45 protein-coding genes (2 of these 45 running past the window's edge) are annotated in these 57,671 nt (G+C 60.5%); 34 read left to right on the top strand and 11 right to left on the bottom strand.

Going from position 1 to position 57,671, the window contains the following annotated elements:
• The 10 genes from HY962_13890 to HY962_13845 form a co-directional block, all read left to right on the top strand.
• A protein-coding gene (locus HY962_13890) for a DUF58 domain-containing protein (GenBank protein MBI5648017.1) crosses the window boundary here: on the top strand, positions 1-422 show its 3' portion. It extends 454 nt beyond the left edge of the window; the window shows 422 of its 876 coding nt (coding positions 455-876); its start codon lies off the left edge, out of view; it ends in the stop codon at positions 420-422.
• Positions 419-1,381 (top strand): hypothetical protein, encoded by a 963-nt coding sequence (locus HY962_13885; GenBank protein ID MBI5648016.1) that lies wholly within the window; start codon positions 419-421, stop codon positions 1,379-1,381. The genes HY962_13890 and HY962_13885 overlap by 4 nt, the downstream gene beginning before the upstream one ends.
• Positions 1,374-2,372, top strand: coding sequence for a VWA domain-containing protein (locus tag HY962_13880; protein MBI5648015.1), 999 nt, complete (start codon positions 1,374-1,376; stop codon positions 2,370-2,372). The genes HY962_13885 and HY962_13880 overlap by 8 nt, the downstream gene beginning before the upstream one ends.
• A gap of 19 nt (positions 2,373-2,391) precedes the next feature.
• The gene (locus tag HY962_13875; protein ID MBI5648014.1) at positions 2,392-3,429 is read left to right on the top strand and encodes a VWA domain-containing protein; all 1,038 of its coding nucleotides are present in this window, start codon (positions 2,392-2,394) and stop codon (positions 3,427-3,429) included.
• Positions 3,430-3,443: 14 nt separating this feature from the next.
• Positions 3,444-4,238 (top strand): tetratricopeptide repeat protein, encoded by a 795-nt coding sequence (locus HY962_13870; protein ID MBI5648013.1) that lies wholly within the window; start codon positions 3,444-3,446, stop codon positions 4,236-4,238.
• Positions 4,239-4,246: 8 nt separating this feature from the next.
• Positions 4,247-6,115 (top strand): protein BatD, encoded by a 1,869-nt coding sequence (locus HY962_13865; GenBank protein ID MBI5648012.1) that lies wholly within the window; start codon positions 4,247-4,249, stop codon positions 6,113-6,115.
• Positions 6,112-6,861, top strand: a complete 750-nt coding sequence (locus HY962_13860; protein MBI5648011.1) for a tetratricopeptide repeat protein — start codon at positions 6,112-6,114, stop codon at positions 6,859-6,861. Before HY962_13865 ends, HY962_13860 begins: the two co-directional genes overlap by 4 nt.
• A gap of 48 nt (positions 6,862-6,909) precedes the next feature.
• Entirely contained in the window at positions 6,910-7,731 is an 822-nt protein-coding gene (locus HY962_13855; protein MBI5648010.1) for a hypothetical protein, read from the top strand.
• A complete protein-coding gene (locus tag HY962_13850; protein ID MBI5648009.1) occupies positions 7,728-8,510 on the top strand; it encodes a hypothetical protein in 783 nt (260 codons plus the stop codon). The genes HY962_13855 and HY962_13850 overlap by 4 nt, the downstream gene beginning before the upstream one ends.
• A gap of 91 nt (positions 8,511-8,601) precedes the next feature.
• Positions 8,602-9,354 (top strand): hypothetical protein, encoded by a 753-nt coding sequence (locus HY962_13845; GenBank protein MBI5648008.1) that lies wholly within the window; start codon positions 8,602-8,604, stop codon positions 9,352-9,354.
• 1,591 nt (positions 9,355-10,945) lie between these two features.
• Here HY962_13845 and HY962_13840 read toward each other — a convergent pair.
• Genes HY962_13840 through HY962_13830 form a run of 3 tightly spaced genes read right to left on the bottom strand, consistent with a single transcriptional unit; the run spans position 10,946 to position 16,496 of the window.
• Positions 10,946-14,023 carry an efflux RND transporter permease subunit gene (locus tag HY962_13840; protein MBI5648007.1) on the bottom strand — a complete coding sequence of 1,026 codons (3,078 nt, stop codon included), beginning with the start codon at positions 14,021-14,023 and terminating at the stop codon, positions 10,946-10,948.
• Complete coding sequence (locus HY962_13835) at positions 14,020-15,150, bottom strand: efflux RND transporter periplasmic adaptor subunit (GenBank protein MBI5648006.1); 1,131 nt, start codon at positions 15,148-15,150, stop codon at positions 14,020-14,022. Before HY962_13835 ends, HY962_13840 begins: the two co-directional genes overlap by 4 nt.
• Positions 15,147-16,496 carry a TolC family protein gene (locus HY962_13830; protein MBI5648005.1) on the bottom strand — a complete coding sequence of 450 codons (1,350 nt, stop codon included), beginning with the start codon at positions 16,494-16,496 and terminating at the stop codon, positions 15,147-15,149. Before HY962_13830 ends, HY962_13835 begins: the two co-directional genes overlap by 4 nt.
• Positions 16,497-16,620: 124 nt before the next feature.
• Here HY962_13830 and HY962_13825 point away from each other — a divergent pair, with 124 nt between their 5' ends.
• A complete protein-coding gene (locus HY962_13825; protein ID MBI5648004.1) occupies positions 16,621-17,094 on the top strand; it encodes a hypothetical protein in 474 nt (157 codons plus the stop codon).
• A 5-nt stretch (positions 17,095-17,099) separates the two neighbouring features.
• Here the strand turns inward: HY962_13825 and HY962_13820 are convergent, their stop codons facing one another.
• The 7 genes from HY962_13820 to HY962_13790 all read right to left on the bottom strand — a co-directional run bounded on the left by HY962_13820 (position 17,100) and on the right by HY962_13790 (position 26,032).
• On the bottom strand, positions 17,100-17,564 hold the full coding sequence (locus HY962_13820) for a universal stress protein (GenBank protein ID MBI5648003.1): 465 nt from the start codon (positions 17,562-17,564) through the stop codon (positions 17,100-17,102).
• Positions 17,518-18,210 carry a CHAD domain-containing protein gene (locus HY962_13815; protein ID MBI5648002.1) on the bottom strand — a complete coding sequence of 231 codons (693 nt, stop codon included), beginning with the start codon at positions 18,208-18,210 and terminating at the stop codon, positions 17,518-17,520. The genes HY962_13820 and HY962_13815 overlap by 47 nt, the downstream gene beginning before the upstream one ends.
• A gap of 109 nt (positions 18,211-18,319) precedes the next feature.
• Positions 18,320-21,361, bottom strand: a complete 3,042-nt coding sequence (locus HY962_13810) for a hypothetical protein (GenBank protein ID MBI5648001.1) — start codon at positions 21,359-21,361, stop codon at positions 18,320-18,322.
• A gap of 54 nt (positions 21,362-21,415) precedes the next feature.
• Complete coding sequence (gene ugpC, locus HY962_13805; GenBank protein MBI5648000.1) at positions 21,416-22,510, bottom strand: sn-glycerol-3-phosphate ABC transporter ATP-binding protein UgpC; 1,095 nt, start codon at positions 22,508-22,510, stop codon at positions 21,416-21,418.
• 2 nt (positions 22,511-22,512) lie between these two features.
• Entirely contained in the window at positions 22,513-22,743 is a 231-nt protein-coding gene (locus tag HY962_13800; protein MBI5647999.1) for a hypothetical protein, read from the bottom strand.
• A 76-nt stretch (positions 22,744-22,819) separates the two neighbouring features.
• Positions 22,820-23,665 (bottom strand): sugar ABC transporter permease, encoded by an 846-nt coding sequence (locus HY962_13795; protein ID MBI5647998.1) that lies wholly within the window; start codon positions 23,663-23,665, stop codon positions 22,820-22,822.
• Between the two features lie 33 nt (positions 23,666-23,698).
• Positions 23,699-26,032 (bottom strand): extracellular solute-binding protein, encoded by a 2,334-nt coding sequence (locus HY962_13790; GenBank protein MBI5647997.1) that lies wholly within the window; start codon positions 26,030-26,032, stop codon positions 23,699-23,701.
• Between the two features lie 173 nt (positions 26,033-26,205).
• On the opposite strand from HY962_13790, the gene HY962_13785 reads away from it, so the two are divergent.
• Complete coding sequence (locus tag HY962_13785) at positions 26,206-27,876, top strand: hypothetical protein (GenBank protein ID MBI5647996.1); 1,671 nt, start codon at positions 26,206-26,208, stop codon at positions 27,874-27,876.
• 76 nt (positions 27,877-27,952) lie between these two features.
• Here the strand turns inward: HY962_13785 and HY962_13780 are convergent, their stop codons facing one another.
• Positions 27,953-29,374, bottom strand: coding sequence for a peptidase M64 (locus HY962_13780; protein ID MBI5647995.1), 1,422 nt, complete (start codon positions 29,372-29,374; stop codon positions 27,953-27,955).
• 156 nt (positions 29,375-29,530) lie between these two features.
• Between HY962_13780 and accC the strand changes: the two genes are divergently transcribed.
• From accC to HY962_13670, 22 genes are all read left to right on the top strand, one after another.
• Positions 29,531-31,090, top strand: a complete 1,560-nt coding sequence (gene accC / locus HY962_13775) for an acetyl-CoA carboxylase biotin carboxylase subunit (GenBank protein ID MBI5647994.1) — start codon at positions 29,531-29,533, stop codon at positions 31,088-31,090.
• The gene (locus HY962_13770) at positions 31,087-31,590 is read left to right on the top strand and encodes a biotin/lipoyl-binding protein (GenBank protein MBI5647993.1); all 504 of its coding nucleotides are present in this window, start codon (positions 31,087-31,089) and stop codon (positions 31,588-31,590) included. Before accC ends, HY962_13770 begins: the two co-directional genes overlap by 4 nt.
• A gap of 70 nt (positions 31,591-31,660) precedes the next feature.
• Positions 31,661-32,941 (top strand): outer membrane protein transport protein, encoded by a 1,281-nt coding sequence (locus tag HY962_13765; protein MBI5647992.1) that lies wholly within the window; start codon positions 31,661-31,663, stop codon positions 32,939-32,941.
• Positions 32,942-32,957: 16 nt separating this feature from the next.
• Positions 32,958-34,424, top strand: a complete 1,467-nt coding sequence (locus HY962_13760; protein MBI5647991.1) for an SGNH/GDSL hydrolase family protein — start codon at positions 32,958-32,960, stop codon at positions 34,422-34,424.
• Positions 34,425-34,651: 227 nt separating this feature from the next.
• On the top strand, positions 34,652-36,883 hold the full coding sequence (purL, locus tag HY962_13755; GenBank protein MBI5647990.1) for a phosphoribosylformylglycinamidine synthase subunit PurL: 2,232 nt from the start codon (positions 34,652-34,654) through the stop codon (positions 36,881-36,883).
• Positions 36,884-36,990: 107 nt separating this feature from the next.
• Complete coding sequence (locus HY962_13750; protein MBI5647989.1) at positions 36,991-37,995, top strand: YihY/virulence factor BrkB family protein; 1,005 nt, start codon at positions 36,991-36,993, stop codon at positions 37,993-37,995.
• A gap of 213 nt (positions 37,996-38,208) precedes the next feature.
• Positions 38,209-41,148: a choice-of-anchor D domain-containing protein gene (locus tag HY962_13745; GenBank protein ID MBI5647988.1), complete on the top strand. Its 2,940-nt coding sequence runs from the start codon at positions 38,209-38,211 to the stop codon at positions 41,146-41,148.
• Positions 41,149-41,444: 296 nt separating this feature from the next.
• Positions 41,445-43,244, top strand: a complete 1,800-nt coding sequence (locus tag HY962_13740; GenBank protein MBI5647987.1) for an activator of (R)-2-hydroxyglutaryl-CoA dehydratase — start codon at positions 41,445-41,447, stop codon at positions 43,242-43,244.
• Positions 43,241-46,840, top strand: a complete 3,600-nt coding sequence (locus HY962_13735; protein ID MBI5647986.1) for a CoA activase — start codon at positions 43,241-43,243, stop codon at positions 46,838-46,840. Before HY962_13740 ends, HY962_13735 begins: the two co-directional genes overlap by 4 nt.
• The gene (locus HY962_13730) at positions 46,837-47,124 is read left to right on the top strand and encodes a hypothetical protein (GenBank protein ID MBI5647985.1); all 288 of its coding nucleotides are present in this window, start codon (positions 46,837-46,839) and stop codon (positions 47,122-47,124) included. Before HY962_13735 ends, HY962_13730 begins: the two co-directional genes overlap by 4 nt.
• Before the next feature lie 3 nt (positions 47,125-47,127).
• Positions 47,128-48,096, top strand: a complete 969-nt coding sequence (locus HY962_13725; protein ID MBI5647984.1) for an SGNH/GDSL hydrolase family protein — start codon at positions 47,128-47,130, stop codon at positions 48,094-48,096.
• 10 nt (positions 48,097-48,106) lie between these two features.
• Positions 48,107-49,282 (top strand): PIG-L family deacetylase, encoded by a 1,176-nt coding sequence (locus tag HY962_13720; GenBank protein MBI5647983.1) that lies wholly within the window; start codon positions 48,107-48,109, stop codon positions 49,280-49,282.
• Positions 49,283-49,303: 21 nt separating this feature from the next.
• The gene (locus HY962_13715) at positions 49,304-50,359 is read left to right on the top strand and encodes a glycosyltransferase family 4 protein (protein MBI5647982.1); all 1,056 of its coding nucleotides are present in this window, start codon (positions 49,304-49,306) and stop codon (positions 50,357-50,359) included.
• Positions 50,337-51,506: a glycosyltransferase gene (locus HY962_13710; GenBank protein MBI5647981.1), complete on the top strand. Its 1,170-nt coding sequence runs from the start codon at positions 50,337-50,339 to the stop codon at positions 51,504-51,506. Before HY962_13715 ends, HY962_13710 begins: the two co-directional genes overlap by 23 nt.
• Positions 51,493-52,794, top strand: a complete 1,302-nt coding sequence (locus HY962_13705) for an oligosaccharide flippase family protein (GenBank protein MBI5647980.1) — start codon at positions 51,493-51,495, stop codon at positions 52,792-52,794. The genes HY962_13710 and HY962_13705 overlap by 14 nt, the downstream gene beginning before the upstream one ends.
• Positions 52,795-52,994: 200 nt before the next feature.
• Positions 52,995-53,357, top strand: coding sequence for an acyltransferase (locus tag HY962_13700; GenBank protein ID MBI5647979.1), 363 nt, complete (start codon positions 52,995-52,997; stop codon positions 53,355-53,357).
• On the top strand, positions 53,354-54,460 hold the full coding sequence (locus HY962_13695) for a GNAT family N-acetyltransferase (protein ID MBI5647978.1): 1,107 nt from the start codon (positions 53,354-53,356) through the stop codon (positions 54,458-54,460). The genes HY962_13700 and HY962_13695 overlap by 4 nt, the downstream gene beginning before the upstream one ends.
• Positions 54,457-55,011 (top strand): GNAT family N-acetyltransferase, encoded by a 555-nt coding sequence (locus HY962_13690; protein ID MBI5647977.1) that lies wholly within the window; start codon positions 54,457-54,459, stop codon positions 55,009-55,011. Before HY962_13695 ends, HY962_13690 begins: the two co-directional genes overlap by 4 nt.
• Entirely contained in the window at positions 55,008-55,811 is an 804-nt protein-coding gene (locus tag HY962_13685; protein MBI5647976.1) for a PIG-L family deacetylase, read from the top strand. The genes HY962_13690 and HY962_13685 overlap by 4 nt, the downstream gene beginning before the upstream one ends.
• Positions 55,812-55,848: 37 nt before the next feature.
• The gene (locus HY962_13680; protein ID MBI5647975.1) at positions 55,849-56,622 is read left to right on the top strand and encodes a hypothetical protein; all 774 of its coding nucleotides are present in this window, start codon (positions 55,849-55,851) and stop codon (positions 56,620-56,622) included.
• A gap of 6 nt (positions 56,623-56,628) precedes the next feature.
• Positions 56,629-57,414, top strand: a complete 786-nt coding sequence (locus tag HY962_13675) for a hypothetical protein (protein MBI5647974.1) — start codon at positions 56,629-56,631, stop codon at positions 57,412-57,414.
• Between the two features lie 241 nt (positions 57,415-57,655).
• A protein-coding gene (locus tag HY962_13670) for a class I SAM-dependent methyltransferase (GenBank protein MBI5647973.1) crosses the window boundary here: on the top strand, positions 57,656-57,671 show its beginning. Its footprint extends 755 nt past the window's final position; only the first 16 of its 771 coding nucleotides appear in the window; it begins with the start codon at positions 57,656-57,658; its stop codon lies beyond the right edge, outside the window.

The following is a 57,671-nucleotide window of genomic DNA, read 5'->3' as shown; positions in this document are numbered from 1 at the left end:
TCAAACCCGAAGGCCGCGGCACCAACATCCGCCAGGCGCTCGAGTACTGCTCGCGCGTCGTGAAGAAACGCGCCATCGTGTTTCTGGTGTCGGACTTCCTCGCGGGCGATTTCGACAAACCGCTGCGTATACTGGGTCGAAAACACGATCTCATCGCCGTCCATCTGCAGGATCCGAAGGAAGCCGAGTTGCCCGATGCCGGACTCGTGGTGCTGCACGATGCGGAGACCGGCGAGGAACGTCTTGTGGACACGTCGCTTCCGGCGGTACGCGGACAATACAAATCCGCCTGGGCAGACAGGATCACGCAGCGGCTGCGCCTCTTCGCCCGCGCCAACGTCGATTCCATCGCCATCGACATACACGGATCATACATACAGCCATTGGTCGCATTCTTCCGCATGAGGGAGCGTCGACAGTGAAACTCCGTGCAACATTGCTGTTGCTTCTCCTAATCTTGCTTCTCGGCGCAGGCCGGCTCGACGCGCAGGAACCCGTGCGCGCGACGGCCGCGGCCGATTCCAACCGCGCACTCATCGGCGCGTGGATAGGCGCCACACTGCATGTCGAGGCCGAAAAGGGCGTGACGCTGACATTGCCCGAAGGCAAGGACGATATACGCGGCGCCGACATCGTGTCATCGGAACCCGAACAGCGCAGCACGCAGAACGGGCGCACCGTTGTGACGAAGAAGTACACGATCGCCTGTTTCGACACCGGGCGCGTTCAAATGGTGCTGAGCGTCCGCTACAAAAAGCAGGGCGACACCACGACGTACCGCGCAGAAACCGCACCGCTGGCCTTCACCATTTCGGGCATCCCCGTCGACACGAGCCAGGCCTTCCGCGACATTAAGGACGTGCTCGACGTGCCGCTGACCTTCTGGGAAATCGCGCTCTACGTGCTGCTGATGCTGTGTGTTGCCGCGCTGCTGTGGTACCTGTGGCGCCGCTACAGCCGCAGGCCCGAACCGGAGCCGGAAACCTACGCCGAACCCGAGCCCGAGCCGGTTCCGGCGTACGATATCGCCGCGGCGAAATTGCGCGACATTGAGGCGCGGAAACTCTGGGAACAGGGCCGGCACAAGGAATATCAGAGCGCTGTGTCCGATACTGTGCGCGAGTACATCGAGGGGCGTTTCGCGCAGCCGGCGCTCGAGCAGACGAGCACCGAAATCGTGATCGGACTCGCGCGCGCGGGAGTGGATCCGGCGCGTATCACGACACTCGAGCAGTCGCTGCGTCTGGCCGACATGACAAAGTTCGCGAAATACGAGCCCTCGCCCGTTGAACATGCGCGCGCGATGAGTACCGCGTGGGAGTTCCTCGAAGCCACACGTCCGCGCACGGAGTCGGGCGGGGAGGAACGCTTCGATGTTTGACGCACACACGCAGTTTGCGAATCCGGGTTTCCTGTGGCTGCTGGCCGTGCTGCCGCTGTACGCGGCCTGGTATTTCTGGCGCGGACGCCGCGGAACCTCATCGCTGCGGCATTCCTCGCTCGAGGCCTTCGCGGGCACTCCGGCGGGCTGGCGGGTGCGGCTGCGCTATCTGCCCTTCATCATTCGGGTGATTGCCGTTGCGGCTCTGATCGTCGGATTCGCGCGGCCGCAGAGCACGGCCAAGGGCGAGAATGTGTTCCGTGAAGGTATCGACATCACTCTGGCGGTGGACATATCGGGATCGATGCTGGCGGAGGACTTCCGGCCCAATCGCCTCGAGGCGGCCAAGGATGTTGCCGCGGAATTTATCCGCGGACGTATGAACGACCGCATCGGACTCGTCATATTTTCCGGCGAGAGTTTCACCCAATGTCCACTGACCACCGATTACGACGTGCTCACGGATCTCCTCAAGAAAGTGAAGATGGGGAACCTGAAAGACGGCACCGCGATCGGCGAAGGCATCGCGACGGCGGTGAGCCGCATGCGCACGAGCAAGGCCAAGAGCAAGGTGATGATCCTGCTCACCGACGGCATCAACAACATGGGCTCCATCGATCCTCTCACCGCGGCGCAGATCGCCGCGCAGTTCGGCATACGCATCTACTGTATCGGCGTAGGCACGCGCGGCATGGCGCCGTATCCTGTCAAGACGCCGTACGGCATCGTGTACCAGCAGATGCCCGTCGAAATCGACGAGGCGATGCTGCAGCAGGTGTCGGATGCTACGGGTGGGAAATACTTCCGCGCCACGAGCAACCGCAAGCTCGCGGAAATATACGAGCAGATCGATGCGCTCGAGCGCACCAAGATCGAAGTGACCGAGTTCCGTCGCTACAAGGAGTTGTTCTCGGACTGGGCGCTGCTCGGCGCCGCGCTGCTTGCACTCGAGCTACTTCTTTCGTCGTTTGTCTTCAGAAAAATCCCGTAAACGCCGCACACGCATACACATGATCCGTTTCGCTCATCCGGAATATTTTGTCTACTTCCTGCTGCTGCTGCCGCTGGCCGGTATTGTGTGGCTCGTCTGGCGTTTGAAGACGCGGGCGATTCGGGTCTATGGGAACGAGGCAACCATGCTGCGAATGGTAGGGGAGCGGAGCCGTGTGAAATACTGGCTGCGCGCATCCCTGCATTTCGCCGCCGCCGCCTGCCTGATACTCGCCTTCATCAATCCGCAGATCGGCACCAAGTTCGAGGAAGTGACACGCAGCGGCATAGACCTCATCGTGGCGCTCGACGTGTCGGCGAGCATGCTCGCGCAGGACATCACGCCCAACCGCATCACGGCAGCGAAGCGCGAACTCGAACAGCTTATCGACCGCCTCAGCGGAGACCGTATCGGCATCATCGTTTTTTCAGGCGACGCCTACACGCAGCTACCCCTCACCACCGATTACAGCGCGGCCTTGATGCTGAGCGACATCATCACGGTCGGCAGCGCGCCGACGCCGGGCACCTCGATCGGCAGCGCTATCACGCTGGCGCTCGAATCGTTCGCGAAGGACGAGGGCAAACACAAGGCGATGATCATCATCACCGACGGCGAGAATCATGAGGACGATCCCGTGAGCGCTGCGAAGGACGCCGCCTCGAAGGGTGTGGTGATACACGCCATCGGCATGGGCTCGCCCGACGGCGCGCCGATTCCGCTCGGACCCGATGGCGCCGCCGAGGGCTTCAAGGCCGACGAGTCCGGAAAAACCATTCTCACGAAGCTGGACGAATCCATACTCCAGCGTGTCGTCGAGGAGACGGGCGGGAGTTATATCCGCGCATCGAATACTCGCGACGATCTTGCGGCGGTGTTCGCGCAGATCGAAAAAATGGAGAAGAAGGAATTCGGCACGAAGCAGTTCACGAATTACGAGGACCGCTTCCAGTACCCGCTCGGCGCCGCCATTCTGCTGCTGCTGCTCGAAGCGGGTCTGTCGGAGAAACGGAATCGATTCCTGTCGCGCTTCAAGATTTTTGCACCGAAGGAATGAAGGGACCGTCGCGCATGAAACACATCGTCCTGATCCTGCTCCTTCTCGCCGTCGCGCCATTGCTGGCGCACGCGCAATCCACGTACCGCCGCGAGGTGAACGAGGGCAACGACCTGTATCGCGAGAAAAAATTCCCCGAAGCGAAAAAGCGCTACAACGACGCCGTGGCAACGGAGCCCGGGCGTGTCGAAGGCCACTACAATCTCGGCAACACGGCCTACCGCGCCGAGGATCCTGCAGGCGCCATCGAGCACTACAAACGCGCGGGCGAGCGCGCGCGCAGCAAGGAAGAGGGCGCCCGGCTCTGGTACAACGGCGGCAACGCCGCCATGAAAATGGGGCAGTACGAACAGGCCGTCGAGGCGTTTAAACAGTCGCTGAAACTGAATCCCAACGACGAGGACGCGCGCTACAACCTGCTCTACGCGATGCAGAAGCTCGCGCAGCAGCAGCAACAGCAGAAGAATCAGAACAAGGATCAGAAGCAGGATCAGAAAAAGGACCAGGAAAAGCAGGATCAGAAACAGGACAAGCAGAAACAGGATCAGAACAAACAGGACCAGAACAAGCAGGATCAGCAGAAGCAGGACAAGGACAAGCAGGATCAGCAGCAGAAACCCGATCAGCAGAAGCAGGACCAGAAGAAACAGGATTCGCAGCAGCCGCCCCCGCCGCGCGACAACAAGCAGATGTCGAAGCAGCAGGCCGAGCAGATACTGAAGGCCCTCGAGCGCGACGAGAAGGAACTGCAGAAGAAGAACCGCGAGAAACGCGCCGCCACGCGCGTGCCCGTGGAAAAGGACTGGTGAGACCGGCCATGCGCGACGAATCGGATAAAAAGATGCGTTTATCCCTTGTTATCGGACTGGCCGCCCTGGTGTGGATGACGGGCGGCGTTCCCGGCGCAGCACAGGACGTAAATTTCACCGCATCGGCGCCGAAGACGACGGTGGCGCTCGGGGAGCAATTCCAGGTCTCCTTTACGCTGTCGGGCGGTGCGCTCAAGGCGTACAAAGATTTCCGCCAGCCGAATCTCAACGCCAGTTTTCTAACGCTCATGGGGCCGAGCACGTCGCAGTCGATGCAGTGGATCAACGGGCGCACGTCCACATCCATTACCTGGACGTACATTCTTCAGCCCCGCAACACGGGCACATACAGCATTCTTCCCGCCACGATTCAGTACGACGGTCAGACCCTCGCGAGCAATGCGCTCACCATCAAGGTGACGGCGGGCGCGCCCGGAGGACAGCAGCAGAATCCCGCGCAGGGCGGGGGCAAGTCCGACGAGGCCGTCAAGGTGGATCTTGGCGACAATCTTTTTATCAAGGCGCTGGTGAGCAAGCGCAGCGTGTATGTCGGCGAGCCGATTCTCGTCACCTACAAGTTGTACTCGCGCGTGTCGTTCCGTGTGGACAACATCGCGAAGGTCCCGCGCATGGTGGGGTTCTGGTCCGAGGACATCGACATGCCGCAGCAGGTGCGGCCGGAAGTCGAGTCGTACGGCGGGAAGCAGTACGAGACGTACACGATGAAAAAAGTCGTGTACTTCCCGACGCAGACGGGCACGCTGACCATCGATCCATTCGAGATCAACTGCACCGTGCAGGTGCGCGCGAAGAGGAAATCCGGCGACGACTTCTTCGATCGTTTTTTTAATGATCCGTTTTTCGACACGTATAAAAACGTGCAGAAGTCGCTGCTCACCGAGAAGATCGGCGTGCAGGTGAAACCCCTGCCCGAGCAGGGTAAACCCTACTCCTTCCGCGGCGCCGTGGGCGACTTCACCATGCAGACTTCGATCGACAAGACGCGGCTCAAGGTGAACGAGACCGCGACTATGAAGGTGGTGTTGCGGGGCGAGGGCAACATCAAGCTCCTCGAAGAACCCGTCATCGAATTTCCCAACGGCATCGAACACTACGATCCGAAAATATCGGAGGAGATCATCCGTTCCGGCGGCACGATCACCGGTGTGAAGACCTTCGAATATCTTCTCATCCCGCGCTACGCGGGCGACATGGACATTCCGGCCGCGAGTTTCGCATTTTTCAACATCGGCAAGAACAGGTACGAGGAACGTACGGGCGAGGCCGTACGGCTCCGCGTGGAAGACGATCCGAACGCTCGCGTCGACGAGACCTCGCGTCTGCGCGCCGAACGCCGCCGTCGCGACATACATCCGCTGCTGCCGTACGACGCGGAGGCGGCCTCCGAGCCAGGGCGGCCCGGCGCTGGAAGTATGCTGCTGCTTTTCGGCGCGCCACTCGCGGCGCTCGCGGGAGCGCTCGTCTGGAAGCGCCGTTACGACCGTGTCCATGGCGACGTGACGGGCCTGCGCATGCGCCGCGCCACACGCCTGGCCGAGAAACATCTCGCGCGCTCGAAGAAGTATCTGCAGGCGAACAACATCGACGCGTATTACCTTGAGATCGCGCGCGCGCTCTGGGGCTTCGTGCAGAATAAACTTGCGCTGCCGACCTCCGACACGTCGGTGGATGCGGTGACGGAGGCGCTCGTCGCGCGTGCACTCGTGCCCGAGACCGTCGAGGCCGTGCGTTCGGCCCTTATCGCAACGGAAGCCGCGCGCTTTTCGCCCACCCGTTCAAGCGAGGACGAGATGCGCGGACTCTACGACACGGCGCGCACCGCAATCGTATCACTCGAACAGGCCTTGCGCGCATGAAACGGCTGCTTCTGCTCCTCGTCCTTGTTGCAGGCGCGCATGCCGCCCCCGATCCGGCGGCAGTATTCCGCGAAGCGGGCGCGGCCTATGCTCGCGGCGATTTTCACAGCGCCGTCGGGCTCTACGAACGTCTGCTGAAGGAGAGTGCGCCGTCGGCTGCGCTGTACACCAATCTGGGCAACGCGTATTTCAAGAGTGGTTCGCTGGCGCGCGCCGTGCTTGCGTATGAACGCGCACATCGCATCGATCCATCCAATGCTGTCATTGTGGAAAATCTCGCCATCGCCAACGCCCGGCTCCGCGACCAGGTGGAACCCATGCCGCTGCTCTTTGTGGTGCAGTGGTGGAACACCGTGAAGGACGAGAATACGCCGGCGTCGCTGTTGACGTGGTCCGCGATAATTCTCTGGGCCTTGGCCTCGGCTCTCTTTGTGTTTTTTGGCATCGAGCGCGTGCTGTTGCGACGTGTCGCGCTGCTTGCGGGGATCGCCTTCGCCGGCCTGTTCAGCGCATCACTGTTCCTGTATCTGGATCGTGTCGAGGATCTCGAGAGCCGCCGCCATGCGATAATACTGGCGCGAGAGGCCTCCGTGCGCAGCGCTCCCGACGCGAGCGGCATCGAAAGTTTCCTTGTCCACGAAGGACTCAAAGTTGAGATTCGCGATCAGCGCGGTACGTGGAGCCGTATCGTACTCGCCGACGGTACCGAGGGCTGGATCGACACGCGCGCCATCGAACGGATCTGAGTTACCGCCGCCTTTGATATCCGCGGTGGATTTTGTGATATTCGATCCATGCAGACAGAGCGCTTTTCCAGCTCATTTCACGCGGCCGCAGGGCGGAGTGTCCTGGTCGCCGTGCTGTATGGCCTTCTCTCCGTGATGCAGTCGTTTGCGGTTGCGTCTGAAGTTGATGAGGGACCATCCGCGCGGCGTCGCTACATCGGCGTAATTCTCTCGTACGATGTTGCGATATCGGCCGGCAGTTTTTCCACGGCCTGTGATTGCGGATACGGAGAGGGGAGCGGAGCCGGCCCCACGGCAGGTCTGCAGTTCGATATGGCGATCAACGAGCAATTCCGTTTTGCCGTCGCCGGCCTGTACCGGCGTCTGGACGCGACGTACGAGACGGCCGAAACACGCATCACCTATATTGCCGACCTTGGCATGTACCGTCCCATCGATTTTGCACGGCGCGTCGAGCTTTCATATTCGTGGTTTGGCGTTCTTGCTTCGGCGGAATGGCGTCCCTGGCAGGCGCCTCTGCATTTCGCCGCCGGTCTTTCACTGGGGTACCTCGGCGGAGATCACCTGCTCGAAACCGAACGTATTCAAACCGCGGGAATCGGCTATCCTGAAACGGGCACTACGGATCGCACGTACCACGACGGGGCCATTGATGCGCTGACCGACGCTGATGGGAGCAAGGTCCTACCTGTGCGGCGTCTGCAGGTTGGTTTGGAAGCCGCGGTGGGCTACGACATCCGCATCGGAACAGACACCTATCTCGCACCACGGGTGAGTCTGTCTTATCCTCTGACATCACTCTCCACAAACGCTCCGTCGTGGTCTCAGCCGCGCGTTGGGTTTGGCCTCCTCATAAGGTTCGGACTATGAAAAACATTCGACGAGTCGTGTCGATCGGCATTGTGTGTTGTTGCAGTCTGCTCTTTTCCGTCGCATCAACGTACGCACAGGGCGGCAGTGAAGGGGAGTATTCGAAGCGGGTCGGCCGTGTGGATGCGAGTCTGCTTTTCGGCGGCCTGCTGGCGCTCGGCAGTGGGACCTTCACAACATCCTGCGACTGTCTGTTCGATGCGGGACTCTCCGGCTTCGGCGGCTATGGCGGAGCGGGCATCTCGTACGCCGTTACGGGCGATATCGACGTGCTCGGGCGTGTTGCGTACCAAACACTCGCCGCCACCTACACGAAGGAAAACACGGCGCTGCGTTACACGTCCGACGGTTCCACCGCAACGGTTGTCTTCCGTCGCGAAGCGGAAATGGCATATGGCACCCTCGCTTTCGCTGTGCTGGGCCGCTGGCGCAGCGGTTTCGAAACACTGTGGCTTGCAGGCGGACCGGAGGTTGCGATTCTTTTTCCCGGTGCATACAAGGAGACCGAGGAAATCATTTCGGGCCGCGGGGTATACGCATCCACAGGCACACGGAACATACTCCTGGCAGACCAACCGCTCGATGAACAGTTCAAGGACATGCGCACCGTTGGTGTATCGTTGTGTATCGGCGCCGGGTACGATCTGATCCTCGACAAACGACTGACCATCACCCCCGAGCTGATGTGGTCGTATCCGGTGACAACATTTCTGCCATCAACAAACGCGTTACGTCATTTCCCGCTGCGCGCGGGTGTAGCGCTTACTGTTCAGCTCTAGATCTCCTCATACGCCTGCTCGCAGGGTCTGGACGAACGCGTCTCAATCTTCAGCACTTCTGGCAATGATATGTTTACGATGGAGCAAAACCGTGTTGCTCCTCATCGCGGCATCCATCCCGCTTGCTGCTCAGCCTGCTGATCCGGTGCTTGCGCCGGGCGCCGGATACTTTGTATTTCATGTGCAGGCGGGCGCCGTTCTCGTGCGCGGGAGCGGATCATTTACCAGCACCTGTGAATGTACGTTCGATGAGAGCCCCACTGGTTTCGGTGCGTATCTGGGAGCGGGATTTTCATACGGTATTACTGACAACCTGCGCGTGCTCGCCCGTATGGCGGTGCAACAGTACACCGCGGCGTACGAGAAGACACGGACTGTCACCATCCCTGCACGCGGCAGCGACGGGACCATCCGCCTGCAGAAGGTCATGATGCGGCGATCGGCCGACATGTCTCTCACGCGTCTCTCATGTTCACTTCTTGGGCAGTGGCACAGCGGGATCGGCAGATTCTGGCTCGCTGGAGGACCCGAATTTTCACTCGTTCTCCCCGGACGCTACACCGATGCGGATGAAATCCTTGGCTGTGTCGCTGATTACCAGACTACAGGCACTCCGTGTGCATGGGTGGTCACCGACAAAGCCCTCGACGCACACTTCGCCGATTTGCGCATCGGCCTGGTCTCGGTGTCGATGATAGCGGGCTACGATTTCGTCTTCATGGATACGATGACACTGACTCCCGAAATCGGTTGGTCGTATCAGCTCACCGCCCTTATTCCCACACACCCATCATTACAACATAATCCGGTCCAGTTCGGCGTGTCGTTGGGGATGCGCTTGTAATGGCATAGAGGCGCGATGGTTGACTCCGGCGCACGGTGTCATGCCGCGGTGTGAATGTGTGCGGGGCGATTAAGGTGTCCGAACCTTTGCGGCAAGGGCGACCGCCGGTCGCCCCTGTCGGAGCCCATTCGTGGGGATCGAACACACGTTTCGGATCGAAAGAGGAATTCTTCAACATTATCCATATGCGTATCGACGTGTGCGGTTGAAGGGCGACCGCCGGTCGCCTCTGTCGGAGCCCATTCGTGGGGATCGAACACACGTTTCGGATCGAAAGAGGAATTCTTCAACAACATCGCGGTGCGGATCCAGTCTGCCGAATGAAGGGCGACCGCCGGTCGCCCCTGTCGGAGCCCATTCGTGGGGATCGAACACACGTTTCGGATCGAATCTTTCAGATTTTCGTTCAATTGTTCAGGGGATTTGATGCTGCTGAAGGCGTATCCATTCACGTTGGGGATTTCGTTGAATGTAGCCACAGACAATTTGTTTCATGCGGTGCGAACGGACGATTCTATCATCATAATTCCTCTGCCAAATAACCGCTCCGCTCTGTCCAGAGATTTCTCGAATTCTCCTAGTGATGATAGACTTGTAGCCTGCAACGAAGGAGCCGAGTGATCGCGGCGGTGGGCCTGCGGTAGAGCGGGGATGTGGCCCGGTGCCAGCATGAGTAGACCTGCGCCGGTTATATGCTGATCCCGATACCTTTGTCCGCGAATTCGATAAAGAAAAATCGGTTGAACGCTTGAGAACAACGAGCAAATGAATGTGATTCGGCATGATCACAAAACGAAGAATGCTGAGTTCCTGGCGGATTTGTTCTGTGCGAAGGAGCTCTTCATGTGCGATCCGCCCATATTCATTTAGTACAACCCCTGCCTGAGTCACCATCCCAAAGAGATTTTCCATCACCGCGGAACGCAGCGTTAAATGGTACATACCATCCCCGCTGTATGAATGCGAACGGCATCGTCTTGTGTTCCTTCTTCTAAAGATCATACGCGGCGTACTCATCCTGAAACGCTTCCCTTGCTGTTTTTGGATTCGTGTGCTGCGATCCCGATAGGGTCGAAACACATGTAGTGTAGTACGCGCGGACATGAATTTTTGTTCCCGCTGGATGAGAGCCTAAAGAAGTGCTTGCCGGACTCTCTCGATCCAAGCTGCGTTTGTCTTGTCCGCGGTCTGCCTCCGACAGGGGCGACCGGCGGTCGCCCTCAAAACAACGCAACGAGGCCGATCTGAGCTGTGATGCAGGTCCGGAGGTTCGACTGCACGCAGGTCTTAGCAGGAATGTATCAACCTCCGGTCGCCCTCAAAACAACGCGATGAGGCCGATGTGCGCTGTGAGGCCAGTCTGGAGGTTCGATGCTATGCGAGACTCAACAACAGTACATCGACCGGCGGTCGCCCTCAAAACAACGCGATGAGGCCGATGTGCGCTGTGATGCCGGGCCGGAGATTCGACTGTGCGCAGGTCTTAGCAGGAGTATATCGACCGCCGGTCGGCCCTGCCGGAGCCCATTCGTACTGGACGCACATGCATTCCAGATCCACGACCTATGTTTTCCCGTGTCCCTTTCACCTTTCATCGTTTCCCGTTCCGCCCCCACGCGAACAGCCGTTTGAAGCGCGCGGGGGCGCGGTCGACGAGCACGTAGAACGCGGGCACAACGAGGAGACTGAGCACGGTCGAAACCACGAGGCCGCCGATGACGGCGATGGCCATCGGTGTGCGGATTTCGGAACCTGAGCCGATGCCCATGGCGGGAGGAATCGCCGCCATCAGTGTCGCGGTGGCGGTCATGAGAATGGGACGGAGACGCACGGGTCCGGCGCGCCGCATGGCGTCGGTCGGACTGAGTTTTTCGCGGTCGCGGATCTGGTTCGCGAAGTCCACAAGAATGATCGAGTTCTTCTTCACGATACCCATGAGCAGCAGCAGACCGATCATCGAAAAGATGTTCAACGTCTTTCCGAATACGAGCAACGCAAGCACCGCGCCCGCCACTGAAAGGGGAAGGATGGTGAGAATCGTGACAGGATGGATGTACGAATTGAACTGTGACGCCAGAACCATGTAAGCCACGAGTATGCCGAGGAACAGGGCGAAGAACAGTCCGCTCATCGATTCGCGGAAGGCGACACTGGCGCCGCCGAGCACGAGCCGGTACCCGATAGGCAGCGTCTGCGACAGCTTCTCGACTTCGGCCAGCGCCTCGTCCTGCGACCTGCCGGGCGCGACGTTGGCGTACATGGTGATGGCGCGTTCACGGTCGCGGCGCGTTATGGCCTGTAGCGCGGGCTGCTCGTTGGTGCTTACCAGAGCCGAGAGCGGCAGCAGTTCCGTCGAGGCGGACCGGACGCTCAGACGCGCGAGATCCTCCGGCCGCGACCGCTGCGGCGCGAGCAGGCGGAGGCGCACGTCCATGCGTCGTCCGCCGTCGCTGTACTTGCCGATGCGCACGCCGCCCACAAGCGCATTGATTGTTGTGGCGACGTCCTCGATGGGCACACCGACATCGGCGGCGCGGGCGCGGTCGGGCGCGACCTGCAGTTCGGGCATACCCAGGCGGTAGTCGGTGTCGAGATCGATCACAGTGCCGCTCTGCTGCAGTGTGCGCATGACATTGTCGCTCACGTCGACGAGTTTGTCCCAATCGTGTCCGCGCACGGAAAACTCGACAGGGAAGCCGCGCTGCGCGGTGAAGCCGGCCTGCGAGAGGTCCTGCACGACGGCCCGCAATCCCGGAATAGAGTTGAGTTCGCGGCGGATAACCCCGGCAAATTCGGCTTGGGTGACGTCGCGTTCCGACGGAGGTTTCATCGTGACGAAGAAGGTGCCGGCGTTCACTCCACCCGATCCGAAGCCGCCCACAAACCCGAAGAGCCGCTCCACTTCGGGTTTATTCTGCAGTATCGCCTCGGCTTTTCGGATAAGCTTATCCGTTTCCATGAGGTCGGCTCCGACAGCCGTCTGCAGCCGTATCATGAGCCGGCTCTGATCCTGCGAGGGCACGAATTCGCTCGGCATCATGGCGAAGATCGCGATGGATCCGCCGAACAGCAGGCCGGCGAGGAGAAGCACGAGTTTCGGCCGCGCGAGACCCCACCCGAGGGCGCGCGCGTAGACTCCTTCGAGACGCCCGAAGGCGCGGTCGGCGGCCATGCCCACGCGGTTGCGGCTTTCACTCGCGGTGCGGATGATCTGCGAGGTCCGCGCCGGCGCGAGTGTGATCGCCTCGAGGTACGAGAGCAGCACGGCCACACAGAGCGTGACGCCGAACTGCAGGAAAAACTTCCCGACGACTCCCTGCATGAAAACTACGGGGATAAAGATCGCCACCACGGCAAGTGTTGCGGCGAAGGCCGCGCCGGTGATTTCCTTGGTGCCGTTGCGTGAGGCGGTGACCTTGTCTTCGCCCCCCTCGAAATGCCGGAATATGTTTTCGAGCACCATGATGGCATCGTCCACCACGATGCCCACGGCCAGCGCGAGTGCGAGCAGGGTAAAGGTGTTGAGCGTAAATCCCGCGAAGTAGATCACCGCGACGGTGCCCAGCAGCGACATGGGTATGGCCAGCACCACGTTCACGGTGCTCGACATGGAACCGAGAAACACCCAGCAGATGAGCGCCGTCAACAGTACCGAGAGTATCAGTTCGAACTGAATCTCATTCACCGATTCCTCGATGAATGTGGTGGCGTCGAAGTTGATTCCCAGTTCCATGCCCTCGGGCAGTGTGCGCTGAAGGTCGGCGAGTATGGCCTTCACATCCTGCGCCACAGCCACGGCGTTTGCGCCGCGCTGCTTCTTGATGCCCATGCCCTGCGCGGGCACCCCGTTCACGCGCGAGAGACGACGTACATCCTCGAAGCCGTCCTCGACGAGAGCGACGTCCTGCAGATACACGGGACTTCCGTCGTTCTCGCGCACAACGATGCGCCGTAGCACGTCGAGGTTCATGGCCTCGCCCAGCACGCGCACGTTTACTTCGCGCCCCTGCGTCTCGATGCGGCCCGCGGGCAGTTCCACGTGTTCGCGCTGCAGAGCCGCGATGACGTCGCGCACGGTCAGGCCGCGCTCGTCAAGTTTGCTCGCGTCGACCCAGATGCGGACGTTGCGATCGAGATACCCGCCCATCGTGATTTCGCCCACACCGGGCACAGTCTGCAGCCGTTCCTTGATACGGTACTGCGCGTAATCGCTGAGCACGCGCTGCGGGAAAGGACCCGAGAGCCCGATCCACATGATGGGATTGTCCTCGGGATTCGATTTGCTGATGACCGGCGGATCCATGTCGCGCGGCAGGCGCCGCTGCGCCTGCGACACACGCGTCTGCACATCCTGCAGAGCCAGATCCACATCGCGCGACAGATCGAGTTCGAGAGTGACGGTGGCACCGCCCATGCGCGCGGAGCTGGTGATGGACTTCCATCCTTCAACCTGCACCAATGCTTCCTCGAGCGGCTCGACGACGTCCTTCTCCATGATTTCCGGCGCGGCACCTTCCCAGGAGACACTCACGGAAATGGTGGGGAAGTCGACATCCGGGAACTGGCTGATGCCGATGCGCGAGAGGGCCACGATGCCGAAGACGACAGTCGCGCCCATGATCATCCACGCGAATACGGGTTTTCGTATCGCGATCTCGGTGAGATTCATTTGTCGCGGCGCCCTTCCGCGGAACGGCTCCCGCCTTTTTTGTTTCCGCTGCGTACGGCCGCTCCGTCGCGCAGCGCTTCGGCGCCGCGCACGACGAGTTTTTCGCCCGCGGTCAGACCCGAGAGCACTTCGACCTGGCCGTCTTCGGTGCGTAGTCCGATGCGCAGGACGCGCTCACGGGCGACAGCACCCTCGACGACATAGGCGAGAAATCCTCGTTCGCTCGGGCGTATGGCGGTCTGCGGTATGACGGGCATGAGTTTCGAATCACCGATCGGGATGCGCACCTCGGCAAAGGCGCCGGGACGCAACGCGGCACTGCGCGTGTCGCGCACCTCGGCGGTGACATTCGCCATACGCGATCGTTCGTCGGCCGCCGCGGCCACGTGATTGATCGTGGCCGTGTACACGGCGTCGTCGTTGCGCACGGTGAACTGCGCGCGCTGTCCGACACGCAGGCGCGGAGCGTCCTGTTCGGTCACGCGGAAGCGCAGCAGCAGGGGATCGCGCCGCACGAGTGTGGCGAGCACGGCGCCGGGCTGCACGTACTGACCGGTCTGCGCCGTGCGGGATTGGATGATTCCTCCCACGGGCGCCTTGACAAGCGCGTCGCGCAGATTCAGCGCGGCCTGATCCGCCGCGATACGCGCCATCGCGAGATCGGCGGCCGCCGCGCGTGTTTTTGTGCGCCAGGTTTCGAGTTCCTCGCCGGGTATGAGGCCGGGTGTTGCCTTGCCCACCGATTCGCGGCGCGCCAGACCGGCCTCGGCGTCGGCCTTTGCCGCCTCTGCCTTTTCGAGAGCGGCCTTGGCTGCGTCGAGCGAGAGTTTGTAGCGCTCAGGTTCGATGTCTGCAAGTATGTCACCGCTGCGCACGCTCCGGCCTTCAGCAAAACGGATGCGCTCGATCACACCAGCAACACGGGCCGTCACTTGCACGGTTTCAAAGGCCTCGACGGATCCCACCGCGCTGACGGAATAGACAACCGGACGTGTCTCGACGACGGCTACTTCCACGGGGAATTGCATCGATTTTCCGCCGCCGCGTGATTGTTCCGGACCGGATTTTTTGCCGCAGCCCGCAATAAGAAGAACTGCCAGAATACAGGAGTATATTGTCTTTTTCATTCCGCGCTTCGCCTGGTGAGATCGTTGCCGAGAGGATCGAAGCCAATCGCCGCGCGCAGCGCGAGGAAGGCCGACACGAGTCCGATGCGCGCCTGTGTGTGCGCGACGTCGGATTCGAAGAGACGTACGTTTGCGTCGGCGCTTGCGAGCGCGCTGACAAGGCCCTGCCGGTACAGCTCGCGTGTTTCGTCGGCGTTTTTTCGCGCCGCGTCGAGCGCCACATCCGCCTGGTCGCGCGCGGCCCGCGCGTTTGTGAGGGCCACGAGGGCGGCACGGATGTCGACATCGATCTGCCGCTCGATGGCGCGGGATTCAAGATCGGCCGCGTCGGCCATTCCCGCGCGTTCCGCGCGGTCGGCCAGCCAGGCGCCGCCGTCGAACAGCGTCCACGCCAGATTTGCGCCGACATACCAGTTGGTGTTTTTCCCGCTGAAGCCCGCCTCGTTGGTCCACCGGTACTGGGCCACCGCCGTCACGTTGGGCAGGGCGCGCATGACGGCTTCTGTGGCGGACGCGCGCAATGCGTCGGCCCGCGCGCGGCTGATCGTGATGTCGGCGCGCAGGCGCAGCGCGAGTTCGACGAGGCGCTCGGTGACGGCCATGTACGAGCCCGCGATCATGAGTATGTCGTCGGGCGGCGCAAGCGAGTCGGGCGGCGCGCTGTTGATGCTGTAGCCCAGCCGCAGCCGCGCTGTTTCACGCGCGCCTCGGGCGGTGGTGCGCTCGCGCTGCGCGGTGGCGTATTCGAGCTCCCCGCGGGTCACGTCGTTGATGCCCGCGAGCTGCGCGGAATACCGCGCGCGCGCGGCGTCGAGGTTGATGCGCGCAAGTTCCAGGCGCCGTTCGGCCGCCTGCAGAAGCTGCTCGGCCGCGATCGCGTCGAGATAGGCGGCCGCGGCGTCGTAGGCGACCAGTCGCGCGGCATTCCACGCTTCGGCCTGGGAGGCGTCGCGGTCACTTTTTACCTGGCTGTAGAGAGGGAAGAGGCGCGGATCGAGCAGCGTCAGCGAGGCGTTTGCCGCCGCGGAAAAGGCGTTCAAACTCTGGATGGTAATCTCGTCGCCGCCGACCTGGCGCACGGTTTCGAACGCGCGACGTGTATAGGTGCCCGCAAAACTGAGTGACGGAAGGAAGGCCGCGCGCGCGCGCATCACGCGGGCATCGGCAGCGTCGATACGCTCGCCGGCCGCCAGGGCGCGTTCGTGCCGCTCGAGGGCACCGCGCACCGCGCCGTCGAAAGTCAGGGTTCGCTGCTGCGCCCAGAGCCGTCCGTAAGGCGGGCAGCACAGCACAAGCGCCAACGCGCTGAGGCATAGGTACGTGGTCGTTCTTCGTGATGTGTGCATGGAAAAAGATGGTGGATTTCGGGCAGGATTCCAAGGTCGGACGGTGCAAACCCCCCGGTCGCCAGACGCACCTTTGCGGTGTGACGGCCGCTGTGCTACTTTGCGCGAAACATTCCGGAGCACCATGCCGCGCCTGTCGTTACTCTTATCCGTTTTTGCCGCCGCCGTTCTGCTCGTCTCCTGCGGAGGCACCGCCGTCATGAAAGTGACGGATATCATCCAGATTCGCGCTGTCGAAACCGAGGATCAGCTCGCGCCCAAGTTCGAAAATTCCGACGGCGAAATAATAAGACTCGGCGATCCGATTCTCACGGATCAAACCATCATCTCCCTGCTCGTCCGTGAAACAGCGGGAACCGACAGCTTCGAGCTGAGCATCTACATGAACGATCAGGGCGCAAGCCGCTGGCGCCGCATCATGCGCCGGAAGGGCGAACAGATGGCGCTTGTGGTGCAGGGACGCGTGCGCGCGACGTTTGTGGCCACCGAACCGATCAACAAGGCCGGAACGCAGATCCTTATTCCCGCCGTTGCGACGAATAAAAAGGACGCCGACGCGCTGCAGGAAATTCTGGACAAAAAGCGCAGCACCAAGTAAAGCTCTCAGCCGTCGGCGCGCCAGTCCTGCTCGCGGAGCACCAGCACGGGACACGGCGCCTTGCGCACCACCTTCTCGGCGGTGCTACCGAACAGCACGTGCTCGATGCCGGTGTGCCCGTGCGTGCCGATGATGATCAGGTCGGCCTGCTCCTCGCGCGCGGCGCGATTGATCTCGACGAAGGGTTTGCCCATGCGTACGAGTGCGCGTCCGGTCGTGCGCGGCAGCACCTCGTTTTCAAGCAGCCGCGCGAGATTGTCCTCGCCGCGCATGCGGAACTCACTCTCCATCGACGGCACCGCCACCTGTCCGAAACTGAAATCGGCGGGGAAGATCACCGGCTCGATGACATAGACGAGAAGCACTTCGGCGTGAAACCGCTCCGCAAAGGCCACGCCGTGTTTCAACGTGTTTTTTGACGCGTCAGAAAAGTCGATCGGAATGAGTATGCGGGAGATGTTCTGTAACATGGCGACCTCCGTCGTGCTTCCCGTCGTTGCGCGGCGATGCGGCCGCGCTGTGTACGGGCGATTGATCGGGAATGGTTGAGTCGGGTTCCGACGCGGCACCCTCGGGCGCGTCGTCGGGAGTGTTGTCGGACTCCCCGGCGTCGTCGTAAGGATCGGACGTTGCGACAGCGGGATCGTGCCGCTCGAATTCGATCCCGGTTTTGAAATCGTACAACATGGGACTCACGAGAAACATGTCGATGGCGTCCAGCGCTGCTGCGTATGCCGCGCGCCGCTCCGCCTCGAGATCGAGAAACACGATGCGCCGTAATTGCCAGTGCTGCTCGTTGTTCGAACGTGTCAGCCGCTCCATCAGGACGTCGAGATCGCGCGCCGCGCCAGCGGCGTCCTGCAGCATGTTCAGTTCGTCGATGAAACGCAGCACGCTTTTGCGCCGGAACTGCGAGAGCAGGGTCTCGAGCGGATAACGGAGCCGGCGAAGGGCGATGCGCAGTTGATGCAGATCCTCCACATCCCGTGAGGCCTTGAACGTATGCGCCAGATCGATCACCGCGCGCAGTCGGTGCGATGTGATGATACATGCGGCGCTGCGAAAACGCCGCACTGGCGCGAGATGCGCTATTTCCCATTTTTTGCGGGAGGCCATTCCTGCTGCCGGTTGTGATTGTGCCCGAAATATCCCACTCGTTCCGCGTAATGTCAACGCTGAACAAAATCCTCACACAACGCCCGGTCGCGTTGCTTGCGGCGCGGAGCTATCTGCGCTTCGGCGCCGCGCGTTTGGGGACGGGGAACACGCTGTGAAGCTCGTCGTACACGTTGGATCCACCCTGGCGGTTGCCACCTCCGTTCCAGGCGGATTCAACATCGAGAACATCACGGAATTCGCCGATGCCCGCGCCGCCGTGGTCGTCCTGCGCACCGACAAGTATGTGGTACTGCCATTCCGGGTGCGGCTGGCCGAGTATGGATCGGGGTATCGCGAATTCTATCGAGGCGTCGCGCACGCTGCCGAAGGCATGCGCCGGTTCTGTCGGCACAAAGGCCCCGAGGAGGCGGTCGTCGGCGCTGCGCACTTCCACACCGCCGCCGACCAGAACGATTTTGTCGCAGCCCGCGCCAGGCGGAAGTGTATAGCGCGAGTTTGAGCGCATGCTCCGCGTCTGCCGCGATCGATCGGCGCTCTGATCGATGCCGATCGCGACCATGGTCAATTGAAAACCGTACTCGGGATGCCAGCCAGGCTGCGACAGAGCCGAGAACGTGAGACGGAAATACACATCGGTCTCGTCAGCGCTGATGCGCACGGATCGCAGATCGAAAATGCCCTTCGGAAATACAGCGGCGCGCGGATACGTGTACGTGCCCTCCACTCCTGCATCGTCACCAGCCGGATCACTCGCTTCGAATAGCACGGATGCCGCACGATTTTTCTTCAGAGCGCGCTCAGGACTGATGATGGGCCAGGCCGGCGGTCTGATGCTTGCGAGTGTGGAATCGAGTCGCGGGATACACCATGGCACGTCTTGTATTGCGCTGGCACGATATCCCGGCGGCGCGTGGAATTCGAACTGCGCGGTGGAGGGTCCATCGATGGTGACGACGGTGTCGGCGCGCGAATCACCAGCCCAAGGCGGAGCGCAGCGGATCCTGACCCGCCCCGCGGTTGCGAGTCTGCAGTGAATCCGCAAGGTGTCGATCGATGGGGCTGATAGTGCGATGTGCACGTTGTGCGCACCAACGCGGCACACGGTGTTCGCGCCGATGAGAGCGGACGGCAGTTGCGGATGGATGCTCACTTCCGGGATGTGTTCCAAAGCGTTGACCGACACGCCGCAGTAGTCCTCGCGCAGATTGCGCAGGTACTCGGCGGTACTCCACGCCTGGTTGAAGGTGCCGGACCAGCGCGGCGCGATGTTGTTGCCGCGAGTCAACGCATCAGTACATTCGGGCAGGGTCCCTATCGCGCCCTGATCGCGCGCGAGTACCTCGAGAGCGGCGGTCAGCTTCCATGCGGCATCGGCCTTGCCGCTGCGTACAAGGGCGGTGACGGCAGGCCCGGTCAACCACGTCCATATGGTGCCATTATGATACGCCGCGTCCTTGGGATATCCGGCAGGGTACACGTGCCAGGGATGGAAACGTGAATCGGACTGCGCCAGAGACGCGACGCCGTAGCTGTAGACGCAGGAGGTGATGATGCGGTCCAACGTGCGCGCGGCGGTGGAATCGGGAATGATGGACCAACGCGGCAGCGTGAGAGCGAGCAGGACGTTGGGCCGGAGCTGAGTGTCGCGGCTGCCGTCCGAATTGAGATGATCGACAAGTGTTCCTGTCGCGGGATCGGTGAAATGCCGTAGAAACTCTGTGACGATACGCGCGCGACGTGCGCGCCATTTCTCGGCACGGGTTGTGTCGCCCGTTAGCAGTGCGATACGTGCGGAGCTTTCGAGCTGGTCGATCCACAGCGCCTGTATCTCGACCGCGCGGTTGCCGCGCGGAGACCACGGGCCGCGCGGACCTACGGCATCCATCCACGTGTCGGCATCGGCGTGCGTCAGAAAGCCGAGTGAATCACTGTGATGCCGCAACACGCCCTCGATGGCGCGATCGACGGCGGGGAGCAGGACGGAGGCGAAGGGCGTGTCGCCGGATTGTTCGAGGTAGCTCCAGGCCTGGCGCACAAAGAGGGGAGTGCCGTCGGCGGTGTTGTAGATCACATTGCCCGGCTGTATCCGGTTGGGTATGCGGCCGAAATTCGGATCCGCGGCACTGGTGTTTTGCCAGCGAATAAAAGATGAAAGGATCCTTTTAGCCGCGTCGTGATCTCCCGCTCCCAGCACCGCGCCGGGCAGTGCCAGGAAGGTGTCGCGTCCCCATTCCTCGTCGAACCACGGCAGCCCCGCCCACACCGCGGGTACGCCGCCGCGCAGCAGGAGTGAACTCATCGCCGCGCGTATCCAGCCCTCCGCGCCCTGCCAGCCCTGGGCGCCGCGCCGACTCAGGGTTTCACTGCCGTCGTAAGCGGAGGAGAATCGTTCATGCTGCATGTTCCATACCCGCGCAAGACAGTCTGCGGAACGCGCGGGCACGGGATCGAGCGAACGTGCATCGTCGGGTGCTGAATTGGCATCGTGTATCTGCGCCGCGAATGTTATGCGCGCGCCTGCGGGCAGCTTATCGATACGGTACATCGCGGGCATGTGGCCCCGTGTCGCTGCGGGTATCTGGTCCGTGAGTCCGTGATCCACCGGTTCCCACGAGCCCCTGTGCGGAGCGCCGCTGAGAAAGACTGTGGCGCAGGAGGCGATCTCCTCGCCGCGCAGCAACAGTCGCGCGCCGCTCGTGGCGTGTGTGGCCGCAGCAAAGGCGGCGGACCACGACGGCACAACGGTGACGGATCCCGCATGCCGTGTGGTGATGCTCACGACGAGCAGGCACAGGGAGTCGCAGAATCGCAGCACCTCTTCAGTGCCGCTCTCCGGATACCGGCGCACGCAGCGGTCGGGTTCGACCGTCACTTCCGCGTTGCGCCTGTCGAGGAGGCGGCCATCGAGCGCGATCCAGTGATTCTCGAACACCTTGCGCTTTGCGCGCGTGATGCCGTGAAAGCCGCTCGAATTTTCTCCGTTGGCGACTACAGCGTAAAAGGCGTCGCGCGCGTTCGTGATGGTGAACACACGCTCGGGTCCGCCGGGCGGAAGTGTGAGGCGGAGCGGCCGCTGCGCGGAGGCGCCGGCCACGGCGATGGTGATGAGAATGGGGACGAGGGCCTGCAGGCCAATGAACCGTCGCATGCGGCGCTCCTGATTTGACCGGCCGGCGCAGGTGCGTCGGCGCGGAGTAACGGATTATCCGATCCTTTTCTCTGTTTCCGCGTCGAAGTAATGCGCCTTCGCGAGATCGAGCCACGCGCGTGTTTTCTCGCCGAGACCCAGCGACGGCATCGCTGCGGCGCGCGCCGTCACGGCCTCGGTCCCGGCCTTCAGATATGCGTACACTTCATTGCCGAGCAGCTCCGACACTTCATGAACAAGCTCGATCGCCGCAGGCAACTCGCAGGGGATCTCGTTGAAATGCACGTTCTCTGGACGTATACCCAGCACGATTTTCCGGCCTGCAAGCGCGCGCAGCATCGCGGCATGCGCCTCGGGAAGCGTGATGGAGAAACCCGCGCCCGACAGCACATGCGCCTCGGCATCGAGCGCACCCGACAGCACGTTCATCGCGGGATTCCCGATGAACCCCGCCACAAAGAGGTCGGCGGGACGGTGATATACGTTGAGCGGGGTATCGACCTGATGGATCAATCCCGCCTTCATGACGGTGATGCGGTCGCCCATGGTCATGGCCTCAACCTGGTCGTGGGTGACGTATATCATAGTCGTTCCCAGACGCAGATGCAGTTTTTTTATTTCGGTACGCATCTGCACGCGGAGTTTTGCGTCGAGATTCGAGAGCGGCTCGTCGAACAGGAACACGTTGGGCTTTCGCACGATGGCGCGGCCGAGGGCCACACGCTGCCGCTGGCCGCCCGAAAGCGCCTTCGGCTTGCGATCCAGCAATTCACCGATCTCGAGCAGCGCGGCGGTTTCGTCCACCCGCGCCGCGATGTCGGCTTTCGGGTACTTGCGCAGTGTGAGGCCGAAAGCCAGGTTCTCGCGCACGGTCATGTGCGGATACAACGCGTAATTCTGGAACACCATCGCGATGTCGCGGTCCTTCGGAGCCACGTCGTTCACGAGACGGTCGCCGATGTAAATCTCGCCCGCGGTCGCCTCCTCGAGTCCGGCCACCATGCGCAGCGTGGTGGACTTGCCGCAGCCCGACGGTCCGACGAGCACCATGAACTCGCCGTCCTGCACTTCGAGGTGCAGACCTTCAATCGTCGCGGCCTTGCTGTTCTCGAATCGTTTTGTGACGTTCGTCAATCGTACCGATGCCATGGTCATTCTTCCGTCGAGGGAGTGGATGAGGAGGCGGGCGGCGCGTGCCGGCCGAGCGTTTTCACGAGCATGAGTTTCATGCCGAGAAAGAAAAACACAAGCAGCGGGTATCCCGCCATCAGGTACAGGCGCAGATTCGATTCCCGGAACAGGAACCACAGGGCGATCTCTCCCGCGATGAGGAGCACGATCGACGTGGTGTATGCGAAGATCCGAAGTGTGTTGAGTGTCATGTCGCGGGGTTATGGAGAAGTAGGTGTGATCCGTTCGGTGCAGTGAAACGTTCTGTTGAATGCTCGCGTCTCGTGCTTAGCCCTTGACGCTTCCGAGCGTGAGACCCGATATCAGCCAGCGGCTCAGAAGCAGGAACAGCACCATCGCGGGGATGCTGACGAGCAGGGCACTTGCGGCGTACAGACCCCACTCGGTGCTCATGTTCGATTGAAAACTTTTGAGACCGATCGGCAGCGTGAACATCTCGTCGTAGTACAGGACCTGCGCCGCCACGATGTACTCCGTCCATGCCGACATGAACGAGAACAGCGCGGTGATCACCAGCGCCGGCGCGGCCAACGGGAGAATGATGCGGTAGAATGAGGCGAAGCGTCCGAGCCCGTCGATGCGCGCCGCTTCTTCTAGACTCAAGGGGATTGTGTCGTAGAAGCCCTTCATCTGCCATACGCAGAACGGAAGCGCCGTGGAGGAGTAAATGACGATCAACCCCAGAAACGTGTTTGTCAGATTCAGTTTCGCCATCATGATAAAGAGCGGCAGCAGCAGCATGGTGGCGGGGAACATCTGCGTGATGAGCAGGCTCAGGAGGCCGGCCTTTTTGCCCGGAAAGCGGTACCGGGAAAAGGCATACCCCGCGGTCGAGGCCAGCGCGACACCCACGACCATTACGGCGATGGTGACCACGAGGGAATTCCACACCCAGTGCAAAAAGGGCTGATCGCGGAAAAGCGCGATGTAATTGTCCCAGGTCGCGCCGTCGGGGATGATGGCGAGCGAGTCGCTGAGCAGCGTGGCTTGCGGCCGCAGCGATATGCTGAACACCTGCAGTATCGGGTACACCGATGCCGCCGTGAAGACGGTGAGTATCGCATACACTCCAACGAGCGTCCATGCCCTGTGTGTTTTTGTGCCGCGTGCCATGTGCCTGCTTTCTCCGGTCTCCTGGTGTCGCGCCTATGCGGCGCTGTCGGTGGCGGTGCGGCGCATGAAGAGGATGCTCCATGCCGCGAGGATGAGGAAAATGATGAAGCTGAACGCCGCCGCGTAGCCATAGCGGTAGAGGTTGAACGCCGCGCGGTACACGTAGCTCACCAGGATGTGCGTCTGATCCGCGGGCTGGCCCCCGTTCGATACGAGCCAGACGACATTGATGTTGTTGAACGTCCACACGATGCCCAATGTGATGGCGGGAATCATGACGGGCTTCAACAAGGGGGCGGTCACGTTGCGGAATTTCTGCCACGGACTCGCGCCGTCGATGTCGGCGGCCTCGTACAGTTCCTGTGGAATGGACTGCAGTCCGCCCAGCGCGATGAGCATCATGAACGGGAAGCCCAGCCAGATGTTGGTGATGATGGCCGCCGCAAACGCGAGCGACTCGTCCGTTAGCCAGGGCAGAGGAGATACGGAAAATACGGTCTTTAATATCGCATTGACTGCGCCGCTGTCGGTGTTGAACATGCCGCGCCAGGTCAGCGCCGTGATGTACTGCGGCACGGCCCAGGGCAGAATGAGCAGGATGCGGAAGATGGATTTGCCCGGCAGCGCGCGGTTCAGCAGCAGTGCGAGAAACACGCCGATGACCACGTGAAACGTCACGTTCACAAAGGTCCATATCACCGTCTTCAGAAATACGCCATAGAATTCGGTCGAGAACATCTGTCCCGCCGCGGTCCACAGCGTGCCCGACGGACGCGCAAGTTCCTCGGCGAAACGGTCGATGCCGAACACCTTCCCGTATTGATCGAATCCGATGATGCGCCAGTCGTTCACCGTCAGCATGCTCATGTTCGAGAGCGAGATGACGAGGTTGTAGAAGAAGGGATAGATGACCACACCGAACATGAGTATGGCGGCGGGCAGAATCATAAACACTGCGAATCGCGCGTTCCGTGTCTCGAGCCGGTCGGGATGACGCAGCAGCGGGATCAGGAAATTGCGCACGAGCCCGAACAGCGCGGCTATGGCGAGCAGCGCGCCGATGAGGTAGACGATGGTGACCGCGGCGCCAGACGCATCCTCGCTGCCATCGGAAGCGCCCTCGTTCAACTCGCGGATTTTTTGCACGGCCAGCCGCTGCTGCTCGCGCGCGGCCTCGGCTGCATCGATGTTTCCTCCGAGCAGATTCTGGTACGGCGGACGCATCGCGTCCCACACCGCGCGCATCTCTGGCACCAGCGGCATGGGCAGGCCGACCCGCGCCTGCTCCATCGAGACGGCGATGACAGGATCGGCGAATACGGCGGACGAGTTCTGCACCGCGATCGACGAGGGTATGGTCTTGAGCCGCGTCGAGAAAATGCGCTGCGATTCGTCCGACAGCATGAATTCGAGGAAGAGCCGCGCGGCGTCGAGACGTTCGCCCTCGAGATACACGTTCACGAAGTAGCCCTTGCTCGACACGATCGGCGCTGCCCAGAGCCCTGTGGCTGTGTTGCGCGGTATCATCGCGATGCCGAAATCCGCGCCCAGCGCCTCCATGTACTTGCCCCAGGACCACGATCCGTTGATGATCATCGCCGCGCGTTGGTCGGTAAACTTGCTGTCGGCGATCTCGTAATCACACTCCTTCGGGATGATGTGATGCTCGTCGCGCATCGCCTTCACAAATTCGAAGGCCCGCACCGACGCCTCGTTGTCGAGTGTCGGCCTGCGGTTTTCATCGAGCACCCAGCCACCGAAGGATGTGTAGAAGGGAATGAAGAAGAACGGTTCGGTGTAATTCCACACCAGGCCGTACTGGTCGATGACGCCGTCGCCATTGTTATCGCGTGTGAGCAGTTTTCCGAAACGGATAAGCTCGTCGAAGGTCTCAGGGGCGCGGTTCAAACCGGCTTCGCGGAACAGACGTTTGTTCCAGATCAGGGCGAGATGATTCCCGATCTCATCACCGATCTGATAGATATGGCCGTTGTAGCGTGTGAGCGCCTTTGTATCGAAGCGCGCGAAGAAGGCGGGCGGGAACAGCGCTTCAAGCGGCTTGACAATGCGCATCGATTCAAAGGCGCCCACAAAGTCGCTGGGTCCGTACACGAGTTCCGGTCCGCCGCCGGTAAAAGCCGCCGCGGCCTGGAAGCCGACGCGCAGTTCCTCGTTCTCCTTGTACAACTGCGCGACACGTATTCCCGGATGCAGGCGTTCGAACACCGCGATACGCTGCTTGAGCACCTCGCGCGCGTCCGGACGCATCTGATGCCACAGGTGCAGCGTGACCTGCGCGGAAACGGCCGCGGGCAGCAGCAGGACGAGCAGCAGAGTGAGACGGGTGCGCGGGAGCAGTCTGTTCATTCCCGAAAAAGTAGACCTTCGGCGCCTCAAAGACAAAGCCAATCGTGTGACTGTGATTCCGCGTTTCATGGAAGCAATGGCATGGTTCTGGATGTAACGGAGCTGTATGTCTTTTTTCCTTCGATCCGTGCCGCCGTACATTTCACTCTTCCGCAACAGACAGGACGTCCTTCATGCGCTCCCGCTTCCTTCTTCCAGCAACTTTACTGCTCACCGTTCTGCTCGCCTCCTGCGGCAGACAGAATTCCCGCACACAGGAGACCACCGACATGCACGGCGCCACGCCCTCGGTCGCCGAGCGCCTCGCGGAGTATGCACCCGTGAGTCTCGCGACGGACCTTTCATTTCTGACCGAGCGCGAGCGAGCGCTTGTGCGCACTCTCGTGGAAGCAGGGACTCTCGTCGACGAGGTGTTCTGGCGCCAGACCTCGCCCGATGCCATCGCCCTGCGCGATTCGCTCGGCGCGGCGGGTCCCGCGGCGGCCGACCTCTCGAAGTATGTGCGCATCAATTACGGACCGTACGACCGTATCTACGACGGTGCGCGTTTTGTCGGCACCGGTCCCGCGACCAAGCCTCCCGTGGCCGCGTATTATCCGCAGGACATGAGCAAGGAGGAATTCGAGGACTTTAGCACGAAGAATCCCGGACGCAAGGAGGAACTCGAAGGTCAGTACACCGTGGTGGAACGCGACGGGACGGGCTTCCGTGCCGTGCCGTTTGCAAAGGCCTATCCCGAGGTGCCGCGCATCGCGGCCCTGCTCGAAAAGGCCGCAACGCTGGCCGACAATCCCTCGCTGCGCAAGTACCTGCGCCTGCGCGCGGTAGCACTGCTCACGGACGATTATTTCGCAAGCGACATGGCCTGGATGGATTTGAAAGAGAACAACGTCGATGTGGTCATAGGCCCGATCGAGAATTATGAGGACGCGCTCTTTAATTACAAGACCGCCTACGAATGTGCCGTGGTGGTGAAGGATCCGGCCGGCACACGGGAATTGCAGATGTTCACAGGGCATATCGACGCGTTCGAAAAGGCCCTGCCCATGGATCCGAAGTACATTCGTGCGACGGCCGGATCGGGCAATGTGCTCGAAGTTGTCAACGTCGTGTTCTTCGGCGGCGATTTTATGAAGGGTGTCAAGACCATTGCGGCGTCGCTGCCCAACGATCCGCGTGTGACACAGGTCAAGGGTGGTAAAAAGCAGATGTACAAAAATCTCATCGAGGCGAAGTTCGACAAGATCCTTGTGCCCATCGCCGAAAAACTTCTGCGGCCCGATCAGCGCGCCTATGTGGACCGTGCGGCCTTCACGAGTTTTGTCACGCTGCACGAAGTGTCGCACACGCTCGGGCGTGGCTATGTGTTCGGCGACGACAAGCTGAGCGTGCGCCGCGCGCTCAAGGAACGCTACTCCGCCATAGAAGAGTGCAAGGCCGATTTGCTCGGACTCTACAACAACCGCGTGTTGCTTGCGGAGAAGAAGATCACCGAGGAGCAATTGCGGAAGTCGATCGTGACCTATGTGGCCGGGCTGTACCGCTCGGTGCGCTTCGGTGCCGAGGAGGCGCATGGAAAATCGAACATCATGCAGCTTAATTTCCTCGTCGAGAAGGGCGCGGTCTCGATCGATGCCGACGGGTATGTTGTTGTGAAAATCGAGGGCTTCCTCGACACGCTCGGTGAATTCGCGCGGAAGATTCTGACCGTCCAGGCCGAGGGCGACTATGCCGGGGCGGGGGTGTTGCTCGACACGTACGGCAAGGTGCCCGATCATGTGCGCGTGTCTCTGGCCAAATTACAAGGTGTGCCGCGCGATCTCGATGTGACATTCACCTTCTGATCCAGCAGGACGTAGAAAAGGGGTGGGAGCAATCCCACCCCTTTTTGTATTGGGGAATCGAGAACGGGCCGGTTCTCTATTTCGCGTAGAAGTCGATCTGCTGTTCGATCGCCGCGCGGCACACCGGATCAAAATCAACAAGACTCAACGAAAACATACGGCAGTCGAGCGACGGCCTGTACATGCCCGTCGAAACGTACCCGGCACCCTCGAAGGCGCCGACCTTTCCGCGCAGGGCGGCATTGGTCAATATCGCTTCCTGTTTCTTCTTGAGCGGATCGCGCTTGGAATAATAATCCTCGGCAAGGCGGTCCAGGCGCGAGAGCTGCGTGCCGATGCTGTCGTAGGCGGATTTGCCCCAGTCCGTCGGAAGCGCGAGGTCCTTGCTGGCCATGGCGCTCCATTTCACAGCGGGTGCCTGCAGGAGGCGTGTGACATTCGGCTCCCACGGTTCCACACCCTCGGGATAAAATTCGTTGTAGCCGGTGGACGAGGAATAATACTCGTCGCCGAGTCCGCCGAAGCTGTGTCCGAACTCGTGCACATACACGTAGTCGCGCTGCCATTCCTGGCCCTTGTTTTTCTCGATCGTGTATGTGGTGGTGTAGAGTTGGTAAATGCCGCCGCCGCCGTAACGGCTGTCGTTGATCAGAATGCAGACGAAGTCGTAGGGCACCTGCGACAGGGCGTCGCGCATCTCCCGATTCGCTTCGGTCAGCACGTAGCGGGCGGATCCGAAGGTGTTGTACATCGTTCCAAGCGGCGTGTTTTTCCAGACATTCTTGTCCGGAATATCGATGCCCGATTCGGCGGATGGAAGGCATACGGCGCGCACGTTGAAGTCGGCCTTGCGCTCCTTGAACGGCGAGGTGCCGAACATCACGTCGTTGAAATGTTTTGCGTCGGCCTTGAACTTTGCAATATCGTCGGCCGCGTAGCCATCACCCACGATCACGATGTCGACCTTTTTGTGGGGATCGCCATTGTCCATGAGCGGGAGCACTTCGGCGTTGGCCGAGCGATTTTCCGTGACGACCTGCGTGGGATCGTTCGGATCGATCACAATCGAGAACAGTTCATGGAACACCGAATATTTGTCGCGTTTCGAGAGCGTGAGCTGTACCGGCTGTTTCGGGAAGGGGAAGCGCACGGTTTCGGAAATGGTTTTTCTTAAACCCCTGACCGCCTCGTCCGTCGTCTGCCACTCGCCGAACACTGTCGAGAAGCCACGCGAGTACAGCAGCACGCCGGTGCGCAGATCGTACACGCGCGCGAGACTCTCGCCGCGGTTGAGTGTGTCGATGAGGTTCACGAGACTGCCCGGCCACGTGCCCTCGCCGTACACGCGGTCGAGCGCGTACTGGTCGGTGTCCTTTGTGCCGGAATGGAAGTAGTCGACGCGCATCGTGCGGTCGACGAAGTAGCGGTGGAAGTCCGGCTGCGCGTGCGACGCGGCGAGGGCGGCTACAAACAGCAGGGCGGTGACTACGGATTTCATTCACACCTCGGAGTGATGTATGCGGGGAAGCCGGCAGGCGGCAGAAACACAAGATGCGAATTTTCGGAGACGCCGTGAAATACGGTGTTCAAAACGCGTCCGGAGAAAATCAGACCTTTCCGCTCGCAATAATTGCATTTCCACGCCGCTTTGTCTATGTTTTCCCGTTGTTCGGTCGATCCAACTGCAAATCCGTCCCCTCACTGTACCTTTCTTGTGAAGATACGCTCCATTCTTATTGCCAATCGCGGCGAAATCGCCGTCCGAATCATTCGCGCCTGCCGCGAAATGGGAATACGCAGTGTGGCGGTGTATTCGGAAGCGGACCGTGCCTCGGTGCACACGCGTCTGGCCGATGAGTCGTATTATATAGGGCCGGCCGAATCGCGATCGTCGTATCTCGACGTCGCGAAACTGCTCGAGGTGGCGCGAGTGGCGCGCTGCGACGCAGTTCATCCGGGGTATGGTTTCCTCTCGGAGAACGCGGACTTCGCGCAGGCCGTAGCGGACGCAGGGCTTGTCTTTATTGGTCCGCCAGCGTCCGCCATCCGCGCAATGGGCGACAAGACGGCGGCCCGCACGCTCATGAAGGCACGCGGTGTGCCCGTCGTTCCGGGTACGGAGGATGCCATCAGCGATCCTGCCGAAGCAGCCGCGGTCGCGGACCAGATTGGATATCCCGTGCTGATCAAGGCCGCCGCGGGAGGCGGGGGCAAGGGGATGCGCGTGGTCGAGAAGCCCGCCGATCTGCTCCGTGCTCTCGAATCGGCAGCAAACGAGGCGCGGCAGGCCTTCGGCGACGACCGCGTGTTTCTCGAGAAGTACATCCTGAAACCCCGCCATATCGAATTCCAGATTCTTGCGGACGCGCACGGGAACATCGTCCATCTCGGCGAACGTGAGTGCAGCATACAGCGGCGTCATCAGAAGGTGATCGAAGAATCGCCCTCGTCGTTTGTGACACCGGAACTGCGCGCGCGCATGGGTGAAGCCGCGGTGATGGCAGGCACCGCCTGTGGCTACGTCAATGCGGGCACCATCGAATTTCTCGTCGACGCCAACCGCGATTTCTATTTCCTCGAAATGAACACGCGCCTGCAGGTCGAGCACCCTGTGACGGAAATGGTGACGGGAATCGATCTCGTGCACCTGCAGGTGCGCGTCGCGCAGGGCGAACGACTGCCGTGGATGCAGGAACAGATCCGTTTCCGCGGCCACGCCATCGAGGCGCGGCTCTGCGCCGAGGATGTGCGAAACAACTTCTTCCCCTCGACGGGAACGATACGGAATTACCGGCCCAGCCAGGGCTTCGGCATTCGTGAGGATTCGGGTGTTGAAGAGGGAAGCGAGATCACGATTCACTACGATCCCATGTTCGCCAAACTCATCGCATGGGGCATGGACCGGCACGACGCCATCGCCAAGATGAAGCGCGCCCTCGACGATTTCCGCATCGCGGGTGTCGAGACCACGATTCCGTTCTGCCGATTTGTGATGGACCATCCGCACTTCGTCAAGGGCGATTTTCAGATCGACTTTGTTGCGACGTCCTACCGGGCCGAATATCTCGCCGAACCCACGCTCGACGAATGCCGCGCGGCCGCACTGGCTGCGGCGTTGCTCGGGGGGCGGCACACGACTGCGTCAGTGCCCGCCGCATCGGCTGCACAGGCCACATCGCGTTGGAAAACACGCGCCCGGGGGAATTGCGCATGAAAAAGGCCCGCGCGCGCACCGGTGGACACGAGTTTTTAGTGGAACAGAAACACGACGGTGTGCACGTGAACGGGCATGTCCTGCCGGTCGAATGGACGGCAAAGGGCCGGCAGCAGTGGAACCTGCGCGTTGGAGCAGCGACATACGAGGCCGTACTCCTTCCGTCCGACGGCGAGGACGGCATTGTGAACGTGCTCATCGACGGCCGCGCGTTTCGTGTCGAGATCGACGACGAGGCGCGGTTGCTGCTCAAGAAGTTCGAAACAGAACAACCCACAAAAGTCCATGCCGCCACACTCCGTTCTCCGATGCCGGGCAAGATCACACGTGTGCTTGTGAGCGTGGGCGAGCTCGTCGAGGCAGGGCAGGGCATGGTTATTCTCGAGGCGATGAAAATGGAGAATGAACTGCGTTCGCCCGCTGCGGGCATTGTCAAGTCGGTGCGTGTCGAGGCGGGTGACGCCGTCGAAAAGAACGCGCTGCTGCTCGAGATCGCCTGACATCCGTCAGTCCGCGCATCACGTCGTACCCATACACTGCACGAATTCCACTCACTCAGCGGAGGATGCTTTGAAACGATCGATTCTGACACTCGCCGTCGTGGCGGCCTGCGTGGTGATTGCGCGCCTGCCCGTATCGGCCGGCGGCTTCCAACTGAACGAACACGGCGCGCGCGCGATGGCGCAGGGCGGCGCGTTCTGTGCGCGCGCGAGCGACGCCTCGGCTCTCTACTTCAATCCCGCTGGTCTTTCGTTCCAGCGCGGTTTCCAGGTGATGGGCGGCGCAACCCTCATCATGCCGAGCTATACATTCTACGGCCCGAGCAACCTGCAGCGCAATGACAAGTGGGAAATGGAGTCGCAACTCTTCTATCCGCCCAACCTCTACATCACCAACACGTGGAACGACGGACTGCTCTCGGGCTTCGCCGCGGGAGTGGGACTCAATGTTCCGTTCGGACTTGGAACCCGCTGGGCCGACGACTGGATCGGCAAGGCGGTCACCCGTGAAATAGAACTGCAGACCTTCTACATCACACCGACCGTATCGTACGCCATCAACGACATGATCGCCGTGGGCGCGGGTGCGAACATCGTGCTGTCGAACGTGAATCTGCGCCGCGCCGTGCCGAACTTCTCGCCGGAGATGGGACTGGAACTCGAAGGCACCGGCAAGACAGCCGTGAGCTGGAACGCTGGTCTCATGTTCCGTCCGATGGACGATGTGTCCATCGGTCTGACCTACCGCTCCAACACGCCGATCGACTTCGAGGGTACCGCGTCCTTCATCGGCCGCCCGAACAGCGTGGCCGCGCTGTTCCCCGGCGGCGACGTGTTGACAGGCATCGATCTTCCCGCCACCTGGTACGCGGGTGTCGCGTGGATGCCGATGGAGAATCTGGAATTGGAATTCGATTATCAGGGCATCGGCTGGTCGTCGTACGACAAACTCACGATCGATTTTGTGAACGACGCCACCACCGATCCGGTCATCAAGCAGGCCGACGTGACCTCGCCGAAAAACTATGAGGACGCGTTCATCATTCGTTTCGGCGGTGAGTACACGCTTCCGCTGCTCGGGCTCAAGCTGCGCGCGGGATATTTCTACGACAGCAATCCCGTGCCCGACGCGCATCTCGAACCGCTGCTGCCCGATGCCGACCGTCATGGTCTCAACATCGGCGCGGGATTCAATCTCGGGTCGAACCTCACTGTCGATGTCGCGTACCTCAATCTGATGTTCCTCAACCGTACCACCACGGCGACGAGCGCGCCCGACGGCGTGTATCTCGATGGAACATACACGGGCAACGCGCAGCTCTTCGGTCTCGATATCACATACAGGTTCTGATCAGGAGGCGCATATTATGAAACGCACACAGACTCTTTTTGCACTTGCCGCCTTCGTGGTGCTCTGCGCCGGGTGTTCCGACGACTCGATCACACCCGCGGGCGTGAACACGCTCGGCAGCGTCAATCCCTCGTCCTTTGTCGCCATCGGCAATAGTATCACGGCGGGCTATCAGGACGGCGCCCTGTATGAAGCGGCGCAGCGTTACAGCATGCCCGCGCTTCTTGCGAGCCAGCTCGGCACGACGATGGAGCAGCCGCTCTGCCCCGGCGACGGTGTCGGCAACCGCATCCGTCTCGCCTCGTTCACACCGCTGGCGCTGACCTCCACCCCGTCGGCGTCGCTGCCGACCAATTCCACGTATCCGAAACCGTACAACAATCTCGGTGTGCCGGGTGCGGTACTTTTCGACGCGCTCGACACTGAGGACCTCGCCCGCAAGTACGTGACGCGCAAGAATCCGTACTTCCAGATCGTCATGCGCGATCAGGTTGCGTTCGGGAGTTCCATCGTCGCGCAGGCGTTAAAGCTGAATCCGACGCTGATCACTTTCTGGCTCGGCAACAACGATGTGCTCGGTTTTGCGACCAGCGGCGGCACCTCGCCCGCAGCACCCACGAATGCCACCGCGTTCGACATGCTGTATGGCAATGCGCTCAGCGCACTGCGCCAGGGCGCCCCGAATGCGGCTATCGTTGTGGCGAATATCCCGGATGTCCGTTCCATCCCGTTCTTCACCACGGTTGGTCCGGTGATGTCTGAAACGCTCAAGGGCAAGTCGCAGCAGCTTGGTATGGCACTGAAGCTGTATTTCCAGGCGCACGGCCGCACCGGTCCGGGCTTGCCGAGCGATTCCACCGATCTCATGCGTGAAAACAACGTGCTCATCCCGCTCTCCGGCATGGCCGCCACCGCCTACATCGGCGACGTCACGGGCGCGTTCTGGACAGCGCAGGGTATCACACCGCAGCAGCTCGCGGCGCTCAACATCGACGCGACAAAACCCTTCGGCTTGCATCCGCTGAATCCCTGGCCCGACGCGCTCGTGCTCGACATCAGCGAGCAGACCACTGCCGCCAATGCTGTCGCGGCCTTTAACGCCTCGATCCGTTCCGCGGTCGACCGTCTGAACAGCTCGACGCCGAAGCCACCCATGCCGATAGCTCTCGTTGATGTAAATGCGCTGCTCGTGAAGATCGCGTCTGGCGGCATTTCGGTCGCAGGTGAAAAACTGACGGCGGGATTCATCTCCGGTGGTGCCTTCAGCTTCGATGGGGTACACCCGTCCTCCAAGGGCAATGCCGTGATCACCAACGAATTCCTTCGTGTGATCAACGCGACGTACGGCGCAAACATCGCGTACGTCGACATGTCGCGTATCCCCGGTATTCAGGTACCGATGGGCAAGGCAGGCATTCTCAAGTCGGGCCTGCGCGCCACACCCGGCACCTTCGATGCCGTCGTGCGTCTGTTCTCGAACTGACATTTTCTTCCTCGTCTATCCAGCCCCCGGATCTTCCACCGATCCGGGGGCTCCGTTTTAACAGAACCATTTCCTCACCCCTTTACCTCTTTACGTCTTCACCCCTTCACGCCTTCACCTCTTTACGCCTTTACGCTTCTCCTCTCCCGCGTTCACCGAAAAAGTGTATTTTGCAGTTCCGTAGCGGCTTACATGCAGCCGTCCCATCCAGAAAATCCGGAGCCCCCATGTCTCACGACATCGACGTCACAATCGAACTCGCGCGCGAACTCGGTTTGACGGATGACGAATACGCGCAGATACTCGAGTACCTCGGCGGACGCACGCCGACCTACACGGAGCTCGGCATGTACAGTGTGATGTGGAGTGAGCATTGCAGCTATAAAAACTCGATCGCGCATCTGAAGACGCTTCCGCGGTCCGGCGGCAGGCTCCTGGTCGGGGCAGGTGAAGAAAACGCGGGTCTTGTGGACATCGGCGACGGTCTCGCGATCGCCTTCAAGATCGAAAGCCACAATCACCCCTCCGCCATCGAGCCCTTTCAAGGCGCCGCGACGGGTGTGGGGGGCATTCTTCGCGACGTCTTCACAATGGGCGCGAGGCCAATCGCCGCCTGCGATTCCCTGCGCTTCGGATCTCTCGACAACCCCCGTGTGCGCTTTCTCCTGCGTGGTGTCGTCAGCGGCATCGGTCATTACGGCAACTGTTTCGGCGTCCCAACCGTCGCGGGGGAAATCTATTTTGATCCCTCGTACACGGGCAATCCGCTGGTCAACGCCATGGCCGTCGGCATCGTGCGGCACGGCCAGGTCGCGTCGGCGGTGGCGTCGGGAGAGGGGAATCCGGTGATGATAGTCGGTTCGTCCACGGGCCGCGACGGCATACACGGGGCGACATTTGCATCGGTCGAGATCTCCGAGGAATCGGAGTCGAAACGTCCCTCCGTACAGGTGGGTGATCCTTTCACCGAAAAGCTGCTGCTCGAAGCGACGCTCGAAATAATCAAAGAGGATCTGATTATCGGAATTCAGGACATGGGTGCCGCGGGCATCACCTGCTCGTCCACCGAAATGTCGGCCAAGGGCGGTGCGGGGATGGATGTGGATCTCGACCTGGTCCCCGCGCGTGAAACGGGCATGAGCGCCTACGAGATCATGCTGTCGGAATCGCAGGAGCGCATGCTTGTTGTGGTGAAGAAGGGGAATGAAGCGCGCGTGCGCGAAATCTTCGACAAGTGGGACCTTCACGCGGTGACCATCGGACATGTCACCTCCGACGGACTCGTGACCATCCGCCATCAGGGGCGCGTGCTTGCGCAGGCGCCGGCGCACAGCATGGTTCTCGGCGGCGGCGCGCCGGTGTACCATCGCGAGACACAACGGCCTGAATATCTCGATGTCACCGCCGCCTTCCGGCCCGAATCCGTTCCGGTCCCCACCGATCTCACCGCCGTCCTTCAGGAACTGCTCGCAACACCCAACATCGCGAGCAAACGGTGGGTCTACGAGCAGTACGACACCTCAGTACGCACCAATTCGGCGCAGTTGCCCGGCGGAGACGCGGCGGTGATACGGATCAAGGACACCAACAAGGCGATTGCGGTGAAAACCGACTGCAACGGCCGCTATGTGTACCTCAATCCCCGCAGGGGAGCGATGATCGCCGTGGCCGAGAGCGCGCGCAACGTGGTATGCACCGGTGCTGAACCGCTCGCGATCACGAACTGTCTCAACTTCGGCAATCCCTACAAGCCCGAGATGTTCTACATGTTCGCCGAGGCGGTTGCCGGTATGGGCGAGGCCTGCCGCGTCTTCGGAACCCCGGTCACGGGCGGCAATGTCAGCTTCTACAACGAGGATCCGGCGGGTGCCGTGTATCCCACGCCCGTCATCGGTATGCTCGGTCTGATCGAGGATGTGGACGCGATGATGACCGCTCATTTTCGCGCGGAAGGGGATCTGGTGTTCCTCATCGGAGCGAATCAGAACGATATCGGCGGCAGCGAATACCTCGCCGCAGTGCACGGCATCGTTGCAGGCGACGCGCCGCATTTCGACATCGAGGAGGAACAGCGTGTGCAGAAAGCCGTGCTCGCGATGATACGCGCGCGTCTTCTGTCGAGTTCCCACGATGTCTCCGACGGCGGTTTGGCTGTGGCACTCGCGGAATGCTGTGTGACGGGACCTTCCCCGATTGGAGCGCACGTGCGCGTGTACGATACCTTCCGTCGCGATGCGCTCTACTTCGGCGAGGCGCAGTCGCGCGTCATCGTCTCGTGCAATCCGGCGCGGAAACGCGACCTCGTGCAGATCGCGATGGAGCACGAGGTGGAAATCCAGGAACTCGGCGTGGTCGGCGGCTCCGCGCTGCTTATCAACGATGATGTGTCCGCCGACGTGCGCGAGATGGCGGACCGCTACTGGCATTCGCTGGAACGTCGGCTGGCCGATCCGGTCTGAACCATGCCACTCCGTGACCGTTTTCCGCGACTCTCGAGTATGAATCGCTCGGCACACGACGGCATGGACGAAGCACCTCCATACACCGGACGACTTCGGTGAAAGCAATGAGGACCACGGCCCTGCAAAGGGGAGTCGCCACGGCCCGGCGCATCGCGTCGATACGGGGCATCCGGGAAGTGTGGATGTATCTCGTGCGGATCACGGAGCGTATGGAAGACAACCACATCTTCCTTTCCGGGGCGGCAATCGCCTTCAACTCCTTCCTCTGCTTTATCCCCCTCGTCCTGGTCATTTTTTACGTCCTTGGCCTGTATCTCGACTCGGCTTCTGCGCTCGCCACAATTAACTCGTATCTCGACTCTCTCGACATGATTCCCTACGAACGCGAGTACATCCGCGAACGCGTGATCATGCTCGTGCGCGAGTTTGTGGGCGGATCCTCCCTTGCGGGAATTATCGGACTCGTTGGTCTGATATGGACGTCCAGCGCGCTGTTTGCCGCACTGCGTGTGGTGCTCAACCGCATTTTCGCCATCCGCGACACACGCAATTTTGTTGTCTCGAAACTCAAGGATCTCGCCCTGCTGTCGACGGTCGGCATCGCGCTGGTACTCATCACCGCGCTCAGCTACGGCATGACGCTCATCCGCGGACTGGCGGAATCCTGGTTCGGGCTCGCGGCTGGGCACTGGCTTCTCGAGGGCACGTTGCTGCACGTCTCGACGGGCCTGCTGAATTTTATGCTGTTCTGTGTGGTCTTTGTTCTGGTGCCAGACCAGAGAATTTCGTGGAGGGTGGTGCTTTTGTCGAGCGGCATAGCCGCGGTGTTCTGGGGCGTGGCGAAGGCGCTGTTTGGCTACTACCTCGCGAATCTGTGGAGCATCGGCCGTGTGTACGGACCCTACGCGGTGCTTGTCGCCACGGCGATCTGGATTTACTACTCCAGCATCACGCTGCTTGTCGCGGCCGAAATAGGGGAGATGGCACGCGAGAGACGGCAGTTGAAAAAACTCTTTCAGGAGAAACGGATCCGGCGCATCATGGCATCGTCGGAGATGCCGGATCTTGTGTTTCCCGACACGGAGTCGAAGCAGGGCTCGGATTCATAGCATCCGGATTTGCACAATTTCTGCCTTTCGCCACAGCCGAAAATGTGCTACATTTTTGTTCGTGAAACACCACGTCCCGCACAGGGCGCAGCAGATCACGGAAGCCCCGATCACACCAACAATCTCCTCGTTCTACGTCGCGTCTATGCCGGTTCACCGGAGACGCCGCATCTCGCTCTCGCCATCTTACCCACTGGTTCAGGAGTACCCATCATGCGTTTTTGTACCCTGCTTGTTATTCTTCTTGTCTGCACGGTGAACCTCGCCGCGCAATGGTCTTCAAATCCCGCGGCGAACAATCCGATCTGCACCGAACAGCGCAACCAACGTCTTGTGAAGGCGATCAGCGACGGGAAGGGCGGCGCCATCTTCACGTGGGAAGACGAGCGGTCCGGTCTCAATATCTACGACATCTACGCGCAGCGCATCGACGCCGACGGCAACGTCCGCTGGGGCCTGAACGGCGTGCCCGTATGCACCATCGTGGGTTCGCAGAACAAGCCGCAGATGTGCACAAATGAGAAGGGCGGCGCCTTTATCGTGTGGAAGGACGTTCGTTTCCAGAACAACGACATTTACATTCAGCAGCTCGATTCCAACGGCGCGATGATGTGGTCGAGTTCGGGAGTGGATCTTGTGCCCAACGTGCTTATCGACAAGGAGCAGAGCGATCCCGTCATCTGCGTCGACGGACAGGGCGGGTGTTTTGTCGGATTCATGGACAACGTGGCCGGCGGCAATTTCGACAATCAGATCATGCTCATTCGTGTCAATGCCGACGGCACGCTGGCCTGGCCGAGTGCCGGGTACGTCTCGCCGATCACACCGCAGAGCGGCATGTACCAGTATTCTCCCTCTATCTGCTCGGACGGTGACAAAGGATGCTGGATTGCCTGGCAGTGGTTCCGCGGTGGGCCGAGCGGGCAGTACGATCTGTATATCCAGCGTGTCACCGCGGGGGGCGGCTTGAAGTTCCCCGGAGCCGGACTTCCTCTCTGTAATGCTGCGGGAAATCAGGGGTATCCGTACATCGCCTACGATGGATTAAACGGTGTTGTGACCGCCTGGCCCGATTTCCGGATATCGAACCGACAGGTCGTATATGCACAGCGTATTGATGCAAACGGTACCGGCATGTGGACCGGTGGTCCCGTCACCAACGCCGGCGGAATATCCGACAATCCCTCCATCATCGGAATGGGCGGAGGCGCCGGCGTCATTGTCTGGGAAGATTACCGCGCGGGCAGCAGCAGTGATATTTACGTCCAGTACATGAATCCCGATGGCAGCGCAAAATGGACGGCCAATGGAGTGCCCGTCTGTACAGCGCCCAACAGTCAGCTCGTTCCCACAGTGTGCAAGGCCGACGACGGCGGCATTTTTGTGGCATGGGAGGACCGGCGGAATGGCAACATCAACGGCGATATTTATGCCCAGCGCTTCGACGCCAGCGGCAATCGCCTGTGGGCGGAAAACGGGGTTGCGGTCAGCACACCTCCGAATACGCAGTCCGCTCCTGTGATCGTCACCTCCACAGACGGTTCCGCGATTTTTGCGTGGGAAGATTACCGCAGCGGTTTCAGCAACGCCCACATCTACGCCGCAAAACTGCTCAGCGACGGCACCTTCCCGCGTTCGCAGCCGGCAATGCAGCTTTCGTCAAAGACTATGGACTTCGGCGTGCTGGGCGTCGGCGCGAAGCGCGACCGCGTGGTGGCAATAACCAACACCGGCGGTGACACGCTGCACATCAGCAACATCACGTCCTCCAGTCCTGATTTTGCAGCGCGACCCACGGTAAAATCGCTCGCCTCCGGCACGTCCTTCAACGACACCATTCGTTTCACACCAAGTGTCACGGGACCGATCAGCGGCTTCGTCGTTGTGCAGAGCGACAGTTGGACTTCTCCCGACACCATCCGTGTTTCCGGCACCGGCACGGGCACCGCGGTGCTCGACGTGCCCGCGCGCCGCTTCTCGATGGGCTACGTGCGCATGAGCACACAGAAGGATACCAACGTCGTGTTCACAAACGCCGGCCTCGACACACTGAAGATCACCTCCGCGAATTCCTCGAACGCCGCTTTCACAATTTCACCGGGCATCTCGAACGTCGCGCCCGGCCGCACGCTTACTCAGCGCATCCGCTACGCTCCGCGCGCACCGGGCAACGTGAACGCGCGCATCGTGCTGCTCAGCAACGCCCCGAGTTCACCGGACACTCTGTTTATGACCGGCATCGGCGTCGGCGAAGTCGACATCATCATGACCCCGACCGGTGTCGCCTTCGGTGATGTTGCAGTCGGCGCACGGAAAGACACTGCGATCGATCTGAAGAATAACGGCACGGACACACTGCGTGTCACATCGATCGACAGCGACGATGCGGCGTTTATTCCCATCGTGACCATGTTCAATGTTCCGCCCCAGGCGACCTATAAGATGAAAGTGCGCTGTTCCCCGGTGCGCCTCGGTGCCGTCAGTGGCGAACTCACCATCTACAGCAACTCGCGTACAACACCCGACAAGCTGACCCTGTCCGCCAACGGCCAGATAAACGTGGTGTTCGCACCGTCCGCACTTGCTTTTGGTCCGATCGAAACAGGGAAGTGGCGCGATACCGTGATTTACATCCAGAACAAGATGCTCGACACATTGCGTGTCACTGGTGTGTCAAGCAATAATCCGGCGTTCAGTGCGCGTCCGACCGTGTTTACCATAGCGCCGGGATACAGCTATCCCGATACGCTGCGTTTTGCGCCCACAAGCGTTGGGACGATCAACGGCGTCATTTCGTACACCAGCAACAGCGCCTCGACACCCGACAAAGTGGACGTAACCGGCGAAGGTCGCAATCCTAACGGAGTGGAAGGACCGCCTGCATCGGTGTCGGGCTTTACACTGCTGCAGAATTACCCGAATCCGTTCTCATCGACTACCTCGATTCCGTACGAGATACATAAGGCGGTGCGTGTGACATTGCGCATCGAAAATATTCTCGGACAGACAGTCGCGGTGCTCGTCGACGCCGAGCGTACGCCGGGCCGCTACACCGCCGCTTTTAATGCGGCAGCGCTGCCCATCGGAAGCTACCGCTTTGTGCTCCGCGCAGGCCAGTACGAAGCCGCTGGCCTGTTGCAGGTTCAGCGCTGAGGATCGAATTTCCGCTGGTGGAAAACGGGGCTTCGGCCCCGTTTTCCGTTTATGACAGCCACCGCAATAATGGGTCGAATACACGCGGCCACGTTGGAAAGTGCGGCGCTTTTTGTATTTTTTCTTTTCACACAATCCTGCTCTCATGTGCTGTTTTTCTGTCTATACAGTTCTCTCTCCCGTACCTATTTCCCTACAGCCCACACCATTACGGCAGCGGGGTATTTCGACCGTTGCCGGCGGGGTGAGAGAACCACTTTACACCGGATGAACCCATTTCACGAAAGGATCGCACGATGAGTTCACATAGACCGACGCCCGGCCACGATCATTCCTTCGGCCGGGGTAGCGGCATTGATGCGCCGGTAGCGACAACACCGGTATCGGACACAACCATCGATATCCTCGTGGCCCGTGAACGTTCGCGGCTCGAGTCGGAACTCGGCATAACTGATAAACACGTCCAACACGCCGCGCGCCCTGAGGAGCGCCCGTTTACGAGGGCTGAACGCCCCTTTACAACCGTGCTTTTTGGCGGACTCACCTGGAAACACGAACGACTCATTCAGGCGATGATGCACGGACTCGGCTACAAGGCCGAATACCTTGCGACCCCGAACGTGCGCGCATTCCAGACAGGAAAGGAGTACGGCAACAATGGCCAGTGTAATCCGACCTACTTCACAGTCGGGAATCTGATAGAGCATCTTACCGCCCTCGAACGCGGCGGATTGTCGCGACGCGACATTATCGACCGCCATGTGTTTTTTACCGCCGGAGCATGCGGTCCCTGCCGCTTCGGGATGTACGAGGCCGAATTCCGTCTCGCGCTTCGTAACGCCGGCTTCGATGGATTCCGTGTGCTTATTCTCGAACAGTCCGGCGGACTCAACCAGGCCTCGGGCGATATGGGCCTCGAGATGAATCTCGATTTTACACTCGGGATTCTGAATTCGTTTATGATCGCCGATGTGCTCAACGACGTGGCGTATCAATTGCGGCCTTTCGAGCTTGTGCCGGGCGCGACGGATGCGGCACTCAACGAATCGATCGAGATCATGGCGCGTGTCATGGAGCGTCAGAAGGCGGCGAGTGTTCCGCGCGCCGTCGGCGACTCAGCACATCGACCTGCAAAAGCCGCGGCCAGAGCCACAGCGCGACGCTTCCTTGCGCAGCTCTTCGGGCGGGAACTGCTCGAAGGAATGACCGAGTGCCGCGCCCTCTTTGCGGGCGTGAAAGTCGACCGCACCCGCCTGCGCCCCGTCGTCAAGGTGACCGGTGAATTCTGGGCGCAGACCACCGAGGGCGACGGCAATTTTAATATGTTCCGCTTCCTCGAGAAGGAAGGCGCCCAGGTCATGGTGGAACCCATCTCGACCTGGCTGCTCTATCTGCTGCACCAGGTGAAACAGGAGACGCGCGACCGAAAATTCTCCGGGCTCGACCCGACGCTCCCTCTTACGGCTCGTATGGTTCAGAAAGTGAAGCGGCTCGGAACCATGTGGAAGAAGGTGGCCATTTTCACTTTCGCGGAGAAGGTGTACATGCGCGAATACAACCGTCTGCGTCGCTGCCTCGACAACATACCGCATGAACTGCCGAACCAATATGCCATGCAACGCATCGCGCATCCCTACTACAACACGCGGCTCGAGGGTGGGGAGGGGCATCTCGAAGTCGCGAAGAACATCTACTACACGAACAAATCGCTCTGCCACATGGTGCTCTCGGTCAAACCCTTCGGATGTATGCCCAGCACGCAGTCCGACGGAGTGCAATCAGCGGTGACATCGCATCACAAGGACATCATTTACCTTCCCATCGAAACATCCGGCGAAGGCGAGATCAACGCTCACAGCCGGGTGCAGATGGTCCTCGGCGAGGCCCGCGCCGCCGCGCGCGCGGAATTGCAGAGGGCGGTGGAACAGACGGGTCTTACACTCGACGACGCCCGCGCGGCCATTGCAAACAACCCCGTCTTCAGTGATCCGTTTCTTCCCCTGCGCCGCACGCGAGGGGTGGTCGGAGTCGCGCCGAATTTCCTGTTGCAGTTCGCACCGCGCATTGGCGCCGCACGGAAGGAGCGCACTGTATGATTGAGCGCACACCGGTGTATCTCGTTGGACTCGATGTCGGCAGCACCACGGTGAAGGCCGTGGTGATCGACGAGGCGAGCGACGCGATCCTGTGGAGCGATTATCAGCGCCACGAAACCAAACAACCCGAAAAAGTGCTCGAATTCCTCGATCGGATACGGGCCGACCTCGGAATATCGGACGCGCAGATCCGAATGTATATCACAGGATCGGGCGGCAGCACACTGGCGCCATTTCTTGGCGCAAAGTTTGTGCAGGAAGTGAATGCAGTATCACTCGCCGTCGAAAAACTGTACCCGGAAACAGGTTCCGTGGTTGAACTCGGCGGACAGGACGCAAAGATCATCATTTTCAAGGAGGACCCTGAGACCGGCAGAAAGAAGAAAATCCCGTCCATGAACGACAAGTGCGCCGGAGGCACCGGCGCGGTGATCGACAAGATCAACGCCAAACTCCGCATACCCGCGGAGGAGCTCTCGTCGCTCGGATATAACGGCGTCAAGCTGCACCCCGTCGCGGGCAAATGCGGCGTCTTCGCCGAGACGGATATCAACGGACTGCAGAAACAGGGTGTGCCACCGGACGAACTCATGGCATCACTTTTCGAATCGATCGTACAGCAGAACCTCTCGGTGCTGACGCGGGGACACACCCTGCGTCCCGACGTGCTGCTGCTCGGCGGTCCGAATACGTTCATCCGCGGCATGGTCGAATGTTGGCGCGCGAATATCCCTCCCATCTGGGCCGAACGCGATATCTCTCTCCCGGAAGGTGTCGATCCCGCGTCGTTGATCAAGGTCCCGGAAAACGCACAGTATTTCGCGGCTATCGGCGCCGTGGAATTCGGCCGTGAAAACGCCGAGGAAATTCCCATATTCCCCGGCACACACGCGCTCGAGGAGTTTATCACGCGCGGCCGTCATGAGCTCAAGAAACAGAAGGGCAGTCTGCCCCTTGTCACCTCCACCGAGGAACTTGAGGCCTTTAAATCCGCCTACCGCATCCCGCCCTTTACACCGACGCGTCTTGAAAAGGGCAGCACCTTCCGCGCCTTCCTCGGGATCGACGGAGGTTCCACGTCCACCAAGGGCGTGCTCATAGACGAGGACCGACGCGTCGCCTTCAAGGCCTATCAGCTCTCGAAAGGAAATCCGATCGAGGACACGATGCAGATCGTCGGCGCGCTGCACGAGATGGTCCGTTCGCAGGGCGCGACACTGGACATACTCGGGGTCGGAACCACCGGCTACGCCAAGGACGTGCTTAAAAACACCATCGGCGGTGATGTCGCGCTGGTGGAAACCGTGGCGCATACGCAGGCGGCTCTGCACTTTTACGACAATGTGGATGTGATTTGTGATGTTGGAGGTCAGGACATCAAAATCATTGTCCTCAAAGACGGTCGCGTCGTGGATTTCAAGTTGAATACACAATGCTCCGCCGGCAACGGATACTTTCTGCAGAGCACCGCGGAGGGTTTCGGATTTGATGTCAAGGACTTCGCCGACATCGCCTTTTCGGCCGAGGTCGCCCCGGAATTCGGGTACGGCTGTGCTGTCTTTATGCAGAGCGACATCGTCGATTTCCAACGACAGGGCTGGCAGCCCGAGGAGATTCTTGCCGGTCTCGCGATGGTGCTGCCGAAAAACATCTGGCTCTATGTGTCGCAGATCCCGAATCTCGCGAAGCTCGGCAGCACCTTTGTGCTGCAGGGCGGCACGCAGCACAACCTTGCCGCGGTGAAGGCGCAGACGGATTTTATCCGTTCTCGTTTTTCATCGAAGGGTCTCGAGCCGCGCATCATCGTGCACGAGCATACCGGTGAAGCCGGAGCGATCGGCGCCGCGGTGGAAGCGGCGCGACTGCACGGCGGAGGACTCGAGACCAGCTTCATCGGACTCGACGCAGTTGCGCGCATCCGCTACACGAGCACACGGAACGAGGACACGCGCTGCTACTTCTGCAAGAACAAGTGCCTGCGCACTTTCATCGACGTCGAGACGAGTGAACCGGCACAGGCGCACAGCGACAGCTTCGAGTACAAGTCCGGCCCGGAGGCCGTCCGCGCCGCGCGTTTCGAAACGGCGGAGGAACAGAAGCGCGACGCCGTGTCGAAGGTGCCCCTGGCCGCCGGCGCCAACCGCCTCATCATCGCCACCTGCGAGAAGGGGACAGTGGAGGATGTCAACGACATGCGTGTCATCGCGAAAGGCCTCTCCGAGACCCGGAAGCAATTTCCGAATCTCCTCGAGGTGGCCGCGCACGACGCGTGGATCCGCTACGAGGCGCCACCGGCCGCAATCGTTCCCGGCCGTCTTTTCGGAGAACGCAGGAAACGCGCGCATGAAGAGACCCGCGCGCGCCGCGCTGCACTCAGAATCGGCGTGCCGCGTGTGCTCAACATGTATTCGTTTATGCCCTTCTTCTCCGCCTACTTTGAAAGTATCGGAATACCGCATCCGAATCTCGTATTTTCGGACTTCACCACCGAGGAGTTGTACAAGGAAGGGTCGAAGCGGGGGAGCATCGATCCCTGCTTCCCGAGCAAGGTCGCGCTGTCGCACCTCCACAACTTGATTTACCGCAAACACGCGAAGACACCTCTCAATTGGGTCTTTTTTCCGATCATCGATGAATTGCCCACCGATCTATTCGGCACGGTGGCGTCGAAGGCCTGTCCGACCGCCTCGGGTACGAGCGAATCCGCAAAGGCCGCATTCATCAAGGAGGAGGATCTTTTCGCCAAACACGGCATCCGGTACGTGAATCCCTTTCTCAGTCTCCGCGATCCCGCGCTGCTTGCGAATCAATTGTACCGCGAGTTCGGTGAGATGCTCGAACTCCGGGAGGACGAAAACGCCGAGGCGGTGCGTCACGGACTCGAAGCCCTCGCGCGTTTCAACAGCGGCCTTCAGACGCAGGCGCGCGGCATACTCGACACGCTCGAGGCCGAGAATCGCCTGGGCATCGTGGTGCTCGCGCGCCCGTATCACAACGACCCCGGCATCAATCACGAGATACTCGACGAGTTTCAGAAACTCGGGTATCCGGTGTTCTCGCAGGATTCGCTGCCTACTGACCCCGCGACTCTCGAGCGTGTTTTCGGCGCTGATGTCCGTGCCGGACGTGTACGCCACCCGATGGACATCGACGACGTATGGAAGAATTCGTACAGCGAGAACACGTCTCGGAAGGTGTGGGCTGCAAAATTCGTGGCACGGCATCCCAACCTCGTGGCGCTCGAACTCTCGAGCTTCAAGTGCGGACACGACGCGCCCATATACACGCTGGTGCAGGAAATCGTCGAGTGCTCCGGCACGCCGTATTTTGCGTTCAAGGACATTGACGAGAACAAACCGACGGGAAGCATCAAGATCCGCGTCGAAACCATCGGGTACTTCCTGAAGCGCTATCGCGAGATGATGGTGGACGAGGCGCGCAGGCGGCGCACCGTCGACGAACGCATGAACGACTACGAGTCGCGGCTTCGTGCGGTGCTCGATTCCGCGGAGCACTCGCGGTACGCGCTGTCAATGGGCGACACGGCGCATCACGAGATGGTGCAGTTGCGCCTTCCCGAGGAGGTTTCGGCATGAACGGGGTCGACACCGCATCGAAGGTGATGTTCGAGATTTACCGGGAGCGCGGGTATAACCGCGTGTACCGCGTGGTGTATTTTACGGAACTCGGCGAGCACAATCGTGAACACGAAATAAACCAAGCCATGGCCGGAGAGCATTTTATCGACGGCTTTTTTGCGGAGAAAGACCGCGACGCCGCGCGTGCCGCCATCGATGAAATGATAACGCGACTGAACGACGGAGTCCAGCTTTCTGAAGCGGACGCCCGCCGGACGCTCCAGACACTTCTTGTCGAATAATCCATGCCGCGCGCCGCATCCATCCTCCTTCTCCTGACCGCCCTCGGTGTGCGCATCAACGCGCAGCCGCTTGTGGTCTATTTCGGTGACTCGATCACCGAGGGGTGGATGGATGCGGTGCGACGGCCTGCGGACGCGTATCCCGCGGTATGCGATACCCTGGTCCGGGAACGGCACGGCTCGGCACGAAACATCTCTCTCGGCTTCGCCGGTGAAACCACCGACGACGCCCTCGCGCGCCTCGAGTCCGACGTGCTCGCTCTTCGACCCCAAGTCGCGGTCGTCGCGTTCGGATCAAACGACTATTACATTCACGGCAACGCCACAACACCGCGCGTATCACTGCAGCGGTACGCGGCCAATCTTCATCTGATTGTGCGGCGCCTCAGAGGCGGGGGAGTGCAGCCGGTGCTCCTCGGTCTTCCCCCGCTGATTGCATCGCGCTATGCGGCCTATTCCGAACCGCGCCTCTACGCGCCGTTCGGTGGAGCCGCGGCACACAACCGCAGCTATGATTCGACGCTGCGCACAGTGGCCGCGGACACACACACGCCCATCGTTCCGCTGCCATGGGACTCCCTGGATGACGCGGCTCTGCTCGGCATCGACGGAGTGCATCCCACGCCGGCAGGTCATCGTGATATCGCCGTGCGGCTGTTGCCCGCGGTGCTCGCGGCTCTGGATGCGGGCGCGCCGGCCATCGACGCCTCGCAGAGAATCGATGTATATCCGCAGCCCTTCGATCCGCGCCTGCACGGGCGGCTTGTTGCACGCTGTTACACAGACAAGCCAGGACCCGTCGACTGGGAATTGCTGGATGCGCGCGGTGGACGGGTATCGGTCGTGACCAGCACGGCAGCCGCGCCCGGCGAGCTGTTCGCCATGTGGAACACGGACCATCTTCGCGCGGGATGGTATGTCGTGCATCTGCGCGGCACCACGCAGTACAAAGAGTGTATCATTGTCCAATAAGGAGAGCAGTATGAGAATCGCCATCATCGTCCTCGCCGTCGCGGCCCTGTGTGCCGTCGGTGCGCAGGCCCAGACTCCCGTCCCCTCGAAAGCCGAGGCGCGGATGTATCAGAAGGGATTCGACATCCCCGCAGGCATTCCGCACGGAACGTGGGACTTCGACGAATGGCCCGGCGTCGACCACCCGGTCGTCTATAAGCAGGAGTTCATGTACAACAGCACGCCGAACGAGAAGATCAAAATCGACTACTTCCTCAGTGTGTTCGATGCCGATGACCACGAAGGGTATCTGAAAACACCCGCTGCACTGCGCGATCGCGGAATCGCGGATATGAGCACTCTGATTAAGGCGCGCACCGCCAGGAATAAAACACTGCTCGGTATTTTTTGCCACCCCGACGACGAGGTGTTCCTGGCAGGCGGACTGCTTGCCTACGCCGCGGCCAACGGCTGGAGCGTGAAGGTTGTGTTGATCTCGAACGGCGCCGACGGATCGCAGGGGCAGACCGACACGCCTTCGCAGGTGCTTGCGGGTTACAACAGCTTTGGTGTCATGGCCGATGGACGCACCGTGGTGAAGACCGACGTGCAAGGCGAAAAAAAGCTCGACATCATTGCGGGATACGCGCGCTCGCTCGGCGTCGACATACAGGTATTGCCGATCGACCTGACCGTCTCCGGGAAACACATTGTGCAGGTCGGTGAGGCGCCGGGACTCGATTTCCCCGCGACTTTCGGTCCGGGAACCGAATACCGCCGTGCCATCGCCGCTTCGCTGCGTACGCTGCTCAACGAGGTGAAACCGGGCATCGTGGTCGGACACGGAAAAGACGGGGAGTACGGAAACTACCTGCATAAGATGGCGCACGACCTCGTGCTCGATGCGGTAAAAGCCCATGCGACGTCCAATCCGGGTGTGAGTTTGTTCACCGGCTTTCCGGAGTACAACTACCGCGACAACATCACACATTTCCTCGACCTGAATCTCGACAATGGCGCGGCGTGGAAGAAGAAGTACGAGGCGTTCAAGGGCATCACGTTCCTGTACAAGGAAGGGAACGACTACGACAAGCCGTGGGATCCGACGGACCAGTACATGGATGGAAGTTTTGTGAAGGACTACGGCTTCACGCCCGAAACCGGGGAGCCGCCGCGATACGAATTTTTCCAGCGTGTCTCATTCTGAAACTGAATCAGGCATCCCCCGATGCGCATCGTTCATTTCGTGCATAGAATGTATCCCGACATCGGCGGCGTCGAGCTGTCGGTGGAACGCATCGCGGCCGAGATGTCGCATGCGGGGCACGATGTGACGATTGTCACGGAAACACCGGGCGCCTCCGTGCGCGATGCAGAAAATGTGTGTATCCGGCACCTCTCGGTGCGCCCGGTTCGACCCTTTACACGCGCACGGTATTGGAGCTGGATGTCGGCGCACCGCGATGAATTCGCGTGTGCCGACGTCCTGCACTTTCACGACTACGGCACCTTCGTCCACTGGTACCTTCCGCTCTACGCGGTGCTCCGCTCGCCGGTGTACGCGATGACGTTTCATGGTTTCGACTCCTGGCCCGTGCGCCGTCGCGACGATATGCAGCGCGCGTTCAGCGCGCGCAGGATGGATGTGACCTTCGGCGCCGGCGATTTTCTGCGCTTACACTACGCGCAGCGGATCGACCATACATATGTGGGCGCGCCGTTGCGACGGCGCACGAACGGTGTATGGAAAGCGCACCCCGCATTTTTATTTATCGGACGCCTTGCACCCGACACCTGCATCGCGGAAGTGGCCGCCGAGCTTGCGGCTGCCGCAGCCGCAACCCGGCGGAATGCGTCTTTGACGCTGGTGGGTGACGGTCTGCTCGAACACGAGATTCTGGATCTGAAAAACGAGTGGTTCGACGTGATTCATACACCCGCAACACCAGATGTGAATGGTTTTCTGGAAACGGCCGGTGTCATGATCGGTACGGGTTTCCTGTCCGTACTGGATGCGTTTGCGTACGATGTGCCGGTCATTGCGCCGGCCTTGACGCCGATAAAACGTGATTACTTCCGCTCGCTGCCCGATGTAGAACACAATCTTCTGTACTGCGAATCACGCACCGCGCTGCGGAGAACCTTCGAGTCGCTGTTGGATGGAGACGGTTTTCAGCGGGCGACTTCCGCCGCGCAATCCGCGCGCCGTCTCGCGGACTCCCTCACATGGGAGGGCATTGCGGATCTGTACCTGACGAATTATGCGAAGCACCGGCAACGATAGCACCCTTGCGATACTGTTTATCGCCCGGCCGGATCTCCTGACGAATCCGGGCGGTGATACAACACAGATCCTCGCGACACGCGAGGCCTTGGAACAGCGCGGCCATTCGGTGACGCTGCTGCTCGAGGAGGAAGAACGCCGCGTTGCGCTCAGCAGCACCCGCGCGCGTTTCGATATCGTTCATGCGTTTAACCTGCTGCTTTCGTATCAGTACGAGGACTCGCTGCGCCTTGCGACCGAACGCGGAATCCCGGTCGTGCTCTCGCCGATTTATTGGGACATGGAACCCTACGAAAGCGCCGCGCACTCCGTTGCCGCATGGAAACGTGGCCTGCTTCGTGCGCTGCTGCTTCTTCCAAGGGGCTTTGTCCGGCCGTTTCTGGGGCATCATCTGAAGACCGTGCGGTACAATCCGATGTACAAGGAATTCCTCGCCGGTATAACCCGATCGGTGTCGATGCTCCTGCCGAATTCTCGCGCCGAGGAAACACTGCTGCGCACTGCCTTCCATAGTCACACTCCTTCGGCTGTGATCGTCAATCCGAGCCGGAGCATGGAAGGCGGCATGGACAGACCCGAGGGACTTCCATCATCCTACATCCTGTGTGTGGGTCGCATTGAGCGTCGCAAGAACCAGTTGTACCTTATCCGCGCACTGCGCGGCCGCGACGAAGCGCTGGTGCTCCTTGGCAGCATCAACCGCGCGGAATCCGAATACTGGTCGCGTTGCCGGCGCGAGGCGCGACGCAACGGCGTGCATCTGATCCATGTCGAGAACCTTCCCTGGGAATCGGTCTGGCCGTATTACGTCCATGCGCAGGTGCATGCGCAACCGAGCTGGTTCGAGACGCCGGGATTGAGCAGTCTTGAAGCGGCTGTTGCGGGCTGCCCCGTGGTCTGCACGCAGATCGGATCGGCGCGGGAATACTTCGGCGCGATGGCGGAGTATTGTGATCCGGCGGATGTCGAGTCCATCTCAGCCGCTATACACCGCGCGCAGCGTTCAGCCGCGCGTGGTGACGTGCTTGCCGCGTACGTGTGCGAGAGGTATTCGCTCGACGTGGTGGGGGAACAGACGCTCGAAGCGTATGCGGCCGTGCTCGGTGAAACACGCGCGGTGGAGGCCCCGGTCGATGTCCTGGCCTGAATCCATCACACGGATATTTCCGGTGCACGCCCGTGAAAGCGGTATCGTGTTTGTCGGTGACGTGGTCGCAAAATCCCTCACGTTTCTGATCACCGTCCTGCTGTTCCGCCTTCTGCAGCCCGAGCAGTACGTGCTCTACGGTGTTTTCATCACGGCATTGGCGACGGTGCAGCAGTTCACCGATTCGGGCCTGCATTCGAGCATCATCCGTTTCACCGCGCTCTATGCGGCCGACAATCCCGATCGTGCCGCTGCGCACGTGCGCTTCGGCTGGCGCGTGAAATGGCTGGCCCTCGCCGGCAGCGGGGCGGCGATCACGCTCGCAGCGCGGCCCCTCGCGGACTGGGTGTTTTTTACTCCCGCGCTCGCGCATCCGCTGCGCATCCTGGGTGTCGGACTTCTGGGCTTCGGCGCCTTCGACTACATGCTCGCGGTTCTGCAGGCCCGTCAGCACTTCAAACCCCTCACCGTGTTCAGAATCGTGGAGGGATTCGGCAAGGCCGCTGTGATCGCCGGTGGCGCGGTCCTCGGGTGGTTCTCGCTCGACCTTGTCTATTACGCCTACATGCTCACTCCCGGGGTCTTGTTCCTTTTGGCCCTGTTGCTCATGCCGTCGCTGCGAAGTTCTGTACCTTTCGACTGGCCCGAGATCGGGGCCGAGATTTTCTCCTTCGGCAAATGGATGATGCTCACGTCGTTCGCCACGATGTTCCTTATGCGCCTCGACGTGTTCATGGTGACGCCGCTGCTTTCGGATCGTCCCGCGGAAGTGGGGCATTACGCGGCGGCAGTGCGCCTGTGTATGCCGCTGATTGTTCTTACCGGTTCCATCGCGACGGTGTTTTTCCCGAAGGCCATGGCTGTACGGTCGATGATCGAGATGCAAAGCTATGTGCGCCGCTCCCTGCAAGTCACCGTCCCGGTCTCGCTTCTGTCCATCGGATACGCCGTGCTTGTTGCGTTCCTGGTGCCGGAATTTTTTCCGAAGTACGGTCCGTCCGTCCCGATGTTCGGCGTCCTAGTGCTCGGGTATGTATGGACGATACTCGGGAATCCGCTCACGATGCTCGTGCTCAGCATCAATCGCGCGAACATCGTCACCCTCATCAGCGCCGTGCAACTGTTGATCACGCTGGTATCGCATTACTTCTTCATTCTGGCGCTGGGAGCGATCGGGGCCGCGATCAGCACCGTATTGCTCTGGTTCGCAGCCGGAAGTTTTTCGATGTGGTATCTGTATTCACATCGTCACGAGATTGAGACACGTTCCCGCGTGGTGCAGCCATGATGTCGATAGGCGCCTTCCTGACACGCGTTTTTATTGCCGTCGAGAATCTCGAGCGCAAGCGTGCCGTGCGCGCACTGCGTGCAGCAGGCCAGCAAATCGCCGACAACGTGTCCTTTGGACGGCGCGTGCAGATCGATATACACGAGACCGCGAGGGTGGAGATCGGTGGCGGGGCGAAGATCCTGCAGGATTCCTGGTTGATTGCGGAAGCACATGACACGCTGCGTATAGGATCATCGGTGTTCATCGGCCAGCATTGCACCGTGTCCGGCTCCGTCGAAATTGGCGATAACACTCTCATCGCGTCCTTCGTCAGCATCATCGACGCGCAGCATGTGATCGACGATCCGACCGTCCCCATTTCCCAACAGGGCGGACGCAAGAATCCGATTCACATCGGCCGCGACGTCTGGATCGGCGCCTCGAGCATCGTTCTGGGCGGAGTCACAATCGGCGATCATGCCGTGGTCGGCGCCAACAGCACCGTCACGCGCGATGTTCCCCCATGGGCCATCGTCGCGGGATCACCCGCAACGATACTCCGCATGCGGGAGCAGCCATGACTGTCGAGCGAATGGATTTTTCTGATGCCCGCCTGCGTACCTGGTGGACCGCGGCATATGCCGGAGGACTACACACCAACACGCCGTTTCAATCGCTCGAGTGGAACGAGAGCTGGTGGAAAACTTTCGGTGCGGCGGACGAGAGAAGGGAACTGTTCCTGCTTGCGGGTCTCGACGCCGATTGTACAATTCGATTCATCGCGCCGCTATTCCTGCAGAAACGCGCCTTTGGCGGCGCCCTGGCATGGGAACACCTGCTCTTTATCGGCGATGACCTCGCGCCGTATCTCGACATCGTTGTCCCCGCCGCCGACAACGCGGACTATACAGAGGATATTGTCCGATATTGTGAACAACAACGGCCGCGCGCGTGGCTGCAACTGCGCGACATCCCCGTCGGTGGAATCGCCTCGCGCATCGCAATCCACTTCGAGCGTCGCGACGAGCGATTGGTACTTCCGGGGCGGCCCTGCCTGCGCATGGAGCTTGCGCCATGTGGTGAAACGCCGCTGGAGGACCTGCTTATGGCGGCGGTGCGCCCGACTTTTCGACGCACGCTGAAAAAGGCGTTGACGCGTTATGCGGATGCCGCAAACGGGCTCGCGTGGACGTACGGCGCGGCGGACGACACGCTGCGCGCGTGCCTGACCGTGCTCTCCGCGGAACGTTTCGGCGAAACCGCCTTCCTCGCGGAATCGTGCAACGCGGACTTTTTCCGCGAGCTGCAGGACCGTCTCGCGCATGAAGCAAAATACGCCGTGCTCACCGCGCACGGTGTGCCGGTGCATTGTCTTATGGGCTTTGAGCATGGAGGAATTTTTTATTACTTCCTCTCAGGCATGCTACCATCTGCTTCGGCCCTCGCTCCAGGGATCATCAATTTTTCGCTTCTCATCAACACCCTCCGCACCCGCGGTCTTCGTGCGCTCGATTTTCTGCGCGGCGAAGAACGGTACAAAAGGGATTTCGGCGGCGTTGAGTCGCGCACCGTGTGTATGCGCGTCGTCCCGCCCCGCGCTCGCGCACGTCATGCAGCAGCGGGATTTCTCCGGGGCATGCGGCGCATGATCGTCGCCGCGCGCAGGCAGGAGAGGGCTGCATGAGACGGTTTATGCGTCTTGAGACGCTCCTGTTTTTCTCCACGCGGCCTGACGCAAATCCGGTACACGAGGACCAGGCTTCCGGGCAGCAGTTTCACATGCTCGACTCTGAGAACGTTTTCCCATGGTCTAGTTTATCCGACGACCGACTCGCGGCATGTTATCGGTCCCGCTTTCGCGACGGTCATGCCGCGATAGCCCAGAGCGACAGGGGGGAACGTGTGTTCACCGCATGGCTTGCCTCCGGTGGATTGCACGTCGACGAACTGGGCTTTGAATGGCGCATTCCTGATGCGGAGCGTGTCGTATACGACTGCAATACCGCGCCCACACACCGCGGACGCGGGTTGTACCCCGCGGCTCTTCGTTGGATCGTTCGGCATATTCAGCGCGACGACGTCTCGCGGGTGTGGATTTATGCTGATGCACGCAACCATGCGTCATTGCGCGGCATCGAAAAGGCAGGTTTCGACGCCGCCGGTTTGATGCGCACATATTGGCTTGCGGACATACCTGTCCTGCGCCGCGGACGCGTCGTCGGAGTGAACACATGATCGGGATCCGGCACATGCGCGACGCCTTTGCGCGCAGGCGGCTGCATTCACGCGTGGCCGATCTTGCGGACCTCGCTTTGAATCACCTGCGGACCGTGTATCCACGCGAGCTTGTTTTCGAAACAGGCGACGAAATTCCGGTTCTGGTCCTGGCGCCTCATGCCGACGACGAGACCTTCGGCGCCGGAGGCACGATTGCACGCCATGTGGCTGCGGGGCATCGCGTGACCGTGGTACTCTTTGCTGACAACGCCGCCAGTCTCGAGGCGACCTCCACATTCCGCGCTGATGAAATTATCGCGCTGCGCAGGCGCGAGTTTGATGCCGCGATGAACGCGCTGGGGGTGCACGAAATCTGCTGCCTCGAGCTTCCCGGTCATGCGCTCGACAGCGTTGATGCTGTTTCGCGGCTTCGTGACATCGGCATTGAGAAACACCCGCGGCTTTTGTATCTTCCATCGATATTCGATAATCACGACGAACATCGTCGAGTGAATATCTGCGCCGCGCGTGCTTTCGATGTGCCGCGCCTGGCATCCTGCGAGGCGCGCGGATACGAGGTCTGGAGTCCGCTTCCGGCAACAGCCGTTTGTGATATCAGCGACACCCTCACCATCAAGCGCTCCGCCATTCACTGCTACAAATCCCAGACATCCGTCATCGACTATGAGCATCACATTACCGGACTCAACGCCTACCGGGCGATAACGCTCGGCGGGGGAGTCCGCTACGCGGAAGCATTTCTCTCGCTGCCGCTTCCGCAGTATGTACGGTACGTCACACAGCTTTTGAAACCATAACCCATCACTCTTTTCATCTCCCAGGAGGAATGCCCACATGCTGACCACGCGCAACGCGGCCGCCAGCCTGATTCTTGCAGCGATTGCTCTGTGTCTCGCCTGCACGCAACTCACCGCGCAAACGGGCAAGAAACTCATCATCAACAACTTCTCCTCGAATCCCGACGAGATTGAAACGCATGTTGTCATCAGCGATGTCGATGGGATAGGGCCGGATATCAAGATCAAGATATTCACCGAGGATGGACGACTTGTCTACGAGCGGTACGAGCGGTTGATCGCTTTCGGAAAACTCAATTACAATCCGCTGACCTACCTGAACGCCTATCAGCACGGCCTGAACCAGAATCCCGTGTTCAAGGGAACTGTCCGCATCGAAGCCCAGGAAGGCAACCTCATCGGCCAGTATTGGGAGATGAGCAAGGACAAGAAAAACTCATTCATGAACATCGGCGTGCCCGCCTCCAACGGCGAGGGCTACGACAAACTGGTGTGCCAGCACTTCGTGTCCGACAAGGGCATCGACGCGTCCATCGTTGTCGCCAATGCCGAAGAGGAGCGCCCCGTGACCGTCAATCTGAAAATGTATTCAGACGATGGGGGACTGGTTGCAACCGACAACTTCATCATCCAGCCGAACGGCATCACCCGCATCAATCCCTATAAAGTGACAAAGGGCCTTCGTATGACAGGCACGGCGTATCTTGTTGTGGTGGGCGCGGGCAAGATCACGGGCGAATACTGGCAGGCCTCGCCGGGCGAGAAGTACCAGGTTGCGCTCCCGCTCGAGGGTGTGACAAAGATCCGCTGACGCCCCATGCGGTATTCGGTCGTTGTTGTACTTGTCATGTTTTTGGGACTCCTGCGCGCGGATCTCGACATCCGCGCGCAGGACCCTTCCGGAGCCGGCACACACGCATTGCTCCGGGTGGGTGACCAGTTGATCGTCAACTACTTCGATTCCGATCCCGAAAAATACGAGACGCATCTCGTCATCACCGATGTCGAGGGATCAGGGTCCGTGGTCAACGTCATGGTGTACGACAACGATGGGAAACTCCACGACGCGGAATCGTATTTCCTGCCCATGTTCGGAAAGGTGAACTACGATCCCGGCAAACGCCTTAAAGACAAACGTTTTCGCGGCACTATCCGCATTTATTCCGATGGCGGAAGTGTAGCCGCACAGTACTGGCAGTTCTACCGGAATCCGGATCTCATGCCGTTCAATACGGCAATCCCCGTGGCGGATGCCAGGGGTGGTACGGCACTGCTATGCCAGCATTTTGTGTCCGATCCGGCCATCGATGCGCGCCTGTATCTTTCGAATCCCGCCTCCGACAGCAGCATCACAGTGGCAGTCACATTTTATCTCGACAAGGGAAAACAGATATCGAGAGACCGGTATACTATTCCCGCCAACGGGTCGATTGTAATTCTGCCGTTTCAGGCGAACGAAGGCCTCGTACGCACCGGACTGGCATATTGCGAAGTGGTCGGATCCGGCCAGATCACGGGAGAATACTGGCAACTGGCGCAGGGAGAAAAATACCAGGTCTCTCTGCCGCTCGAAGTGATTCCGAAACGTGCGAAGGACTGGTAAACTCCGCGGATGTGCCGCGCATACCGGATGCTCGCTACACGGCCCATACCGTGTCTTGCTTGTAGCTCCGGCACATGTAACTTTGCACAGAGTCGGCATGAAAGGTGAATCCTTTGCCGCGATTTTTTGTTGACGCTATGAATCCGACACACCTCCACTACAGGAGGGTGGCTATACTTCGGATGACTTTACATAATATATATTATAAGAAAACATTGATCCTGTTGGATCAGGGGCTTTCATGAAGGAATCGACAA

The sequence above is a fragment of the Ignavibacteriota bacterium genome (genome assembly GCA_016218045.1).
Taxonomy (GTDB): Bacteria; Bacteroidota; Ignavibacteria; order SZUA-365; family SZUA-365; genus JACRFB01.
The sequence above is the reverse complement of the archived record's forward strand: the minus strand, read 5'-3'. Positions and strand labels throughout refer to the sequence as shown.

What these genes read in the sequence shown, in the direction of transcription:
- HY962_13830 (MBI5648005.1), bottom strand. Translation starts at nt 16,496, where the DNA reads ATGCACACATCACGAAGAACGACCACGTACCTATGCCTCAGCGCGTTG.
- HY962_13815 (MBI5648002.1), bottom strand. Translation starts at nt 18,210, where the DNA reads ATGGCCTCCCGCAAAAAATGGGAAATAGCGCATCTCGCGCCAGTGCGG.
- HY962_13855 (MBI5648010.1), top strand. Translation starts at nt 6,910, where the DNA reads ATGCAGACAGAGCGCTTTTCCAGCTCATTTCACGCGGCCGCAGGGCGG.
- HY962_13880 (MBI5648015.1), top strand. Translation starts at nt 1,374, where the DNA reads ATGTTTGACGCACACACGCAGTTTGCGAATCCGGGTTTCCTGTGGCTG.
- HY962_13725 (MBI5647984.1), top strand. Translation starts at nt 47,128, where the DNA reads ATGCCGCGCGCCGCATCCATCCTCCTTCTCCTGACCGCCCTCGGTGTG.
- HY962_13760 (MBI5647991.1), top strand. Translation starts at nt 32,958, where the DNA reads ATGAAACGCACACAGACTCTTTTTGCACTTGCCGCCTTCGTGGTGCTC.
- HY962_13870 (MBI5648013.1), top strand. Translation starts at nt 3,444, where the DNA reads ATGAAACACATCGTCCTGATCCTGCTCCTTCTCGCCGTCGCGCCATTG.
- HY962_13685 (MBI5647976.1), top strand. Translation starts at nt 55,008, where the DNA reads ATGATCGGGATCCGGCACATGCGCGACGCCTTTGCGCGCAGGCGGCTG.
- HY962_13705 (MBI5647980.1), top strand. Translation starts at nt 51,493, where the DNA reads ATGTCCTGGCCTGAATCCATCACACGGATATTTCCGGTGCACGCCCGT.
- ugpC (MBI5648000.1), bottom strand. Translation starts at nt 22,510, where the DNA reads ATGGCATCGGTACGATTGACGAACGTCACAAAACGATTCGAGAACAGC.
- HY962_13785 (MBI5647996.1), top strand. Translation starts at nt 26,206, where the DNA reads ATGCGCTCCCGCTTCCTTCTTCCAGCAACTTTACTGCTCACCGTTCTG.
- HY962_13860 (MBI5648011.1), top strand. Translation starts at nt 6,112, where the DNA reads ATGAAACGGCTGCTTCTGCTCCTCGTCCTTGTTGCAGGCGCGCATGCC.
- accC (MBI5647994.1), top strand. Translation starts at nt 29,531, where the DNA reads ATGTTTTCCCGTTGTTCGGTCGATCCAACTGCAAATCCGTCCCCTCAC.
- HY962_13780 (MBI5647995.1), bottom strand. Translation starts at nt 29,374, where the DNA reads ATGAAATCCGTAGTCACCGCCCTGCTGTTTGTAGCCGCCCTCGCCGCG.
- HY962_13730 (MBI5647985.1), top strand. Translation starts at nt 46,837, where the DNA reads ATGAACGGGGTCGACACCGCATCGAAGGTGATGTTCGAGATTTACCGG.
- HY962_13695 (MBI5647978.1), top strand. Translation starts at nt 53,354, where the DNA reads ATGACTGTCGAGCGAATGGATTTTTCTGATGCCCGCCTGCGTACCTGG.
- HY962_13720 (MBI5647983.1), top strand. Translation starts at nt 48,107, where the DNA reads ATGAGAATCGCCATCATCGTCCTCGCCGTCGCGGCCCTGTGTGCCGTC.
- HY962_13835 (MBI5648006.1), bottom strand. Translation starts at nt 15,150, where the DNA reads ATGAAAAAGACAATATACTCCTGTATTCTGGCAGTTCTTCTTATTGCG.
- HY962_13690 (MBI5647977.1), top strand. Translation starts at nt 54,457, where the DNA reads ATGAGACGGTTTATGCGTCTTGAGACGCTCCTGTTTTTCTCCACGCGG.
- HY962_13735 (MBI5647986.1), top strand. Translation starts at nt 43,241, where the DNA reads ATGATTGAGCGCACACCGGTGTATCTCGTTGGACTCGATGTCGGCAGC.
- HY962_13710 (MBI5647981.1), top strand. Translation starts at nt 50,337, where the DNA reads ATGCGAAGCACCGGCAACGATAGCACCCTTGCGATACTGTTTATCGCC.
- HY962_13820 (MBI5648003.1), bottom strand. Translation starts at nt 17,564, where the DNA reads ATGTTACAGAACATCTCCCGCATACTCATTCCGATCGACTTTTCTGAC.
- HY962_13715 (MBI5647982.1), top strand. Translation starts at nt 49,304, where the DNA reads ATGCGCATCGTTCATTTCGTGCATAGAATGTATCCCGACATCGGCGGC.
- HY962_13745 (MBI5647988.1), top strand. Translation starts at nt 38,209, where the DNA reads ATGCGTTTTTGTACCCTGCTTGTTATTCTTCTTGTCTGCACGGTGAAC.
- HY962_13680 (MBI5647975.1), top strand. Translation starts at nt 55,849, where the DNA reads ATGCTGACCACGCGCAACGCGGCCGCCAGCCTGATTCTTGCAGCGATT.
- HY962_13810 (MBI5648001.1), bottom strand. Translation starts at nt 21,361, where the DNA reads ATGCGACGGTTCATTGGCCTGCAGGCCCTCGTCCCCATTCTCATCACC.
- HY962_13790 (MBI5647997.1), bottom strand. Translation starts at nt 26,032, where the DNA reads ATGAACAGACTGCTCCCGCGCACCCGTCTCACTCTGCTGCTCGTCCTG.
- HY962_13740 (MBI5647987.1), top strand. Translation starts at nt 41,445, where the DNA reads ATGAGTTCACATAGACCGACGCCCGGCCACGATCATTCCTTCGGCCGG.
- HY962_13875 (MBI5648014.1), top strand. Translation starts at nt 2,392, where the DNA reads ATGATCCGTTTCGCTCATCCGGAATATTTTGTCTACTTCCTGCTGCTG.
- HY962_13675 (MBI5647974.1), top strand. Translation starts at nt 56,629, where the DNA reads ATGCGGTATTCGGTCGTTGTTGTACTTGTCATGTTTTTGGGACTCCTG.
- purL (MBI5647990.1), top strand. Translation starts at nt 34,652, where the DNA reads ATGTCTCACGACATCGACGTCACAATCGAACTCGCGCGCGAACTCGGT.
- HY962_13865 (MBI5648012.1), top strand. Translation starts at nt 4,247, where the DNA reads ATGCGCGACGAATCGGATAAAAAGATGCGTTTATCCCTTGTTATCGGA.
- HY962_13825 (MBI5648004.1), top strand. Translation starts at nt 16,621, where the DNA reads ATGCCGCGCCTGTCGTTACTCTTATCCGTTTTTGCCGCCGCCGTTCTG.
- HY962_13770 (MBI5647993.1), top strand. Translation starts at nt 31,087, where the DNA reads ATGAAAAAGGCCCGCGCGCGCACCGGTGGACACGAGTTTTTAGTGGAA.
- HY962_13750 (MBI5647989.1), top strand. Translation starts at nt 36,991, where the DNA reads ATGAGGACCACGGCCCTGCAAAGGGGAGTCGCCACGGCCCGGCGCATC.
- HY962_13800 (MBI5647999.1), bottom strand. Translation starts at nt 22,743, where the DNA reads ATGACACTCAACACACTTCGGATCTTCGCATACACCACGTCGATCGTG.
- HY962_13840 (MBI5648007.1), bottom strand. Translation starts at nt 14,023, where the DNA reads ATGAATCTCACCGAGATCGCGATACGAAAACCCGTATTCGCGTGGATG.
- HY962_13795 (MBI5647998.1), bottom strand. Translation starts at nt 23,665, where the DNA reads ATGGCACGCGGCACAAAAACACACAGGGCATGGACGCTCGTTGGAGTG.
- HY962_13850 (MBI5648009.1), top strand. Translation starts at nt 7,728, where the DNA reads ATGAAAAACATTCGACGAGTCGTGTCGATCGGCATTGTGTGTTGTTGC.